Origin of the sequence: Acidomonas methanolica, from assembly GCF_004346035.1 — a bacterium.
In the GTDB taxonomy this organism is placed as follows: domain Bacteria; phylum Pseudomonadota; class Alphaproteobacteria; order Acetobacterales; family Acetobacteraceae; genus Acidomonas; species Acidomonas methanolica.
This window is the reverse complement of sequence record NZ_SLZN01000016.1, coordinates 1-56,768: the sequence shown is the minus strand read 5'-3', so window position 1 is coordinate 56,768 and position 56,768 is coordinate 1. Positions and strand designations below refer to the sequence as shown.

The following is a 56,768-nucleotide window of genomic DNA, read 5'->3' as shown; positions in this document are numbered from 1 at the left end:
ACTACATGCTGTCCAATCCGCCCTATGGCGTGGATTGGAAAAAGTATCAGGAGCCGATCCGGGAGGAAGCGGCGACCCAGGGCAATGACGGCCGCTTCGGCGCGGGCCTGCCGCGAATCTCGGACGGCCAGCTTCTCTTTCTCCAGCACATGATTTCCAAAATGCGAACCGACGAGATCGGTTCGCGCATCGGCATCGTCATGAACGGCTCGCCGCTCTTCACCGGCGGGGCAGGTTCAGGTGAGAGCGAAATTCGCCGCTGGATGCTGGAAAACGACTGGATCGAGGCCATCGTCGCGCTGCCGACCGACCTTTTCTACAACACTGGCATCCAAACCTATGTCTGGCTGCTGACCAACCACAGGGATCGGAGACGGCGCGGCAAGGTCCAACTCATAGACGCATCGGGCGAACGGTTCTGGGCGCCCATGCGCAAAAACCTCGGCTCCAAGCGTCGGGAAATACGCGACGATGGGCGCGAGGCCATCACGCATATCTTCCATGAGATGGCGAACGGCGGCGGGCCGTGGAGCGCGGTGTCGAAGATTTTCGACGCCAGCGATTTCGGCTATCGCGAGATCAGGGTGGAGCGCCCACTTCGGTTGAATTTTCAGTCCAGCCCCGAGCGCATCGCGCAGCTGAAGCTCGCCAAGCCGTTCCTGAAGCTGGACCCTGCCGACCAGGATGACGTGTTGAACGTCATCGCCAATCGTCTGCCGACCACCCTGTTCAAGGAACGCCCCGCCTTCGAGGCCGCATTGACTAAGGCGCTCAAGGGCGCGGGCGTGAAGATCGGTGCGCCGGTCAGGAAAGCCATTCTTTCCGCGCTGTCGGAGCGGGACGAGTCCGCCGCCATCTGCCTCGATGGGGACGGTCGGCCAGAACCGGACCCCGAACTGCGCGACCATGAGGTTGTGCCGCTCAAGGAGGATTGGAAGGATTATGTCGCCCGCGAGGTGACGCCCTTCGTGCCGGACGCATGGGTGGACGAGACCTATAGGGATGACGCCGACAAGGGCGTGGGCCGCGTCGGCTACGAGATCAATTTCAACCGCTACTTCTACCGCTATGTCGCGCCGCGCCCGCTGGCTGAGATCGACGCCGAGTTGAAGACGCTTGAGACGGATATCGCCAACCTCTTGAAAGAGGTGGCAGGATGACGCGCCTGCGCTTTGTGACACGTCTCAACCCGTCGAAAACGGAGGCGGGTGAACTCGCCGGATACGGGAACGTAACTTTCGCCCCTATGGACGCGCTCGCCGATGGCCTTGGCGGTCTCGACACAAGTTTGGAGCGGCCGGCTGATGAACTTGCAGACGGTAGCTACAGCTATTTTGCCGAAGGTGACCTGTTGCTCGCCAAGGTCACACCTTGCTTCGAAAACGGCAAGAAAGCTCTGGTGACGAGGCTCCCGAACCGGATCGGTTTCGCGACATCCGAGGTCCATGTCATCCGGCCTGATCGCCGGAAGGTCGATCCAGATTATCTCCGATACCTGCTTTCATCCGAAACATTTCGGGCCGCTGGGATCGCCAGCATGACCGGGGCCGGAGGACTCCGGCGTATCTCGGACAATGCGATCAAAGATTTCCAGCTTCCGGTTGTAAACCTCGCCACCCAGAAGGCCATCGCCGCCTTCCTCGACCGCAAAACCACCCGCATCGACAAGCTGATCGCGAAGAGGGAGCGGCAGGTCGAATTGCTGCATAAGCGGGCCAAGCAGGCTGTCGCGGAGCTTGTGACGGGCGCTACCGTGGAGGGCATGGCTACCGTGGAAACGGGGCTCGACCATATTCCAAGTATCCCCGCCCATTGGTCACTCCTGCGAGCGGGGCATCTTTTCCACGAGGTGGCGGAGCCCAATACCGATGATCTTCCGGTGCTCTCGGTCTCAATCCATACGGGCATATCGGACAGGCAGCTCGACGACGAGGAGCGCGACCGCAAGGTAAACCTCATCGAGGACCGTTCGAGCTACAAATGCGTCAGGCCCGGATATCTGGCCTACAACATGATGAGGGCATGGCAGGGAGCGGTCGGCGTCTCGACTGTCAATGGCGCCGTGAGCCCCGCATATGTGGTCGCGAAGCCGACACACGACCTCCATAGCCCATATTATCAGTTTCTGCTTCGCACCCCGCTCTTCATCGAGCAGATGCGGCAGGGGTCGAAAGGGATCACCGATTTCCGCTTGAGGCTCTATTGGGAACAATTCCGCCTCATTATGTTGCCTATGCCTCCACTGGAGGAACAGCGCCGCATTGCGGCCGAGGCCGAGCGGGAGCTTGCCCATGCAGACGAAGTGGCGGCCAGGATTGTTCGCTCCGTTGCTCTCCTGCGCGAACGCCGCGCCGCCCTCATTACCGCTGCCGTCGCGGGCCAGATCGACATCCGCGAAAATCTTCCAACCGCCATATCCACGTCAGACCGGGACAGATTCCGCCTCGTCGTCGGAGCGGAGATCATCCACCGGCATCGGAGTAATCCGAAGTTCGGGCGGGTGAAGCTGCAAAAGGAACTCTATCTCGCCGAAGCCCATCTCGGCATCAGCGAACTCCAGGGGAACTACTTCCGTCAGGCGGCGGGGCCGCTCGATCGCGCCTTGATCGAGGAGACAGAGCGCGCGGTGGAGGCGGCAGGCTTCTACAGGGCGAGCCAGGCGGACGGGGCGGGAACGACCGTCACCTACGCCCCGCTGGCAAACGTCGGGCGGCACAACGCGGAACTCAAAAGCCTGTTGGGTCCGCGCGCTGACGCGCTGGGCGGCCTCATCGGCCTCCTGCGCGACTTCGGCACCGAGGCGGTCGAGGCGATCGCTACCCTCTATGCCGTGTGGAACGACGCGCTGATGGACGGGCGGCAGCCCGACGACTCCACGATCGTCAACGGCGTCCTGACCGAATGGCATGAGGAGAAGGGGAAGAAGTTCAAGGACAGCGACCTTCGCCGTTGGTTGGACTGGATGAAGCGCAACGGCCTCACGCCGCGCGGCCAAGGCCCTCGCACAGCCCACACCATGACGCGGGATATGTTCGCATGACGCGCGCCGACGTCTTTACCGAAGAGGCCATGACCCGGCCGCTCTTCGAGGAGCTTACCGGCGACCACGCCCGCGAGGATGAATGGTCCGGGCCGCACGGTTTTGCCCTCGGCGGGATGATGCAGGCCAACGTCGCGTCGCTTGCGGAGGAATATTTCGCCGCCGCCAACGAGCTGGTGGACGCGATCAAGGACAAGCGCATCGCCGACTACCGGATCGGCAATGCGGCGCTGTTTCTCTATCGCCATTCCTGCGAACTCATTCTCAAGGCCGCGATGCCCGACGCGAAGAAGGTTCATGACCTGATCGCCCTCACCGACAGCTTCGTGGCGATGGTGAAGGAGCGATACGGGCAGGACGTTCCCGCATGGATCGTGCGGCGCATGAAGGAACTGGCCGCGATCGACCCCGGCTCGACCGCGTTCCGATATGGCGCCTATGGGACGCCGATCGACGCGGCCGACCAGCCGATCGAGTTCGAAGCCTATATCAGCCTGTCACACCTGCAAGCGGCGATGCTGGCGCTCAACACGGCCCTGGTTTCGGCAGTCGATGAGATAAAAATGGCTCGGGGGGAGCGGCCATGAATTACGAACAGCCATCGACCTCTCATCCCTATGCCAAGGGCTTTTCAGAAGACACCGTCCACCGGGAAGAGGTGCTGGAGGTCCATCTGTGCAAGGCGTTGCTGGAGCGCCAGGGCTACCGTCCCCGCCGACCCGAGGACTATGACCGCACCTCCGCGCTCGACAAGACCTTGGTGATCGAGTTCGTCAAGGCGACGCAACCCGACGAATGGGCGAAGCTGGAAAGCCATTACGGTCCTTCTGCCGAAGCCGAGTTCTTCAAACAACTTGAGCAGGGATTGAAGCAGCGCGGCACGCTGGACGTGCTGCGCAATGGGCTGAAGCTGGTTCCGAACTTGAAGTTCTTCCTCGCCGCCTTCAAGCCGGCGTCTGGCGTCAACCCGGCTTTGGTGACGCTGTTCGAGAGCAATATTCTCAGCGTCATCAATCAGCTTCGCTACAGCGTGAAGAGCGAAAACGCCATCGACGTGGGATTGTTCGTCAACGGCCTGCCCGTGGCGACGCTGGAACTGAAAAATACCCTGACCGGCCAAAATTTCCGCCATGCCGAACGCCAGTATCGCCATGATCGGGCACCCGCCAACGAACCTCTGCTGACGTTCAAGCGAGGGGCCTTGGTCCATTTCGCGGTGGATCAGGACAACGTATCCATGACCACCCGCCTACAGAACGGCAAGACCCGGTTTCTGCCCTTCAATCGCGGGCATGATGGCGGCGCGGGCAACCCGGATATCGAAGGGGAGTTCCGCGTCGCCTATCTCTGGGCCGACCAGCCTGAAGGGCGGGCGATTTTCTCCCGCGACATCCTTCTCGACATCATCGGGCGGTTTCTTCACCTCGACGGCACGAACGGCAAGGAAGCGCTGATCTTTCCCCGTTTCCATCAGATCGACGCGGTTCTGAAGATGCTGGCCCATGCCCGTGTCAGCGGTAGCGGCAGCAACTATCTGATCCAGCATTCGGCCGGATCGGGAAAATCCAACACGATCGCCTGGACGGCGCATCGGCTGGTGACGTTGCATGACCCGTCCGACCAGCCGATTTTCGACACCGCGATCGTGGTGACGGATCGCGTCGTTCTTGACCGCCAGCTTCAGAACACCATTGCCCAGTTCGAGCAGACGCCCGGCGTCGTCCGCAAGATCGACGGAACCTCACGGCAGTTGAAGGCGGCGATCGAGGGGCAGGCGAAGATCATCATCACCACCATCCAGAAGTTTTCGACCGACCATCTCCGCGTCATCAGCGGACAGGGAACACGGCGGTTCGCCGTGCTGATCGACGAGGCGCACGGCTCTCAGTCCGGCAAGAGCGCCCAGGCGTTGAGCGACGCCCTCAGCCGCGACGAAGAGGCCGGGACGCCCGACGAGATCGAAGACCTGATCGCGGAATACCAGCGCCAGCGCGGCCCGCAGGCGAACATCAGCTACTTCGCCTTCACGGCGACGCCCCGCAACGTCACGCTTGAGCGTTTCGGCACGGTGGGCGCCGATGGCCTCCCGCATCCGTTTCACCTCTATTCCATGCGGCAGGCGATCGAAGAGGGGTTCATCCTCGACGTGCTTCAGAACTACATGACCTACAAGGCGTATTACGCCCTGGAAAAGACGATCGACGACGACCCGGAACTGGATACGCGGCGCGCACAACGGAAGGTCGCGCGGTTCGCCGCCCTGCATCCGACCGCCCTGAGCCAGAAGGTCGAGGTGATGGTCGAGCATTTCCAGCGCCATGTCAGACCGGAGCTGGACGGTCAGGCGAAGGCCATGATCGTGACCTCAAGCCGGGAAAGCGCCCTGCGCTATTATTTCGCGCTCAAGACCTACATCGAGGACAAGGGATATCGCGACCTCAAGGCGCTCGTCGCCTTTTCCGGTGAATTGCACGTCGATGGCAATACCTACACCGAGGCCGAGTTGAACGGCTTCGGCGAAGGCGAGTTGCCCAAGCGCTTCGATACCCCGGAATATCAAATCCTCATCGTAGCGGAAAAATATCAGACCGGCTTTGACCAGCCGAAATTGTCCGGGATGTATATCGACAAGAAGCTGGCGGGGTTGCAGGCCGTTCAGACCCTGTCACGGCTGAACAGGATTTACCAGGGCAAGGAACGAACCTTCATCCTCGATTTCCAGAACACGACGGATGACATCAAGGAAGCGTTTCGCCCCTTCTACGAGGTGTCCAGCCTCGAAGCCGTTTCCGACAAGAACCAGATCTACCAGTTGGAAACACGCATCCGCACATTCGGCTATCTCGACAGCAGCGAGATCGAGCGGTTCGCCACGACCTTCTTCAAGGGAACGCTGTCCACACAGGACCGCGTAACGCTTGAATCCCTGGTTCGCAACGCCGTGGCGCGCTTTGAAGCCGAGGATGACGAAGGCCGGCAGGAAGAGTTCCGGCAGCTATTGAGAAGCTACAAGCGCTTCTACAGCTTCGTCGCGCAAATCGTCCGGCTGGGAGATACCAGCTTGGAAAAGCTCTATGCCTACACCGATTGGCTGGACCGGATGTTGCCAAACCGCGAACAGCCGCCAGAAGTCGAAATCACGGATGAAATGCTGCGCCTGCGCGCCTTCCGCGTTCAGCAGAAGGAAGCTGGCTCCGCGTCGCTCGCAGCAGGCGACGCCGTGCCGCTCACCGCGATCAGCGAATTTGGGGCCAAGCCCTATACCGAAGACGAGGCGAAGGCGCTTTCCGAGATTGTCCGTTCCTTCAACGATCGGCACGGGACACAGTTCACCGAAGAGGATTTCATTCGCCTCGAACAGGTGAAGCGCAAGGCGCTCGACGAAGAAATGGCGGCGGTGCTGCGGAACAATCCGCCGGATGTCTCCCGCCCGACCTTCGTGCGCCGTCTCCTCGAGGAGACGATCAAGCAATATCAGCGCGACAGCAGCCTTCAGAGCATCATCATGACCAACGCGGAAGATCGCGATCGCATCTTCAACCATCTCTTCAGCCGGGCCTTGCGCGAGGTGCGCGAAACACCGAGTCCGTGATGGCGGCGGAGCGCGGCACGGAAAGCGGTCCTCCTCCCTCCGTCGCCGCCCGAGGCACAATGCTGCTGAAAACGCTCTTCAACAAGCGACATAGAGAACGCTATTCTACGACCCGGCCACCTTCGCTACGCTACACTGTGATGGCGGGCCGAGAAAATGAAGATGGGTACTATTCCTGCGCCATAGCCACCTAGGCGACGCCAAGCCTCCCCTTTGCCATGATCTATCGAAACGGATGGAATTGGATAGAAGTTCGGCAGGCTCTCAATTCTATCCAACTTAGCGATCTGGCAGGAAGCCGCCATCGCAAAACCAGTCGCTCGTGCTCCAGGCGCGATAGGCGGCTGATCTCCAGCCGTTGGTCCGGGCCACCGCACAGCTTTCGGCGCGTCGTTCCAACTCCTCGCGAACCCCATCCTCGGGATCAACATCACTCAGGATCTGAAGCTGGTGCCGGATGTTAAGCAGTTCCTCTGCCGCCTCCGACGCAAAGAGCGCAGCGAGGCCGAGCGAGCGAAAATGATGGTTCACCCGGGCGTAGAGCGTATCGTCCCACGCGCCCGGCCGCGCAACATCAAACCGAAGGGCGGTCGGACGCCGCTCGATGACGGTCGCCGTCAACCAGATGTCGTCCCCTAGATCATCATAATAGGGGTGAAGCGGAACGTCTTCCGCGGTCGCCGGCACGGCGTCGAGCTTCGCTTTGTTGCAGTCTGAACATGCCGGGATCAGGTTGAGGGGCACGACGGCCAGAGCAGGATAATGCGCTTTTGGAAGATGATGGTCGAGCGTCGCTACAAACCGCTGCATGCACAAGGGACAGCGGCCCGCCGGCGCCGAGGCAAAGATTTCGTCATAAATGTCGCGACCTGGGGCGCCGCTCTTCGCCATACGCTGCGTGTAGACCTTTTCCATCTCACGCACGGTGATGTCGGGCGCTACGATGTCGTGGGCCGCGATGTCATGCAGCCTGTGATGGCGCGCGGCTCGGTCGAACTGGGCCGAGGCTGTTGCGATGGTCGGTGCGGCATTCGCCAATCGGGCAGCGAGCCCCGGATTGCGCACCTTGCTGATGCATGTGGTGAAGACAGACCAGGCCGAAGGGGTCGGCCGCTCCAGCGACCACATCAGAGATCCTCGTCGCCGGGGTTATCCCGCGCTGCGAGCAATCCCTGAACGATCGCTCGCGCCTCGTCGCCAAGTTCGCCGCTGAACCGGCGTACGACACGACTGTAATTAGGAAGTTCGGCCACCGCATCGCGGAGCATCTTATGGAAGCCTGACTGTGTCACCTCCAGCCCAAACACCTCGCGCGTCAGAAGCCCAACATTCTCTCCGAACGTCTGGATCTCGGGCCTGTCCGCGACGGAGCGCGTGCCCGTGCGCCGCACCATCCAGACGCAGCTCTTCGGAACCTCTTGCAACACGACCGGGGAATGGGTCGCGATCAACGCGACGCCGTTCCGGTTGATCAATAGGTCCGACAGCGCCCGCACGAAGGCCGAGAGAAGAGGCGGATGTAGATGCGCTTCCGGCTCGTCGAGGAGAACAAGGGTCTTCTCCTCGACGGTTTCGACCAGGCGTGTGATCGTCAGAAGCACAATCTTGTGTCCCGAGCTGAGATTTTTGAACAGGCGACGCGCTTCGGCCTTCACCTCTTCGGGATCGTCGTCGGATCGCGCGAGCGCCGAGACGTCGGCATCACGGAAGATCGGATCGGCCTGCAGCATGTTGAGCGCCCGTTCCCAACGGTCGACCCTGCCGCTCTGCCGGCAGATCATCACGCTACTGACGAAATCACCGGACAGGCCGTCAGGGCTTTTCGGCGGTTTCGGCTTGCCGTCCTTATCCTTCCCGATGAGCTTCAGCCCGATATAGGCGTAGCGAACGCCTTGCGACTTGTCCTGCCGGTTGGGGAGTGGCTCGAAAGGGTCGAACGCGCTGAAGGTCACCGAAACGAGGCTGGTGAAGAGGCTGTCGTCGAGGTCGTCCGGCTCCGCAGTGAAGGCGCCGACCTCGCTTGCGCCCGCGTCCTGATCGACGATCGCGCGCGTCATGTCGTTGAGCAATGTGGTTTTGCCGACGCCATTGCGTCCGATCAGCACATGGACGTTGGTGGGTGGATAAGATTCCGGAGCGACCGTGAAGGCCAGATTCAGCGGCTCGACACGACGGGACCGCCGTCGTGCGGTATAGCTAAACTCGTAGCTCGTCAGTCGAGCGCCCCCTTGCGCCATCCGATGAAACTGGCCGGTTACTGTCGAGCGATCGACCGACCGCAGCAAGGAGGTCCCGGTGACCTTCTCGGCGAGCGCGCGTTCGAACAGATCGGAATCGAGGGCTACGTCACGAAGAGCGCGTAGCACACGATCGCGGGTTCCCGCGCCGAGCGCGTTTAGGGCGTCATAATAAGTGTCGTCCTGGCCGAGCGAAAAGAAACGATCGTCAAGGGTGTCGAACCGCCCCGGGAGATGAGGACGGCGCTGGTCTTCCGCCATGGCGAATTGGCCGATCTTGACGCCGCCGATGCTGTGGTGGTCACCATTCTCATCGTAAATGACGAGCGTGTAGAGCGTGGAGAATTTGAACCAGTCATCCCAATTGTCCGTCAGGAGGTAGGCGTGAGCGATTGCCCCGCCAGGGGGGCGTGTTCCTACTGGCAGGACGCGGAAATATGTCATCGAGATCGTCAAAATTCCAAGGAACGGTTATTCAGCATATGGCTCATAGTGTAACACGACCTAAGCGCGAAGCAGCCCCGTATCCTTAGCTACGGGGCCCGGCTATGGTCCGGACAGCTCGAACAGATGACCGGCAGGCGAGCGGAACAGATGTCATGCAACATCATTCAGCGATGACAATGTGAGTATCGAGATATGAGTGCATGGAAGCCCACTGGCTACCCGTCTTTGAGTCCGTACCTGATCTGCCGCAACGCTGAAGCACTCATCGCCTTCGTCGGCGAGGCGTTCGGCGGGAAGGTCCTTCGCCGCTTCGACCGGCCGGACGGTTCGCTCATGCACGCGGAAATGCGCATTGACGATAGCGTAGTGATGATCGGAGGTGGGGCGACCGACACGCCAGCATTGCCGACGCATCTACACCTCTATGTGCCGGATGCCGTGGCGGCGTTTCACCGCGCCGTGAAAGCCGGTGCGACCGTTGTGCAAGAGCCTCAACGCAAAAGCCAGGACGACGATTTGCGCGGCGGCGTGCGCGATCCGTCCGGCACGACATGGTGGATCGCGAGTCAGTAATTCCGGGACTTATGGTTGATTGCGACGTCGCACTCGCGTCAGGTGCCTTTCAATATCTATAAAAGTCCGCTGCGCGCTCGTCTCGTCATTTTCACTGCTGGCCCGCCGCGACAATCTCGCCGCTCTCAGGCTACTCTCGATGGACGACAATCCGGCCACAGAACAAGTTCTAACGCAGATTGTGTCAAGGCCGGAAGTCGCGAGCGGCGTATGCATTGCTTTAGGGCAGTAGCTTCTTTCTCCAAACCCGGTCGTCATCGACGCGATCACCTAAGACGAAATTACAGCGCCCCACTTCGGCGAAACCATACCGCGTGTAGAAGCGCTTGGCCCGTTCGTTGTGATCGAACACCGTCAGATAGACTTCGGGCGTGCGCTCCACGCGGGCCTGATCGAGTGCCCATTCCATGAGGCGATCGGCGACGCCGTGTCCGTGCCAGGGGCGTAAGACGTAAATTTGCTGAAGCTCCATAGCGCCGAGCCTCGGCGCGGGCACCGGCGCCTTGAGTTGCGAAAGCTTGGCGTAGCCGACCATATTCTCGTCATCACTCGCCGCGACGAGCCATTGGACAGAAGGATCGCCAAGGTCTCGTTCCATCGTTCCGCCTGGCCCGTAGGCTTTTTCGAGAAAATTCGAGAATGGCTCCGTGTCATAGAGATGGCCAAAAGTGTCGGCGAACACAGTTCGTCCCATCGCGCGCAGAGCCGCGAAGTCCGTTCTATCAGGAGTGAAATAGCGAAGATTCTCGGTCATTTCTTCATCTCGTATCTCTTGGCAAAATGCACGTCCGTCACGCCACGGCAGTGCCTGTGCGCTGGTGGGCGGAAACCGCGATTGCGAGAGCAAGCGTCGCCGCGAGCCCGCCGATCAGGAACACCGAGGCGTAGCCCGATCTATCGGCGAGCAAGCCGACCACCGGCCCCGTCACGGCGTAGGCGAGGTCTTGGAAGGCGGCAAATCCGCCGAATGCTGTGCCTCGCATGTGAGGCGGCACCAGCTTGCCGACCTCAGCGCCCATCGCGGGGAACACCATCGAGCAGCCGAATCCTGTCAACAGAGCACCGGCTAGCGCCGAATCCGGGCCGGGAGCCAACCACAGGAGATACTGACCACAGGCTTCGACGACGAGCGAGACAATGGCGACAGGTGTTCCGCCGATCCGATCCGGTAGGTGGCCGCAGAACAGTCGCACAACAACAAAGCCGCCGCCGAAGAATGTGAGTCCGAGTCCGGCGTAAGGCCAGCCACGGCTTAGGAAATAGAGTGAGAAGAACGAACCCAGCGAGGCAAATCCGACACCCTGGAGCCCGAGCGTCGCACCCGGCCGCCATATGCGTCCGATAATGCGCCAGAAGAATTCTCGTTGACCGACATGGGGCGCCACGGCTGGCAGCCAATAAATGGCAATCAACCCGATGAGCGGCAGGATCGCGCAGGCGCCCATCAGCCACGCGAAACCGAGACCGTTCAGCAATGCAAGCCCCAGCGGACCACCGGCTGCGTAGGCGCCATACATGCCTATCCCGACGAGCGACATGACCCGACCAGTCCTCGCCTGACCCATCAAACCGATTGACCAACTTATCATGCCCACATTGGCCACACTCTCGCCGATGCCGAGTAAGAGCCGGCCAATGATCAGCACCGTGTAGCTCGCACTCACGGGTAGTATTGGCCAGCTCGCCAGGAGACAAATCAATGAAGCGGCGGCATAAATGAGTAGGCCGCGCTGCATACAGTGCTTGCCTCCAAGCTGGTCAACATAGGTACCCGCCCGCCCACGAGTCAGGATCGTGGATAGGAAAGCAATGCCGACCGCCAATCCGCCGTAGGCGTTGTCCAGGCCCAGCCCATGCACAACGTGGACGGGCACCGCCGGCAACGACATGGCGACGGTGAGATACGACAGAAACAGCGCCGCCGTGAGGACCAGAACCCGACGATAGGCTCGATCTGCCTGTTCGACATCAGGCATAGGCATGTGCTCCCAACAACGATCCCTACCCGTGCGAACGGTCGCTGGCAGGGTTGATTTATCTCTAGGATGCTAGCATAATAGCAATATGGCCAGCGAAGATGTCAAGCAGTTCAATGTCTACCTGCCGACCGAACTGATCAGGCAGGTCAAGCACCATGCCATCGAGGCGGAGTTGTCGTTGTCGGCGATCGTGGCTGAGGCGCTTCGCGCCTATCTGGAAGAACAGCAAAGAAGGCAGAGGAAGAAATGAAAACTAATGGTATCGACGGGATTCTGATCGAGACCCATAATTGGGGCAGTTCGGTCGCCTTTTGGCAGGACCTGGGCTTCGAACTGGAACTTGAGACCGATCATCACTCCGGCCGCCTGCGCCATCCGAGCGGCGGTCCCTATATCTTCATCGCAGAACGTCCGCACGATCACCCGCTTCAGATCGTGCTCGGAGTTGCGATTCCCGATTCGGCGCGGTTCGCGCAACCGCGCGGCAGTACGGTCGTCCAGCCGTTCGAGAAACAGCACTGGCCGGCCTTGCAGATGCTGCTCGCCGATCCTGACGGGCGGCAGCTCGCTGTGGAAGCGCCGCTGCCGGAGGCGAAGTAGTTGAGCGACCAGCGATCGGACGGCGAGAAAACCGTAGATGATGTCTGCGCCGCCGCTCCGGACAGCACGGCCGTCCGGACCGCCTTATGGCGAGCCTTGCACATGCAGGTCGATGCCTCGCCACACGTGTTCGAAGATGACGTCGGTCTCAAGCTCGCGGCGCCGGACGAGGACTGGCGCCAGCGCGGCGATATGGACCCAGAGTTCACACGCCCCTTTCGTGCCTCGATCGTAGCTCGCGCGCGCTTCATCGAAGACTTGGTCGTGGAACAGGCGAACATCGGAATAAGTCAGTATGTGATCCTCGGCGCCGGTCTCGACAGCTTCGCCCAGCGTCGGCCGGAGATCGCATCCCGCCTTCAGGTGTTCGAGATCGACAAGCCTGATGCGCAAGCTTGGAAGCGTAAGCGTCTCGTCGAACTCGGGTTCGGAGCGTCTGACTGGCTGCATTTCGTGCCGGTTGATTTCGAGAGTGGTGTGTCGTGGTGGGATGAGCTTACGACTTCCGGCTTCGACGTGAGCAAACCCGCCATCGTCACCTCTACCGGCGTCAGCATGTACCTCACCAAGGAGGCCAATGCCGCGACCCTGCGCCAGATCGCATCGCTCGCTCCGCGATCGATGCTTGCCATGACGTTTCTGCTGCCTCTGGAGCTTTCGAATCCGGAGGAACGCTCTGGACTCGAAATGGCGGATGAGGGCGCCCGCACCAGCGGAACACCCTTTCTCAGTTTCTGCACCCTCTCCGAGATTCTGGCGCTCGCTCACGAGGTCGGTTTCAAAGACGCTCGGCATGTGTCGGCGAACGATCTGACCCAGCGTTATTTTGCAGAGAGGGCAGATGGCCTTCGTCCACCGGCCAATGCGGAAGAGTTTTTGGTCGCGGCAACGTAATACGAGAGATATTTGGTGAGCGGTATTTGTAATGTCATCACGTCAGTCTGCACTACCGACAGTGATGACATACTTGCGCTATTTCTTAGTTGCCGCAGAGAAGCGCAGCTTTCGGCAGGCTGCGATCGACCTCGGCGTTTGGGAGTCCACAATTAGTCGCGGCATTCGTGATCTCGAAGATGAAATCGGCGTAGCACTGTTCATCCGCCATCCCAGCGGCGTGAAGCTTACAAATGCCGGCAGCAAATTCCTGAACCATGCCCGCGTGGCGATCGGCCGTATCGAATACGCTCTGAAGGATGCCGGCGCGGCAGGACGTGGCGAGGTCGGCATGGTGCGGATCGGCATCTTCTCATCACTGGCTTCCGGTTTCCTCGCTGACTTGCTGCAAACTTATCAGTTACAAAATCCCTGTGTGCATCTTGATTTCGCGGAAGGTAGTCCAGCAGATCACATTTCGGCCGTCCAACATCACCGGCGTGATGTGGCCTTTCTCACCGGCGAGCCTGCCGCTTACGGCTGTGAGACCGTTCGCCTTTGGGAAGAACGTGTCTTCGTCGTCCTTCCGCAAAATCATAGTCTCGTCGAATGCGACGTGGTCACCTGGGATGGTCTCCAAGACGAGCATTTCATCGTCAGCGAAACAGATCCCGGCCCGGAGATTCACGACTACCTCGTGAAGCATCTGGCCGATCTGGGTCATCATCCTTGTGTGGAGCGATGTAGTGTCGGCCGCGACAATCTCATGAAACTGGTCGCGCTCGGACGGGGATTGACGCTAACCAGCGAGGCGACGACCGGCGCGGCCTTCCCCGGCGTCGTCTACCGACCCATCGAAGGCGAGAGGCTGCCTTTCAGCGCGGTATGGTCGCTGCGCAACGATAATCCTGCGTTCCGCCGGCTCCTGAGCATGGCGCGCGCGCTCTCGAAGCAAGCGGCGGCCGGCTCGCACAATGGAGCTACGACTTCCCCATAGCACCGGCATGAGAAGCACCACGCCTGAATTTGGCGAATCCGCGATCCGTCGCAATGAACCGTTCCAGCATCGGCACGATCAGGCGGATCGGATCGACGGCCTCCCGACCACTCTCGCGGCCGAGCGCCTCGGCATAGGCGACAAGATCGCGGTGAAGCGTCGCCGGCAACTCCACCGACACCTTCACCGGCTTCTGGTCGGCAATTGGCCCGAGTTTCAGCTTCGCCATGTCAGTCTCCGTAGGGTTCGAGCACGAGATCGTGGGTGACGATCACGCGGACGGGGAATCCGGGCCGGATGGTCAACGTCGGCACGATGTTGAGCTGGCGGCCGACGATCTGCTGTCCGATCTGGCTGGTGCTGTTGGACGCGCCCTGTTGCAGCGCGCGGGCGATGTCGCTCTCGTTGCCGGAATAGCCGGCTTCAGAGCCGACGCTGAGGATCGTGGAGAGCAATGCCGCCTTGAACAGCTCGCCCCAATGGTAATCGACGCCATCCTGAAGGCCGGCATAGCCCTCGGTGTCCGCGCCCGGCTGGCGCTCGAGAACGATCGAGCGCCCGTTCGGGAAGATCAGCCGGTTCCAGACAAGCAGCACGCGGCTCTGCCCGAAACCGACATTGTTGTCGTATTGACCGACGATCCGCGTGCCCTGCGGAATAAGGAGGATACGTCCGGTCGGGCTGTCATAGACGTTCTCCGTCACCTGGGCCGTGATCTGGCCGGTGAGATCGGAACGGATGCCGGTGATCATCGCGGCAGGAATCACCGCGCCGGCCTGAAGGATGTTCGGTGAGGCCGGCGCCTGGATGCGATCGGGCGCCACCGTCTTGCGGTCGGCATCAGCATTGAGGAAAGCGGTCTGCTTATCCTGAGCCGTGGGGCTTGTGGCCGGCGGCACGAGTCCGAGATTGGCGAGCGTGGGCGCCGGCTGGGGGTTGGGCACGGGACTCGCGCCCGCCGTCGCGGTGCGTCCCTCGGCGCCGGAGAAGAGCTTGCTGGTTCGCGCGGCCTCGATCTCCTGAAGCCGCCGCTGTTCTTCGGCGCTCGGGCCGGGATTCGGGACGGGCGTTGGCGCGGCTTGGCCCCGGTTCTGTGCGCTGAGGATCGGCCGGCCGAGATCGCCGGGAAGCGGCGGACCAAGCTGCGGCACGCCCGTATAATCGTGCGGCAGGCCCGCGAGACCGTTCGCCGTCGCGCGGTTGTCGGTCGAATAGAGCTCCTGTCCCTGCTTGTTGCCATTGTGGGTCTGGAGCGCGTAGATCAGCGCGCCGCCGATGCCGACGCTGGCGACAAGCCCGATCCCCGCGAGCGCCTTGCGCGACAGGCGGGTGACGCGCGGCGCCTCGCCGCGAAGCCGCATCGGGGCGGCGGTGTCGCCGGCCGGGGCGGGTTCTTGCCCGTCATGGGGGTCGGCTTCGCTCACCACGCCGGCCTCCCATCGGTGCGGACGATCCGCACGCGCTTCTCGGCGTTCTTGTCGCCGAAGCGAAGTTCGGCGGCAGCGAACAGCCGATCGACGATCATGTAGTTGTCACGGACGCGGTAGTTCACCAGCTCGGAGGTCTTGCCGGACGGGCCGATGACGAACAGCGGCGGCATCTCGCCCTGGGCGATGCCGGTCGGAAACTCGATATAGACCTGCCGCCCGTCGTCGAAGGCGCGCAGCGGTCGCCAGGGCGCAGGGTCGCCATCGATCGAATAGCGGAAATTGATGTGGGCGAGATCGACGCCCGTGGCGACGGGCTGCGCGGCCTGAGCCGCCGCGTTCTGCTGGCGCAGCGCGATGAGCTGGTCCTGGGGGTATTGCCAGGAAACCGACGCCATGTAGGTCTTCTCGTCGGCGCGCAGCTCCATGTGATAGGTGCGCCGGTCGGTGTTGATGATGAGGTTCGTCACCAGCTCGGGGCGCGTCGGCTTCACGAGGATGTGGACCTGGGCGGTCGCGCCGGCCCCGCTCTGCGTATCGCCGATGATCCAGCGCACGGTGTCGCCGGCCGCGACCGGGCCAGAGCCGACGAGCTGCTCGCCCGGCTGGAGCGCGATGTCGGTGATCTCGCCTACGGCGCAATAGACCTGATAGAGCGCGCCATCGGCGAAAGGATAGACCTGCATGGCGTTGATGAAGCCGTCGCGCACCGGCTGCACGCGCGCGGCGGCGTTGGCCTGGCTGACGCGGGCGGCGGGATCGGCCGGCTCCGGCGGCAACTTGCTCCGCTCGATCGGCTTCAACTGGCCGGGCAGCGGCAGTGGCTTCGGCAATTCGACGATCTTTACCGGCGATGGAGTGTCAGGGGTGAGGACGGCGGGCGTTGCATTGTCGTAGGAGATCTCTGGCGGCTTGAATGTCGTCGCGCAGCCGGCGAGCGCCGTCGTGGCGCAGAAGATGAGCGGCACCGCGCCTGTGCGAAGGCGCGGATATGCGATTGCGAGCAAAGCCGGGTTTCCGGCTTTACGGAAAGACGGCTTCATTGCCCAAGCTCCCGTGACCAGTTGATGGCGTTGACGTAGATTCCGAGGGGGTTCTTCCGCAGCGTGTCGGCGTCGCTCGGGGTCTGGACGACGACGGTGAGGATCGCGGTCCAGCGTCCGGTGTCGGCGAGCGCGCCGTCCTGATAACGGCGTTCGACCCATTCCACGCGGAAGGAGCTGGGCGATGCGCGGATGACGCTGGAAACATCCACCGCGATCTGCTGCCGGCCGACCTTGGCGAAAGGATCGTTCGCGCGAGCATATTCGTTGAGCGCGACGGCACCGGCCGATGTCGTGAAATCATAGGCGCGCAGCCAGTCGTGGCGAACGACCACCGGGTCGTCGGAGATGCTGCGGACTTCCTCGATGAAGCGCGCCAGATACCAGGCGATCTGTGGGTCGCTCGGCGTGTAGCCGGCCTGCGCGGGCGCCACGGCTTGCGCCTGGCCGAGCCGATCGACCTGCACGACCCAGGGAACGACGGTGCCGCGTGCCGTTTCCCATACGAGCGCGGCGGCGAAGCCGGCCGAGAGCGCGAGCGAGCCGAACGCCATGAAGCGCCAGTTGCGGGCCTGCACGCGGGCCGAGCCGATGCGGTCATCCCAGGCTTGCGCGGCGCGCTGATAGGGCGTCTCAGGCTCGGGTGCTTTGCCATAATGCGCGGCGGGTCGTTTGAACATCAGCGGTCGCCTTCGGAAAGGTTGACGGAAGAACCGCCGCCATGTCCGTCACCGGAACGGACGGCGTGTGCGGCGGTCTGGACGCCATGCGTCATTTGCTGGGAGCGCTTCATGCGCTTCGCCCAGGCGGGCACGCCGCCGGCAGCGGAAGCATCGGCCGCCTCGGCTTCGCCGCCGACCGTTCCCTCCGTGGAGGTGCCGCCAGTCGCCTCGAAGGCAGATTTGGCGCCTTCGGCGAAGCTCGATTTCATGCTGGCCGCCGCACGGCGCAGCGGCGACGTGGCGGCGCCGAAACCGGCGCGAGCGACACCGCCAAGGCCGGAGGCGACGCCGGCCGCGCCCGACTGACCCGCTGCGCCGAGGCTGTAAGCGGTCGAGACGCCGCCCGCCAGGGAAGCGCCGCCTCGTGCAGCGGCGGCTGCGCCACCGGCAAGGGCCGCACCACCGGATGCTGCCGCGCCGACTGCGGCGACACCGGCCGCGACCGTGCCGCCGGCCGCGAGGCCGACGCCCACGGCGGCGCCCGCGCCGAGCTGCGGGCCGCCGGAAATGAGGCCGTTGGCGATGCCGGGTCCGAAGATTCCCAAACCGAGCAGCGACAACGCCGCGAGCACGATCGCCATCGCGTCGTCGATGCTGGGCGGCGTGGCGCTCGCCGTGGTGAATTGCGAGAACAGCGTCGAGCCGATCCCGACAATGACGGCGAGCACCAGCACCTTGATGCCGGAGCTGATGACGTTGCCGAGCACGCGCTCGGCCATGAAGGCGGACTTGCCGAACAGGCCGAAGGGAATGAGGACGAAGCCCGCAAGCGTGCTCAGCTTGAATTCGATGAGCGTCACGAAGAGCTGGATCGCGAGGATGAAGAAGGCGAGCAGCACCATCACCCAGGCGAAGAACATGCAGGCGATCTGGATGAAGTTCTCGAAGAAGGACCAATAGCCCATCAGATTCGAGATGGAGGCGAGCAGCGGTCGGCCGGCGTCGAGCCCGACCTGCGCGACGCGGCCTGGCCGGAGGAAGTCGGCGGCCGAGAGGCTCGATCCGGCCGCTTTCAGGCCGAGACCGGAGAAGGACTCGAAGATGATGCGGGCAAGGTCGTTCCAGTTGCCGATCAGGTAGGCGAAGACGCCGACGAACAGGGTCTTCTTGACCAGGCGCGCGAGGATGTCGTCATCCGCGCCCCACGACCAGAACAGCGCCGCGAGCGTCACATCGATGACGATCAGCGTCGTCGCGATGAACGCCACCTCGGGTTTGAGCAGGCCGAACCCGCTGTCGATATAGGTGGTGAAGGTGTTGAGGAACTGGTCGATGACCCCGGTGCCGTGCATGATCTATCGCGCCTCCGACGTGGCCGGCGTCAGGAACCGACGACGGTTTTCCGCCCATGCGCGGAGACAAGCGGGATCGTGCTCGCCGGCTTCGCCGAGAAGCTGACAACGGGTCAGCTCGGCGCCCAGCGGATCGGCGGCAGGCGCGACGACGGGCGGGACGCTCGTGTCGATCGGCGCCGGCTCCTTGCGGGTCATGTCGATCACGGTCGCGGTGATGGCGAGCGCGACGAAGACAACGGCGCCGAGCCGGGCGAGGATTTTCCCGTCCATCGCGCGCCTCAGTTGCCGTGGAACATCTGGACGTTGCCCGGCTGGTAGCCGACGCCGGGCGTGAGGAAGGTCTGGCGCTGGACGCGGCCCTGATCCGCCGCCGTCGCGCGCTCGGCCTGGATCAACGCTTCGGCTCGGCCGTTCGCGGCGAGGACGGCGGTGATGTCGGCGAGCTGCTGCGCCTGGAGCGCGAGAAGCTGATTGCCGGCCTGTGTGGCCTGAAGCGCGCCGGTCGCACCCTGGCTCTGGCCGATCAGGGCGGATGTCTGCGTGCGGTTGGTGTCGAGGTTGCCCACGACGGTCGCCTGCACGCGCATCGCGTCCTGCAGGCCGTTGACGCTGTTCTGCCAGCGGTTTTGCGCGTCGGTCACGAGCTGCTGGCTCGATGCTGTCAGCGACACCTTGCCGTAGGTGGTCTGGAACGCCTGGTCGATCTGCTGGACGTTGAAGGCGATGCCCTGCGCCTGACTGAGAAGCTGTTGCGTCCGGGTGATCGACTGCTGGAGCTGCTGGAGCGAGGAATATGGCAGGCTGGCGAGATTGCGCGCCTGGTTGACGAGCATCTGCGCTTCGTTCTGAAGCGAGGTGATTTGGTTGTTGACCTGCTGGAGCGCTCGCGCCGCCGTCAGCAGGTTCTGGGCATAGTTCGAGGGATCATAGACGATCCATTGCGCGGCAGCCGGCGTCGCCAACATAGGCGACAGCGCGGCGGGAACGGCGGCGATGGACACGGCGAGCAAGGCCGCGCGCGAGCGACGAACGATCATGACGGTGACTCCAGATTAGTGAGGTTGGGGATAAGGTCGGCAGCCCAATCAACCTGCCGGTGACGCAACCAGGCGGCGAGGAATCCGCCACGGCCATGCTCAGCAAGGATGCGCGCGATGTCGGTCTGGTCGGTCTTCGACGATGCGGCGCATAGCGCCAGCGCCACGTCCGACAGCCCCAGCTCGAACAGGCGATTGCCCCTGCGGCTCTGGCAGTAGTAATCGCGCTTGGGCATGGCGCGCGCGATGATCTCGATCTGCCGGTCGTTGAGGCCGAACTGCTGATAGATGCGGGTGATCTGCGGTTCGATCGCCCGCTCGTTCGGAAGCAGGATGCGGGTTTGGCAACTCTCGATGATCGCGGGTGCGATCGGGCTGCCCTCGATGTCGGACAGGCTCTGCGTGGCAAAGACGACGCTCGCGTTCTTTTTGCGCAAGGTCTTCAACCATTCACGAAGCTGCCCGGCGAAACCCTCGTCGTCGAGCGCCAGCCAGCCCTCATCGATGATGAGCAACGTGGGCGAGCCGTCGAGTCGATCGTCGATACGGTGGAACAGATAGGCCAGCACGGCGGGCGCCGCGCCGGTCCCGACCAGGCCCTCGATCTCGAACGCCTGGACGGACGCCTGACCGAGATGTTCGTCTTCGGCGTCGAGCAGCCGCCCATAAGGGCCGCCGACGCAATAGGGCCGGAGCGCCTGCTTCAAGTCGTTCGACTGGAGCAGGACGGTGAAGCCGGTGATGGTGCGTTCGCCGGTCGGCGCGCTGGCGAGCGAGGTCAACGCCGTCCAGACATGCTCTTTCACCTCTGGCGTGATCGTCAGGCCCTCGCGCGTGAGGATCGCCACGATCCAGTCGGCCGCCCAGGCACGCTCATAGGTGTCATGGATGCGTGCGAGCGGCTGGAGCGATACCGAGGAGTCCGCGCCCTCGGTCAGCCCGCCGCCGAGATCGTGCCAGTCGCCGCCCATCGCCAGCGCGGCGGCGCGGATCGAGCCGCCGAAGTCAAAGGCGAAGACCTGGGAGCGGCGATAGCGGCGAAACTGGACCGCCATGAGCGCAAGCAGCACCGACTTGCCCGCCCCGGTCGGGCCGACGACGAGCGTGTGCCCGACATCGCCGACATGAAGGGAAAACCGGAACGGGGTCGAACCCTCGGCCTTGCCGTAGAGCAAAGGGGGTTCACCGAGATGCTCGTCCCGTTCCGGCCCCGCCCACACCGCCGAGAGCGGGATCATGTGGGCGAGATTGAGTGTCGAGACCGGCGGCTGCCGGACATTGGCGTAAACATGGCCCGGCAGGCTGCCGAGCCAGGCATCGGCTGCGTTGACGGTCTCGGGCATAGCGGTGAAGTCGCGGCCTTGGACGACCTTCTCGACCATCCGCAGCTTCTCGTCCGCGACGCGCGGGTCGTCGTCCCATACGGTGACGGTCGCGGTGACATAGGCTTGCCCGGCATAGTCGGCGCCCAATTCTTGAAGCGCGAGATCGGCGTCGGCGGCCTTGTTCGACGCATCGGTATCGACCAGCACTGACGCCTCGTTGGTCATTACCTCCTTCAGGATTGCGGCGATCGACTTGCGCTTGGCGAACCATTGCCGCCTGATCTTGGTGAGCAGCCGGATCGCATCGATCTTGTCGAGCAGGATCGCCCGCGTGCTCCAGCGATAGGGAAAGGCGAGCCGGTTGAGATCGTCGAGCAGGCCCGGCGTCGTTACGGTCGGGAAGCCAACGATGGTGAGGATGCGCAGATGCGCGCTGCCGAGGCGCGGTTCGAGTCCGCCCGTGAAGGGCTGGTCGGCGAGCAGCGCGTCGAGATACATCGGCGTCTCGGGGACGCGCACGCGCTGCCGGTTGGTCGAGATCGTCGAGTGCAGATAGGTCAGCGTCTCGGCGTCGTCGAGCCAGCGGCATTCCGGCATGAAGGCTTCGACGAGCTGGAGGATGCGGCCTGTGCGGTCGGTAAAGCCGTGCAGAACCTCATGGGCATCGACGCCCTGCGATGCCTTGCCCTCGTAAAGCCAGCTTTCGGCGCGGGCCGCCTCCTCGGCCGGCGGCAGATAGGTGAAGGTCAGGAAATAGCGCGACTCGAAATGCGAGCCTTCTTCCTCGAAGTCGGCCTTGCGCTCGGCATCGACCAGGGCGGACGCGGCATCGGGGAAGCGGCTCGCGGGATAGGCGCCGACGCCTTCGCGCTGCGCCTCCACGAAGATCGCCCAGCCGGAGCCGAGGCGGCGGAACGCATTGTTGAGGCGGCCGGCGACGGCGATCAGCTCGGCCGCGACGGCGCTGTCGAGATCGGGGCCGCGAAACCGTCCCGTCTTTTGCAGCGAACCATCCTTGTTGAGCACGACGCCCTCACCGACAAGGGCGGCCCAGGGTAGGAAGTCCGCGAGGCGAGCCGAGGCGCGGCGATATTCGGCGAGGTTCATCATGGCCGTGCCCTCAGACCGACAGGTGGCTGGGGACGCGCAGATCCCGGCGCACGACATCGACGAATTGCGGATCGCGCTTGGCGGCCCACACCGCCGCGAAATGCCCGATCGCGCCGATGCCGATCCCGACCAGCCAGAGGCGCAGGCCGAGGCCCAGCGCCGCGGCGATCGTGCCGTTCAGGATGGCGACCGAGCGCGGGGCGCCGCCGAGCAGGATGTGCTCGGTCAGCGCCCGATGCACCGGCACGGTGAAGCCAGGAATGGTCTCGTCGAGCGCGCCGGCCATCACACCAGCGCCCCGCCGCCGAACGAGAAGAACGAGAGGAAGAAGGAGCTGGCGGCGAACGCGATCGACAGACCGAAAACGATCTGGATCAACCGGCGAAAGCCGCCGCTCGTGTCTCCGAACGCGAGCGTCAGGCCCGTGACGATGATGATGATGACCGCGACAACCTTCGCCACCGGCCCTTCGATCGACTGCTCGATCTGCTGGAGCGGCTGTTCCCACGGCATGGACGAGCCAGAAGCGTAAGCGGCCGGCGCGAGCATGATGCTGAGAGCGAAGGCGGATGCTGCGGTCGCAATCCTGCGGCGCAGAGGGGACAGACGGTAGATCATGCGGATTCTCCTGGCGGGGTTGGGATTGCGGGGATGACGCGGTAGTCGCCATCGGCGCCGAGACCTTCGACGCGGGCGAGTTCGGCGAGGCGGCGTGAGGCGCCACGGCCGGCGAGGACCGCCACGAGGTCGATGGTCTCCGCGATCAGCGCGCGCGGGACCGTGACGACGGCCTCCTGAATGAGTTGTTCGAGACGGCGCAGCGCGCCGATGGCGCTGCCGGCGTGGATTGTGCCGATGCCGCCGGGATGGCCGGTGCCCCAGGCTTTCAGGAGGTCGAGGGCTTCGGCGCCGCGCACCTCCCCAATCGGGATACGGTCAGGCCGCAAGCGAAGCGACGAGCGGACGAGATCGGAGAGCGTGGCGACGCCATCCTTGGTCCGCATGGCGACGAGGTTGGGCGCGGCGCATTGCAGTTCGCGCGTGTCCTCGATGATGACGACGCGATCGCCCGTCGTCGCCACCTCCGCCAGCAGGGCATTGGTGAGCGTGGTCTTGCCGGTAGATGTGCCGCCCGCGACAAGGATGTTGGCGCGGGACGTGACGGCGCGGCGGAGGATATTGGATTGCTCCGCCGACATGATGCCGGCCGCGACGTAATCCAGCAGGGTGAACACAGCGACAGCAGGCTTGCGGATGGCGAAGGCCGCCGCCGCGACGACAGGCGGCAGCAAGCCCTCGAACCGCTCTCCGGTGCCCGGCAGCTCGGCCGAGACGCGGGGGCTGCCGGCATGAACCTCGGCGCCGACATGGTGCGCGACCAGGCGGATGATGCGTTCGCCATCGGCCGGCGACAGTCGCTCGCCGGTGTCGGCAAGCCCCTCGGAAAGCCGGTCGATCCAGAGCCGCCCATCGGGGTTGAGCATCACCTCGACGACGCTGGCGTCTTCCAGAAACCGGGCGATGGCGGGGCCGAGGGCTGTGCGCAACATGCGCGCCCCCCGGTTCATCGCCTCCGCATTCTGGTGAAAAACCATCTCGTCCCCGTTCCTTGTCTGGGACCGCGCGAGAACGGCCCTGGATCGGGGATGAGTAGAAAAGGCAGGAAATGGGGCGAGGCAACAACCGGAATGTGGTCGGCGTAGTGTAGCGTAGAAAAACAGGCTGTAGGTGGAATCGACCGATACTTGAGATCGCCACCGGGACTTCTATTCGGGCACGGGCACTCTCGATATGTCCTCGGAAATTTCCTGGTGCAGCTTCGGCCCTTTGGCGAGTCGGCGGCCGAGCGCATTGACGAAGGCGTCGTATCGCTCGCCGACCTTGGCGCGTGCGGCGGCCTGCGCCGGTTCCGGCAAGGGCGGGTTCGTGGTCAGCCAGAATCGCACGAAGACGGCGAGCGTTTCGACGGCGATGCCGAGATCGCGTTCCATCCGTGTCATGCGCCGGTCGAGCTGATCGAGACGCTTGGCGGTCGCCGCCTCTTGCCGCTCGGCGGCGTCGGGCGACAGGAAGGAGGCGATGGCGGCCTCGGCGATTAGCGAGCGCGATTGGTCACGGCGGGCGGCATAGTCCGCAAGCGATTTCATCACGTCGCGGTCGAGATAGACGGAGAGGCGCTGTTTCTTCATCGGCCCCGCCTCACATATCCAGGCCATCGCCGCGATCGAGCGACGCCTGGCGCGCGACGCCCTGCATGATGTCGCGCATCCGACCGATGCGAGCCGCGTCGTCCGGCTCGTCGTCGTCGAGGTCGGCCGCAAACTCGTTGTCGATCGGCTCCTTCTTCTCGACGGTCTTCGCCTCATTCAGCTCGGGCTGCCGGCGGTGCTCCGATCCGGTCGGATCATCGTCGTCCTGCTGCGGCGTCGGATCGGCGGCAGGCAATTCCGGCGCAGGCGGCAGGGCGAGCGCGCTCCAGTCGTCGGGCCGTGGCGTGTCTAATCGAGTTGGCGACGGCGGTGGCAGGATGCGTTCCTGAAATCGCGGGTCTTCATAATAGCGCGCCTTCTTCGCCCGGATCGGCGGCGTGCCCGCCACCATGACGATCTCGTCGGCAGACGGGAGCTGCATCACCTCGCCAGGGGTGAGCAGCGGGCGGGCGGTTTCCGATCGGGAGACCATGAGATGCCCGAGCCAGGGCGACAGCCGGCTGCCGGCGTAGTTTTTCATCGCCTTCATCTCGGTCGCGGTGCCGAGGGCGTCGGAGACACGCTTGGCCGTGCGCTCGTCGTTCGTCGCAAAGCTGACGCGCACATGGCAGTTGTCGAGGATCGAATTGTTCGGCCCGTATGCCTTCTCGATCTGGTTCAGCGACTGCGCGATCAAGAAGGACTTGATCCCGTATCCCGCCATGAACGCCAACGCCGACTCGAAGAAGTCGAGCCGGCCCAGCGCCGGAAACTCGTCGAGCATGAGAAGTAGGCGATGGCGTCCAGCCTTCGCCTGCAAGTCCTCGGTGAGCCTGCGCCCGATTTGGTTGAGGAGAAGCCGGATCAGCGGCTTCGTCCTGTTGATGTCGCTGGGCGGCACGACGAGATAGAGCGTCGTCGGTCGGCCGCCGCCGACAAGATCGGCGATCCGCCAGTCGCAGCGGCGCGTCACCTCGGCGACGATGGGATCGCGATAGAGGCCGAGGAACGACATGGCGGTGCTGAGGACGCCGCTCCGCTCGTTGTCGGATTTGTTGAGCAGCTCGCGCGCGGCCGAGGCGACGACGGGATGCACGCCGGCCTCGCCGAGATGGGCGGTCTGCATCATCGCCGCCAGCGTGGACTCGATCGGGCGCTTCGGGTCCGACAGGAAAGCGGCCACGCCCGCCAGCGTCTTGTCTTCCCCGGCATAGAGGACGTGGAGGATCGCGCCGACGAGCAGCGCGTGGCTGGTCTTCTCCCAATGGTTCCGCTTCTCAAGGCTCCCTTCTGGATCGACGAGGATGTCGGCGATATTCTGGACATCGCGCACCTCCCATTCGCCGCGCCGCACCTCCAGCAACGGATTGTAGGCGGCGGACTTCCGGTTGGTCGGATCGAACAGCAGCACGCGGCCGTGCCGTGAGCGGAAACCGGCGGTGAGCTGCCAGTTCTCACCCTTGATGTCATGCACGATGGCGCTGCCCGGCCAAGTGAGCAGCGAGGGGATCACGAGGCCCACGCCCTTGCCGCTTCTCGTCGGGGCGAAGCACAGCACATGCTCCGGGCCGTCATGACGCAGATAGGCGCGCTCCATCTTGCCGAGCACGACGCCATCCGGCCCGAGCAGGCCGGCATCCTTCACCTCGTCGGGCCGTGCCCAGCGGGCCGAGCCGTAGGTCTCGACGTTCTTCGCCTCACGTGCCCGCCATACCGACATGGCGATAGCGGCGGCGGCTGAGAGGAAGCCGCCCGACGCCGCAATATAGGCGCCGTGAACGAAGATCGACGGGGCATAGGCGTCGTAGAAATACCACCACCAGAAGAAGGCCGGCGGGTAATAGACCGGCATCCCGAGCAGCCGGAACCACGGCGCTCCAAGCTGGGGCTGAAAACTGAGTTGCCAGGCCGTCCATTGCGTCGCGCCCCAGGTCGTGAACAGCACGATCAGTGAAACGACGATGATCGGACCCCAAAGGATTTTCGTGGCGGGCATGACGATGAGTCCTTTCTTGGGTGCCGGGCTACAGGCCGAGCCCGCGCTTGCGGCCGAAGCCCCAATCGATTCCGCCGTCGCCGCGCGCGACGCCGGAGACATGGCGACCGAGCTGTTTTTCGAGCGAGGGAGTCCAAGGCACGAGCTGGAAGCCCAAGCCGTCGTCGATCATGGCGAAGCGGCCCGAGCTGAGCGCGAAGCGGCGGCTGTAGGTGCCGGCGACATATTCACCAGCGGCGGATTTGGTGAACGAGCGCCCGGTCCTGGCGGCGAGTTTCTCGCCCAGCGCTTCCACCTCCCGGCGGCGCAAGGTGTCGATCAGGTTGCGTCTGAAGATCACGCTGCGGCCGTGCCGCTCGGCGAAGCCCTGTTCGATCAGGCGCTCGGCGCGGCGATCCATCGCCCCGCGCACCTCGGCGCCGAATCCTGCTTCGCCAAGTGCTGCCGGTTCGCGCGCGATGGCCTGCCGGTCGAGCCAGGTGGCGCCCGATGCCGTGACCTGCGCCTCGATATCGAGGTCGGAGCGAATGGCGAGCGCGACCCGCCGCCGGCCCTGCGAGTCGTCGAACTTGCGCAACTCGACGATCGACCCCGGCGCGCTGTCGCCGGCCGCATTGAGATCGGGAAACTTGATGTGATGGGTGCGGCCGTCCACGCCATCGACCACGGCGTAGGCCGTGCCCTTCAGCTCGTCGTCGAGGCCGCGATCGACCAGCCGGCCGACGATGGGACCGTCCAGGCTCTCGCCCACCAGCACATAGCTCGCCGCGCCGCGCTCGATGCCGCGTTCGGTCAGACCGCGATGGATGCGCTTGATAATGTCGCCACGTTCACCCAGCTCGCGCAGCGTTGCCTCGGCCTTCTCCGACAGCACCCATTGGCCGGGACCAACCTGATCGGCAAGGCCGAGGGATTCGAGCTTGCGCAGCCGGCCGATCTTGGCAGCATGAAACTCGTCGGGCTGTCGGTCTGGATGCGGCGCCATGTCGATGACGCGGGTTCGATAGCAGTCGCGCGCAAGCTGGCGGTCGAGATTGGTCCAGCGTTCGGCCTCGACCTGGCGCTCGATCGCGTGACGAATCTCGTGATCGGTGCGCGGGCCGAGTTCCTGGGTGATGAGATCACGCGCGCGGTCGCGCATTCCTTCCTTGATATAGTCGCGCGCGATGACGAGGTTCTCGCCGTCGTCTCGGACGCCCCGCACGATCAGATGGACATGGGGATGCTCGGTGTTCCAGTGCGCGATGCCGACCCATTCGAGCCGCGTGTCGAGATCCTTTTCCATCTGGCCGATCAGATCGCGGGTGAAGCTCTTGAGGTCCGACATCTCCGCCGCGTCGTCGGGCGAGACGATGAAGCGGAAATGATGGCGGTCGTCCTCGCACCGACCGGCGAAGCCGCGCGCGTCGGCGTCATCCGTTTCTGGCCCGAACAACCGGGCCTTCTCCCCGTCGCGGGTGACGCCCTCGCGGCGGAGATAATCGAGATGGGTGGCGAGCGGCGCGCTGCGTCCGCTGTTGCGGACGACACGGGCCTTCACGACGGCGCCGCGCGAGCGCGAAGTGATGAGCCGGTTGGCTTGCACGGACGCGCGCTGGCCCCGGCCGAAGCGAGAGCGATGGCTGGAACCGACTGTGCCTTTCCGCGAGATCGTTCCGCCGGCCCGTTGCGCGGCGGCGAGCGCCTGGGCGATGAACGGCCGGGCCTGCTGCGCGCGGGTCGAGCGGATGCGGCCGGGCCGGATGCGGAAATCGTCCTCGCCGGTCATGGCCGAGACCGCGCACATCGCACAAAGTCACGGAAATCCTTGAGGTAGCGGCATGGCCGCAGGCCGCGCCGCTCCGGCGCACATCGCGGAATCGCCGCGCAAGTCCTTGAAAAACCACAACCGCAAACAGCCGCACATCGCGGCCCTTTATCCTGCCATCGGCCGGTTGTGGGTTCTGCCTCCCTCCACAGCACGCTATTCCACGCCAAAGCGCGATTCATGCGGATGGCGCTCATTGGGGCTTCCCTGCGTCGGAGTGTGGCACGAACAGGCTGTCTCGCGGCTGCTCGTCGGCGGTGGTGTCGCGCTGCGACGGCGCCGCTGGAGTATTCCCGGAATGCGCGGGAGCTGCGGCGAACGTGCGATCGGCGCGCACGAAAAACAACGGTGCGCGTGTCCATGACAGCGGGTCGGCAGCAACGGCGATGACCGGATCGGTGATCTTCCCGCCGCCGACAGTCGGGGCGAGCGCTATGAGATAGGCGCGCGTTTCGGCGGGCAGCGGCCGTCCCGTCGCCAGATATTCGTCGTAGCGGCGGGGACCGGCATTGTAGGCGGCGAGGAAGCCCGGCGCCCCATAGCGATCATGCAACTCGCGGAGATATGCTGTGCCCGCCAGAATGTTGTCGTGCGGATCGTAAGGGTTGTTGCCGAGATGATAGCGGATGCGCAGGCCCGCCCATGTATCGGGCATGATCTGCATCAAACCCATTGCTCCGGCCGGCGAGATCGCGCGCACCGCATCGGCGCTCTCGGCGCGCATGACGGCGCGTATCCACGCAATGGGGATGCCAAAACGTTGCGATGCTTCGGCGATAAAGCCCGCATGAGCATTGCCCGTCTGCTCGCGCGTCGCCGGCGCGTTCTGCGCAATCGCGGCAATCGGATAGGCGGCAGCAAACGTCAGGCCGGAAAGAAGAAGGATGGCGGAGGGGCGACGGAAATACATGGTCAGTTCCTCCCGTCGCGCGAGGTCTGCCATGTCGATGCACGCCACTCGAACCGACCGTTTCCTCCCTCGTCGGTCCACAGTGGAATTGCGCGGCCGATGATTCTGTTGGCTGCGATCGGCCCGAAATAGCGGCTGTCCAGGCTGTCGCGGACCTGCCAGTTCATGAGGAAAACCTGGCCGGGAACGATGCGGCGGCAACCCTGCCAGACAGGCAGCGGGCGGCCGAGACGATCTTGTTTCAGCGCGTCGCCCATCGCTACGCCATCGACGGTGACGGCAAGGCCGGTGCGGCAAACCTTCTGGCCGGGCAGCGCCACGATGCGCTTCATCAGCGCGACGCCATGCGGAAGATAGCGACGCTCCGCCAGGAAATCGGCGAGCGGCTCCGGCGGATCGACCGCGACCAGTTCGGTAACGTCGAGATGGCGCGCGGGTCGTATGGCGTAGAGTCCGATCGGCACGCTGGCCGAGGCGTTCCAGATGAGTCTCGGGGTGACGTGAACGAGCGACAGGGCGCCGATACCGACCACCACGAAATACGTCGCCATGACGTAGCCGAAGCGGGTCATTTGCCGGTCTCCCGGCGCAGCAGCCAGGCGCTATGCTGGGTGCGGCTGTAGGCGCGCGGTTCGTGCCCGGCGGTCAGCCGGTTGTGGATGTGTCGCCAGTGTTCCGGCGCGATCTCGGCCGGGTCGATGTCCAACGCTTCGATCCCGTCGATCACCTTCAGCACCCGCTCGACCTTCGGCCATCCGTCGAGCCGCAACAGGATGTCGCCGCCGGGTCGCACGAACGGGAGGGTCTGACAGGGTTCGCCCGCGCCGACCGCGCGCACGATGTCGATGCGCGAGACGATCGTGCCGAAGTCGTTGGACGCCCATCGGACGAAGGCGAAGATGGCGCCGGGCCGGAACGAGACGACGCGGCGGCGACGATCGAGAATCTGTTCGTGCGCCTCCCGGCCGAACCTGATCCAGTGCTCGATCTTCTTCTTCACCCAGGTCAGTTCGACATGGGTGAGCATGTCGGTGGGAAGCGCGGTCGGCGTCGGGCCACCGCGCGGCGGGTGGGCCGCGCTGCCGGTCATGGCGTTTCTCCTTTGGGGGATCGGGATTTGTGCGCGAGCGGTTCGCGCTGCATGTCGGCGGCGGTGGCCTCGCGAGAGTTATCCGCAACGGTGCGAAACGCCCGGTGCGTTAGAAGAATTACGAAGTAATTCTGGTTAGAAGAGTTACGGCCGCTGCAACGCACTGAATCGGAAAGTGGAATCGACGAATCCGGTCCCCGATAGCACGAGGATCGCGTCCCCGATGGCACGATAGGGACGGTCCCCGATGGGACGAGGCGATTCACAGCTTATCCTCAGGGCGGGTGCCGGCCCGGAGCCGATACGGCGCGCGCGGGAATGGCAGCGAAGCGACCGGTGCGAAGGAAAGGCGCTCGGCGCTGTTGGTCGGCTGCTCTATGGTGAGGCGGTAGCCCGGCAGCGGTTGCCGACGAACGATCTCCCGCAGGTCGTAGGCGAAATGCTTGAGTGGTGAGAGGCTGCCCGACTTGGCATGGAGATGGCCGAGATCGAAGCTCCAGCCATATTCCTGGCGACCGCCGTGCTTGCGCACAAGGCGGTAAAGCCAGCGTTCGAGTCCGCCGGTCAGGCTGAAATAGGCGCGGTCGATGGTCAGCACGAGCGCGTCGTCGAGCACGGCCGCGTAGAACCAGTCCGGCAGGATCAGCTCCAGGCCGAGCGGACGGCCGCGATGGTTGGCGCGCTCCTGCCATTCATTGATCCATGAGAAGCGGTGCAGCCGCCGTTCGGTCGCCTGCCGGATCGACGTAGCGATGGTGGTGGATTGCAGACGGTCGAGCGCCGCCTTCAGGCGGTCATAGTCGCGCAAGCCGACGCCACGCCCGATGAAGGTCAGTATCTCGTAGGGCGTCGCCGCCATGAGGCGCGAGGGCCGTAGCCCGGCGTCGCGCGCCTCGACGATCTGTGAGGCGGCCCAAATCAGAACGTCCGCATCCCATATCGTCGCCATGCCGTGCTCGGGCACGGCTTCCACGCGGATCAGGATGGCGCCGGCCTTGAAGGCGATCGGCGCGAGGCGGCGGGACTTGGCGAGCGAAAAGAACGGATAGGCCATCAAGTCCTGTGCGTCGCGCGGCGCGAGATCGCCGGGCAGCGCATGGAACAGGTCGAGCTGATCGCGCTCGCTGATCGGACGGCGGAAGGACATAGCGCGGCCGGTCAGCGCGTTGCAGCGCGCGTGTCGGAGCGGGGCTTGGCCGGCAAGATGCGGCCGGGATCGGCGGTCGAGGTCTGCGCGCCCTGGCTGGCCCAGGTGCGCAAGTCGTCGATGGAATAGACGACACGACCGCCGAGCTTCAGATAGGTCGGGCCGGTGCCGTAGCAGCGATGCTTCTCAAGCGTGCGATAGGATAATCCGAGAAAACGCGCAGCTTCTGGCGTGCAAAGGTAGCGTGGCGGAATAACGGTAGTCGTAGCGGACATTGGAGGGCCTCCGTGTGCTTGCCGGATGCCGCCGGATACTGTGGAGCGGCAGGGGACACGGTGGCGCGTGAGGGGTGGTTCTCACGATGTCGAAGTTATCGCGCTAAAATCGACACCATCGACCATGCCTGGTCTGGCTATGATCTGCGGGGACGGCGGAGCAGCATCCGATAGCCGCCTCGCACCAGCTTCGTCCCGTCACGCGCGAGTCGGATCACGGTTTCCCGAACGGGATTACCAACCCAGGACGCGGCTTCGATGTGATGCTGTGGAAACATCACCTCCGCGATCGCGCGGTAGGTTTCGCCTTCGTCGCGCGCGTCCACGACGCGAAGCATTCGGCGAAGGCGTTGCCGGCGCTGCGGTGTAATACGGTCGTTCGGCGGCGCAGGCCGATGTTTCAGAACGGTCCAAAAACGGATCACGGCCTCCGCTCGGTCGGGCGTGTCGTCATCGAGCAGGACCACGGTGGCGAGCGGCGCGCCTTTCCCCAGCTCCGACACGGCAAGCAGGGAGAAGATCGTATCGCCGGATTCCGCTACCGATCGGGACAGCGCCTCGCGGTGCGACGCCTCAGTGATGATCGGGTTTTCGGCCGGGAACGGGGACGGCAGCAGGAGGATCGTCGCCGGATCTGCCAGGGGATTCCAGAGGCTCGTGCCGCGCCGTGCTGCCGTCTCGGGATTCAGCGCGAAATCGCATCCCCCAACGGTCGGCGAGGTCGGCAGCAGCGGCAGCCTCGATCCGGCCGCGCCGCGTCACCCGCGCATATTCCTTTCGATAGTCGCGGTTGCGCCTCAGAAACTCCCACGCGAGCGCGGCGGGATCGAGATCGTCGATGTAGTCGTAGGCGGATTCGTGCCGCCATTGTCCTTTGCCGGGCATGGTATCCTCCCCAGCTCTCATCATGGCGTGAGCAGCAAGGGAGTGATGATCGCGGCTTGGCAGCTTTTCTGGAATAAGATTGCAAACAGAAGGTGATGCGCACGGCGCATCGCGTTTTACGTCAATGGTGGCTTGCGCGGATCAGGGCATCGTATCCGTTGGCGGTCATCCAGTGCGCCCGCGCGAGATGATTGGCGTGGACCCGCTCGGCACGATCAGGGTCTTTGCGGGGATCGAGTCCGAAGATCACGCGCACAACTTCTTGCCATTCCACGCCCTCGGTCTCCGCGTCGAGCAAGCGCAAATAGGTGGCGAAGTGGCGGCGATCATAGTCGGTGATCGCCTCGCTGGCCGGCGGCGCGTCGGAGAAGCCGGGCTTGTCCATGTTGCGCGCCCTCATGCCATGCGCGTCCTGACGCTCATGCACGATAGATGCCGATGATGTCGGCGATATGAGCGAAGTCGATTGCGCCGATGCGCGAGCAGCATCACGCGATGGCCACTACCGGCTTCTCTCCCGACGAGGCTGGGGGCTGCGTTGGACAAGCATGACTCCTTCGCCCTGGTCGGACGACAGGAGGACGACGCCATTATCTTCCAAGGCTCGGCGAATCTGATCCCGCGTCGATTCATGCACCTTGAGGTCGTTCTGCGACTCCAGGCGCTTGAGCGCGGTCAGCGATACCAGGGCCTTGTCAGCGAGCGTCTCCTGTGACCAGCCAAGCAACGCGCGAGCGGCCCGCGTCTGTCGGGCGGTGATCATGCATGACCACCTCCTACGGACGACGGCGCACGCGCCATGAAAACGACTAAAATAGTCGTCTTCGGCCGATTTGGCGAGAGAAGAAGAGCAGCTAGGTGATGACTATTGCCTTGGGGAAGTGAAACTGATTCGGTCGTTGGCGCGAGCGGGGCGAAGCCCGGCGAGCCGCGCCGGCAGGTTGCATTGCGGATAGTTGGGACAACGGTTGGCGGGAAGCGCGCCTTTGCTGACTCAGCGGGCTACCTGCGGGGAGCGCCCGGCCGCTGGCGCGGCTAGTCTCATCAACGCGGAGATACCGACGACCAGCCCGCCGATGACGCAGAAGATTTGCCGCCAGATTTCGGACGGCACGGCATCGCGGGCGATTCCGTGGATCAGGGCATAGCCGGCAATCGCGGCCGGAATGGCAAAAACCAACGCCACAATGAGGCGGAGGATCGGCGGACGCAATGTCTCGAACAGGAATACCAGCAAACCGAACGCGACGGCCCCTGCGATGAGGCCGACGATGCCGGCGCCGATCAGGCCGGAGCCGGTGTGATAGGCGAAGCGCGCCGCCGCCAGGCCGAGCATGAATGGGAGCGCGTAGGTCGCCAGGGTGTAGGCGGCGATGCAGAGAAGCACGATCGCCGCAACGCCCATCAACATCACAGCGACCATACTTTCCTCCTTTCCTGTCGGCGGCCCTTTCAGGCCGCCTCATGGAGCGACTGCAACCGCCGGCTGGCTGTCGCATGATGCAACTCGTCCAGCTCGACGCCGAGCCACTCGCGGCCGAGCTGTTGGGCTGCCTCCAATGTCGAACCCGATCCGCAAAACGGGTCAAGCACAAGATCGCCCGGCCGGGTGAAACATTCGATCAAGGGCAGCAACGCCGGCACGGGCTTCTGCGTCGGATGCAACCTGTTTCCAGTATAGGCGAAGTCGATCACGTCGGGAATTGGATTGGCGGGCGGCGTAACTTCACCCTTCGCTAGAAGATAGGCTTGCTCATGCTCGTAACGGAGAAAGCGCGATGACGACGCATATTGCTTGCGAAAGACAAGATGGCCGACAACGCGGAAACCCGCCGAACGCCATGCGTCCATGAACAAATCCACCTTGTTCCAGCCGTAGAAGCTGACGCAGAACCCGCCTGGTTTCAGGATACGGTGCATCTGGTTGAACGCGGGGCGAAGCCAACCGGCGTTATCGTCATTGGCGACGGTGCGACCGTCCCGTCCGCGATAGTGGGTGATGTAGGGTGGATCGGTCAGGATGAAGTCAACCGATCCCCGCTCGAAGCGCCGCATGGTGTCGATGCAATCGCCCTGGAAGATCGTGTTGCGGGGCGTCCTGGTCTGAATGGTCATGGCTTGCTTCCTTGTCGCTGGGTTCGCAGCGCCGCGCGCTGCAACCCTGCCTCGTGGCGAACAGCGGGTGTGCAAGCGGAGTGGGTGCCTTCGCGGGGAACCGGCTGCACGGAGACGCAGCGAAGCGGAGGCGGAGGAAGCTGGGCGGAAGGCACTCCGCAGCGCGCCGAGGGCGGCGCCCTAAGCCCTACCTCATCAAATTCCGGCTGGGCTTTGCCTCGGCCGTCTGCTCGAAAATAGATGCAAATGGTTGGACATTTGGTTTTCGCCATGCCACAAGTATTTGGATGGAAATGGATGGTTCAATGGCATGACGCTCAACACCGCCACGCTCCGCATTACGCCGGAAGTCCTCTCGCTGATCGCGGAGATCGACGAGTTCAAGGGGGCTTGGCGGGCGATCGGCCGGATCGCGCCGGAGCGTCTGTCCAGCCTGCGCCGCGTCGCCACGATCGAGAGCATCGGTTCCTCAACCCGCATCGAAGGCGCCCGGCTCAGCGACCGTGAAGTCGAAAAGCTGCTGGTGAACATCCGCCTCGGCTCCTTCGACACACGCGATGAACAGGAGGTCGCCGGCTATGCCGAGGTGATGGAGACGATCTTCAACGCCTATGATGCGATTCCCCTGACGGAGAACCATATCCGCCAGTTTCACCGCGATCTGCTGGTCCATTCGTCGAAGGATGAGCGGCATCGCGGCTCCTATAAGACGCTCGCCAATCACGTCGAAGCCTTCGACGAGGACGGCACGAGTCTCGGCGTGGTGTTCGAGACGGCCACGCCGTTCGACACGCCGCGCAGTATGGCCGAGCTGGTCGAATGGGTCGCCGAGCGGGAGAAGGACAGGAGCCTCCACCCGCTGCTGGTCGTTGCGGTGTTCGTCGTGGTGTTTCTGGAGATCCATCCCTTTCAGGACGGCAACGGCCGGCTGTCGCGCGTCCTGACCACGCTCATGCTGCTACGCGCGGGCTATGCCTATGTGCCCTACAGTTCGCTGGAGAGCGTGATCGAGCAGAGCAAGGAAGGCTATTACCTGTCTCTGCGTCGGACGCAGGGCACGATCCGCACGGCTGAGCCGGACTGGAATCCCTGGCTGGAGTTTTTCCTGCGCGCCTTGCAGCGGCAGAAGCAGCGCCTCGAAAAGAAGATGGAGCGCGAGCGCATCATGCTTGCCGACATGCCTGAATTGTCGGTGCTGATCCTTGAGCTGGTGCGTGAGCATGGCCGGATCACGGTGGCGGAGGCGGCGCGAGTGAGCGGCGCCAGCCGGCACACCATCAAGGACCATCTGAAAGCACTCGTCGCGCAAGGGCATCTGACCTTGCACGGCGGCGGCCGGGGAGCGTGGTATGGCCTCGTTTGATCGTCTCATGCTCTGTCGCGACGCCACCCGCGCTAACCTGCGGCACGCCACAGTAACCTGCGGCCTGTCTTTCTATCCCCCGCTACGCGGAAAGCTGTGGCGTAGTATTCGGTCGTTCAATCGGCGGCGTTTGCGCGCGATTCTGCGTGAATGTCTCGACACAAGAAAAGCCCCGACGATCACAGGCGTTCGGATGCTTCGCCCGACGATCCGTGCGCCCCGGCCTTCGACTATGGCCTTCCGGCGCCACCGGCCCGCCGGGATCGTCGCCGCCGCGATGTCGATGCCGATCTCGCGGACTGGAACGTCACCGACGACTGGCCGGAGCATATCCCCGTCAGCGAGGCCGAGGTCGATCTGTTCGAGAGGTGGTTCGGCGACTTCTTCGACGAACTGTTCGGGACCAGGCAATGACGAAATAAGGAGACTGCTGCCATGACCGTGCCGCTGCGCGCCGCCCTCTATCTGCGCGTCTCGACGGCGCGGCAGGCCGAGCATGATGTCTCCATCCCCGACCAGCGCAAGCAGGGCGAAGCCTATTGCGCCGCGCGCGGCTATCAGCTCGTCGAAACCTACGTCGAGCCGGGCGCCTCGGCGACGAACGATCGCCGACCGGAATTCCAGCGGATGATCGAGGCGGGCGCGTCGAAGCCCGCGCCCTTCGACGTGGTGGTCGTTCACTCGTTCAGCCGCTTTTTCCGCGATGCCTTCGATATGGAGTTCTACGTCCGCAAGCTGGCGAAGAACGGCGTCAGGCTGCTGTCGATCACCCAAGAGATCGGCGATGATCCGATCCATCAGATGATGCGGCAGATCATGGCGCTGTTCGACGAGTATCAGTCGAAGGAAAACGCCAAGCACGTCCTGCGGGCGCAGAAGGAGAATGCCCGGCAAGGCTTCTGGAACGGCTCGCTGCCGCCGATCGGCTATAGAGTCGTCGCAGCCGAGACGCGCGGCGCCAAGGTCAAGAAGAAGCTGGAGATCGATCCGCTGCACGCCGACACGGTGCGGCTGATCTATCGGCTGGCGCTGGATGGCGACGGTGGCTCCGGCCCGATGGGCGTCAAGAACATCGTGAGCCATCTGAACCGTAACCGCATCTTCACTCGCGATGGTGGGCGGTGGGGGATCGGCCAGCTTTATCGCATCCTGACGCGGCGAACCTACATCGGCGAGCACGAGTTCAACAAACGCTCCAAGTCCAAGGAGTTAAAGCCGCAGAGCGAGGTGGTCACGGTCGAGGTGCCGCCGCTGATCGACCAGGCGACGTTCGATGCGGTGCAGGCGCATCTCAAGGCGCGCAACCCGAAGGTGGCGCCGCCGCGCGTCGTCAACGGCCCGACGCTGCTCACCGGCATCTGCTTCTGCGGCCATTGCAATGGCGCCATGACCATCCGCACCGGCAAGAGCGGGCGCTATCGCTACTATGCCTGTTCGATCAAAGCCCGACAGGGCGAGACCGGCTGCGTGGGTCAGGCGATCCCGATGGACAAGCTGGACACGCTGGTCGCCGGCTACATCGAGGATCGGCTGCTGGCGCCCGAACGGCTGGAGGAAGTATTGGCCTCCGTCATCGACCGCCGCCAGAACCATGCCGAGCGGCGGCGTGAGCATATCTCCGAGTTGAACAAGCGGGCGGCCGAGGCCGAGCTGCGCTTGAAGCGGCTCTATGACGCGATCGAGGCGGGCGTGGCCGATCTGGACGATCCGGCGCTCAAGGACCGCATCACCGGCCTCAAGGCGACTCGGGACCAGGCCCAGGCCGATGCCCTACGGGCGCAAACCATGCTTGAAAGCGCGACGCACCAGGCCGTCACGCCGCAGATGCTTCGCCAGTTCGCCGACACCGCCCGGAAGCGGATGCACCTCGACGGGGGCGGCTACCGCCGCGACCACCTCCGGCTGCTCGCCCAGCGGGTCGAGGTCGAGGACAAGGAGGTCCGCATCATGGGGTCCAAGAGCAATCTGCTCCGAACCTTGGTGGCGATCTCTAGCTCTGGCGTAAAATCGGATAGCCTGGGCGTGCCCAGTTTTGTTCCGAAGTGGCGGAGGGGATGGGATTCGAACCCACGGTACGGCTTGACACCGTACAACGGTTTAGCAAACCAAAAATAGCCCCCTTTCCGATCAATGACTTATCCTATCATGTTGTTGATTTGAAACGATATTTTTTGCACCAAGCTGCACCAAGATGGACTGAACTGCCCCTGCCTAGCAGGTCGATTGTCGCAAATTGTCGCAAGATTCCATCTCAGATGTTCATTTTCCGTTCTTCTAAAAAACGATAGCATCACACAGATGTTACTGACGACATCTAGCTGCACCTAACTGCTCCTAGCGGCACTAGAGACGCACCTAACTGCATCCACCATCCAATTTTACCCGGCCACCAGCCCTCCAGGGTAACGAGAAGCCGGTTTATGAATTTTATTTCACAAACCGAGCCGCCTACAGATCGCCTGGAATGGGTGAAATTCCATTCGATTTGATGCCGCGCGGGTGCCTTCACCCTTTCGACATAAAATCTGGTTAGTTGATTGTTTCTATTGCCGTTTTTCGAAATGCGTTGATGGGATGCAAAAAGAGCGCAACAAGGAAAGCGTCAAGCCTGAAGCATATTTAAACTATAAGATGAGCCACTTTTGTATCATCAGATGAACAGCATATGTCGTTTACTTTTATTTCTGGTTTACGCCATCATGACCTCAGGTATCGCATGCTGCATGTGTAAGCATCAACCTGCACCAATAACTCTAAACTGGATCGGAGTGAGACATGACTCTCAACGCTAGTGACTCATGCCAGCTTCTGACTCAGGAGCAGGCAGCGGATATTCTTCAAATCTCGCCCTCCACTCTTCAGCATCTGCGTGTAAGCGGACGAAAGGGGCGCGCTGGCCCGCCCTGGATCAAGATGGGGAAGTCTGTCCGTTATCGCCGCTCTGACCTCGACGCCTGGATCGAGAAGCAGGTCGTTCGTCCCAGCGCATCAACCCCGAAGATCGGACGCCCTCGCAAAACGGAGCGGGCCAGCGCAGCGGCAGCCTGAAAGTGAGTGATCCCAGAAAGGAACGATCCCCATGAACAACGATTTCATTCTTCTCACCGACCGGGCGAAGCCCTCCCCTGACGCTCTCGGACGGCTGATCGGTGTCGCCGTTGCGTCCGGCCTCCAGTTGCCGCCATCTCGATCTGACGAAAATCCGATCTGGTGGCTCGATTTTTTGCCCGAGCACGAAATCATCGAGTTGATTCTGGCGACCGGCGGCGGAATGTGGCGCATCGATATCAGCCGCATCGACGACGATGATAATGACACGATCAATGGCCTGATCGACGCTCTCTCGGTCATGTGCGCTGATGAATTCTGCAAGCTGCATCCTGATCTGGCCCGGCGCCGAGATGCACACTCTATAGCAGAGGGGATGATTCGTGATGTCGTCATGAGAGCCTGGGTCTGTGAGTGCGGCCCACGCGCCTGGAAGCCGAACATTACTCTATCGAAGCTGATCCGCGCCGCACGAGAAATCTACCCTGATGTCAGGTCTGTTCTCGCCGCCTGAGCGGATGCCCCTAAAAAGAAAACGCTGACCCATCTCCGCCAAAGAGATAGACCAGCGCCCGAAGAACAAACCCAGAAATACACGCAAACGCATATCGAAGATTGACAGCTAACGATATGGGTTTTTCGGGCGGTGGGTCAAGCGTTTTCTCCGAAAAAATGGAGATGACGATGAATACGACGACTTCTGTTGATTCCGCCGCGACGAGCAACCAGGCACTGGAGGCGAGGCGTAGCGCTGTTATAGTCCCGATAAACACGGATAGTTCCGTAGCCCCGACTCAGCCGAGCGACGATCAGACTCTGGTCCCGTCTATGCCGGACTGCGTGCCGTCGCTTGATGATTTCTCGTTTATGTCGCCAGCCCCCGAGACCATTCACGTTTACTATAGCGAAAGATCGCGCCCGCTGTTCGGCATCCTGCGGGTTCCGGACGAAAACGACGTGATGCGGCGGCAGGCTATCGCGTTCGGACGGCGCGGCGGCAAGGAACGCTGGCATCTCGTCTCTGAGGACGAGGCATATGAGATAGTCCGCAAAGCGAACGGCGGAAATATACCCCTCTATCGGCTGGATAAACTGACATCCCAGCCCGATGCTCCTGTGATCTGCATGCTCGACGAATATGCCGCCGACATCGTTCAGGAAGCATTACCTGACCACGTTGTTGTAGCTGTCAGAGCAAAGACGTGCATTGAACCCCTCCTCGCCCGAGATGTCGCGATCTGGCCCAACGCGGGTGAAGCTGGAATAAACGAAGCAATGGATGTCGCTGCTGACATCAAGAAGTGCAAATACATGACCGGAGAATGTGGCGGCAAGGTAAGCGGTATCGATCTGCCGGATGACCTGCCTGACTGGTGGAACCCCGGTGTTTCAGACCCTGCCGATCTGGGTATCGACATCGTATCTCTCGTGCAGCGCCCGGTCCCCCCTGAGCAAGCCTTCAGGCCGTTCACAATTATGCCAGATGGCTACAAGATGAAGAAGAACGGCCTGGTGTTCATCGGAGAGGATGGTGTGGACAGACAGGTCACGCTAACCCCCTTTGATGTTGTCGCCGAAACCGACCTTGCCGAGCGGGGGGATTCGGGGCTGATACTGAGATGGCAGAACCGGGGTCAGCAGGTTGAGCATGTCGTCCAGCGCGGACAGATTTCGGCTCGCGGGTCAACATTGCTGAAAGACCTTCGCGCGAAAAAGATGCTTTTCCCGGAGACTGTAATGAAGCTCCTTCTCGATTTCCTCGGGACGGTAGAGGCGCGACGGTTCGTCAGGACAGTCAGCACGGTGGGTTGGGACAATGTCGCTGGTTGGGATCGCCCCCGATTTGTGATGCCGGGAGGCGAGTTGATCGGAGGGTCGGGTGCGTCCGAAATTCGCTTCGCCGCACCGCACGTCAACACCGAGGGCGAACGGTTGAAATATGTATCGTCCGGCACGTTGCAGGAATGGCAGAATCACGTCGCATCCCGATCTGCTGGAAACAGTCGGCTTATCCTTGGAATCTGCCTTGCGTTGACAAGCCCACTCCTGAAAGTGTTGGGCAATGTGATCGAAGCAGGCGGTGTCCATATCTGGGGCGACGCTGGTCTTGGCAAGTCCACGTATTCGAACGTCGTCACAAGCGTCTGGGGTAACCCGGCAAAATTGATGATCGAACTCGACGGCACGAAAACGGGTTTTGAAAATGCAGCAGAATTGGCATCGTGTATCGGCCTCTTCCTGGAAGAACTGAAGAATGAAGATACGGGCGTCAACAAGGAAATCGGTCGCATTATCTACATGTGGGCAAACAGAAAAGGCGGGCTGCGCTCAGGACCGAGCATCGCGCTTAGAGAGACAAAAGAATTTGACATCATGTTCTGTTCAACGGGCGAGCACCATCTGAAGACGGTTATCGAGAAGTCTGGCGGGACATATACGGGCGGGATCGAAGCACGAATGACATCCATAAGGGCCGGAGTGGATGGATCACCATACGGGCTGCCCGACACAATCCATGACGCTCCATCATCTAAATCATTCGTTGATCAGATGAAGGCCGATTGTGAAAAATATCACGGCACTGCTGGACGTCATTTTGTTGCTAAGCTGATCGAAGACATCTCGGAAAAAGGCCGAGATGACATTCGGGACTGGTTCAACCAATATATCGAAGCATTTATCAAGGAATATGTCCCCAGTGGAGCAGATAGAGCGATCAATCGCGTCGCGACGAGGTTCGCTGTTTTCGCGGCAGTCGGAGAACTGGCGCGGGAATACGGAACTCTGCCATGGGATGCAGGAGAAGCCTTCAAGGGGGTTGGCGCCTGCTTCATGTCGTGGATTGATGACCGGGGCGGCATAGGGTCGCGCGAAGAAATCAATGCCGTTCAGATAGTCCGTAAATTCATTTCGATGCACCGGTTCACTCGCTTTGAAGACATCGTCGCGGCAAGGACAGCAAAGGAGGGTGCTGACTGCTACCTGTCGAACGTCAGGGATCGCGTTGGATACCGGGAAGCCGTCAGAACAAAGGACGGCGACGACGCTTACGCTTATTACATTACAGTCGAAGGATGGGATGAAATTTGCAAAGGGATTGATCCAGCCCGAGCAGCCAAGGCTGTTCTGGCGGCTGGAGCGCTTCAGCCCCCGAAGCAAGGACGTGGTTTGACTATTCAGAAACGGTTGCCCCACGACGGCAAAATTCGCGTCTATGTCATCACGCCCGAAATAATGACGGCCGGCGGGCCTGTTGAGGATGACCAGGAAAGCGAGTGAGCCTTTACCGGGACAAGAGGAGAGGGGATGCCGGCGCGTGCGGGCATCCCCTTTCTATTTGGGTCGGGAGGGCGGGGCGGTAGGGGGCGGCCGGCGGGCGGCAGGCGGCGGAACGAGGCGCGAAGCGGCTGGAAATGCCTAGCGAGAGGAAGAGTGTCCCTACATCCCGAAGCCGTGTCCCTACCTCTGTCCCTACGTTTAAGCGGCATGTAGGGACAGTTAAGTGATTGATATTGATAGACAAAGACGCGGGTGTACCTACGTACCTACATATTTTGAGGAATAGACACGTATATAAGAAGAAGGGGGCTATGAGGCTTTGTAATCCCCTTGGGATCAAGGCTAATCGGAGAAAGGCTCGCGTATATATATCTATTTTGAAAAATATGTAGGTACGTAGGTACACCCCCTGAGAAAGTGGCGGTATTCAGCCGTTTTTGGTGTACCTACATGGTGGAAAGCGATGTAGGTACATGTAGGGACAGTAGGGACAGATGTAGGGACAGGGGCGGTTCGGAATTCTTCGGAAGTGTTTCGAGGATGCTGAAGGGGGCCTCCGAACGGAGTGTGGGGCATGCTCGGCTCCGCCTCGCTTGCGGTTACGAGTCATGGAGGTGCTTCGAGCCATCATCATCCGTCTCAGGCCCATCCATAATCGAACCACCCCAGCCGGGCGGAGCGCGGCACTTCACCCAGCCCCCCCGCGCCCCCCCTTCAGCTTGCCTCGTAAAGACCCTGTCTCCAGGCAACCGCGCCCCATCTGCCTCCCTTCCACGCCCCGCCGCTGACCTCCCCCACCCCCGCCATACCCGCACTCCGTCCCAAACGCCCGCACCCAAGTCGTAAACACACAAATACAAGTAAATCTAACAAAACGAAAAGACAACGATCCTCAATCCCGACACAAGCAAACTATATATCGAATTTACAACAATAAAAATAATGCCTTTTATTGTTTTTCTTTCTTATATTTCTTGACAATGAGGACGAAACGTCCTATATCTATAGTGTCAGATTGAGTCTCTTATTCAGCGATACGACCTCTCTCTGGCACTGACATCAACCAGTGAGCCTGCTTGCCCAGTCGTAAGCCAGGCGGTCTGAGGACGTAAAAAAATGGATACCGATTTCAAAGGCGATCCGCGCGTTTACAAGATTGCGGGGATTGAGGAGGACTATACAGAGGAAGCCTTCGACGCCTGCGTTGCGGCGGCGATTGAATACATGCGTCGCAAGGCCCGCAAGACCCATCCTCCGGGCACTTTCGATAGCGCCGGGCGCTGGTATGCCGACGAACGAACCAGCGCCGTCCGATGCTGCCGTGGCCCGTCCCGTGCCTGGCCTTATAGCCAGATGAAAGCCGCGCGGACAGTCGCTCATGTCGCCGAGGTCTATGGCGTGGACTACCTGGATACCGAGATTCGTCAGATCGTGAATTTTGCTGAAGCCCGCAATGCTGATGACAATCAAGTCCGGAGCCTGATCGACCAGACGATCGCATGGGCCAAGGCCAATCCACGCAAGACGCGCAAGCGGGCTGCGAAAGCGGACGAGACGCCTTCAGCGGCGTAACCTCGCGGCCCTGACGACAGACACCCCCGAAAGCATGGCCTTCGGGGGTGTCCATCAGATGCTCAGAGAGCCTCTTATTCAGCAGTCCTCTTATAGTGAGGTCATCCCAGAAATGCAACGGAAAATCAGCTACACACAACGTAAATGCCCAACCCCGGATCAGATCAGGTCTGTTCGTGAGCGGGCGGGCGTCAACCAGACGTTCGCCGCCGCGATGGTCGGAACGACCCCTCGCACCTGGCGCCGCTGGGAAGCGGGCGTCCACCGCATGCCGCTCGCGACCTGGGCTTTGTTTAATATTCAGTCGAGCCGCACCGCTCCCCCCACATCGGGGAGTGCATCGTGATGTTCAGCATTTCCGATATTATCGAACGCGACGCTGTCCGCGATCTTGAAACATTCATGCGCCAGGGCTGGCAGATATGCACCACCCCCTCGCTCTGGGCCTCCGGCTGGGCCGGCAGCATGCTGATCATGCGACGCGACGCGCACGAAATCCGCGTCTGGCGCCGTCCGGACGGGATTGCCGAGGTCGAGATCGACGATGTCCTGATCGACACAAAAGCGAACACCAGAATCGCCCGGTATCTGCGCTCGCTGATGCCCGCCGAAGCCGCCGGAATGGAGTGATGGCCATGTCCTTCGCAAAACTCACAGTCGTCGGCGACGGCATCGACCCATCCGGCGAAACCACCCCAGCCGTCACCCGCGACATCGTCATCAACGCCACGGCCAACATCATCATCGACCTGGCCACCCGCGACCGTCTGGCGTATTCCGACGGCCACCTGATCTGGCCGTCCGGCGCCAGGATGGAAGTGGACACCCGAAGCCGCGACGAAATCGAAATGGAAACCCGCAAGGGCCAGATCATGGCGAACATGATCATGACTGGCCGGGCGTTCTTCGAACTGGTTCAGAAACGCGAGGCCGAGGCTCAGGCCAGGCGCGAGGCTGCTGCGATGGCTTCCGATCCGGCTGAAGCGCCCCTTCCCATCGCCGCAGAGTAATCACAAAAACGTGATCCTATAACCCGACCTCTCTACAGAAGGCCACTATTCGGCGTTTTTGCTCAAAAGTCGCCCAAGACGCAAAAAAGCCAAATCGTCGATCTGGTGGCCCTCTAGGCATGTATTAAGGGTGTTTTTCGCCCCATCGTTTACTTCATAAATTCACGATGTTCTGAAATGTCAAGTGTTTTCCTAGTGTTTTTCTTGATTTTTATACCTCACACTGCTATATAAGTATTGTCAGAGTGAGAAACGCACCTGGCCCGGCGGCAAACCGGATGGAGTAACAGGCGCGGCGCATCGATACCGCTCGCCTTTTCTAAAGCGAGATAACCATGTCTAAGAATATCAAATCAGCGAAACCCGTTTTCGTTACCGCAGACGTTCTTGAACTCCGGGCAAATCTGAACGGATACACCCGTAGCCGCCGGCTTCTTAACGAGTGTCGTTTGCTGAACGGTAATTATCTGACGATCGCCGTTTCCCAGCCTTTCGGCGGTGTTGTTGGGGAGCATAACGGCAAGGTGCAACGCGGGCAGCATCAACGTGCGTATCTGATCGAGACGACGGACGGTTATTTTCATAAAAAAGATGGCGAGAACGTCATTCAGATTCATGCTGAAGTCCATTCTATCGTCTGGAAAAAAAGCAAAAATGCTAATTTTACGCGCAAAATCGAGGAACTTGAAGCGCTTCTCGATTTCATGCTTGACCGTGACAAGTATCGCTTGTCGAACGGGAACTACTTGACGATCTTCGAAAAAGCGGCGAGCGAAAAATGGACTGAACTCACATCAAAGCTCCTGATCGTCGAAACGACGGACGGAGATTTCAACGGAGAGCAGCAGGGCAATTTCGTTAAGATTCATGCGGAGGTCTCCGTTTACAGAGACCGAAAAAAGGCCCTCGTGAGCGCGCACAGTCTGCAAGTTCGTTTTCTCGCTGAGGATGCCCGCACTGCGATATTCAGGGCGCGTCGCGCTGAAAAGGCCCGTGCCGCTCGCCGCGCAAAAGCAGCTTAAAAAGCATGTGACCGCCGGACGGCAAATCCGGCGGTCACGTCCCCTGGGGGCGCATCGATAGAACTCTTGTATCGAAGCGAGAGAGTAAAAGCAATGAAAAACCCGAAGCCTGAAATGATCCGTTCAGCCCGCGCAGCATCTGGCCTGACGCAGACTGAGGCCGCGAAGATCGTGTCCGTCTCACTTGTGACATGGGCGCGTTGGGAAGCCGGCACATGCCTGATGCCGCGCGGTCTCTATGACCTCTTCATGATCAGCACGAACCAGAGCGAGGTCGTCTGCGAGCAAAGCCTGCTGCGCGGGCTGGATGATCTGATCAGCGATGCGGTTGCCCTGCGCCGCAAGATCATCTCCACCCGGCCGGCGATTCCGGCGGAATAGCCAGAACGATTCCGCAAACAGACAGCACAGGATTAAGACAATGACCAAACTCAACACCGCCCTGATCGATCGCCTCATCGCCGCCGGAGGCATGGTCGTGAAGAAGCAAGCACCCCAGCCGACGCGGTCATGGCACGATGACCCGGACGATCGCGACCGCGAAGTCCGGCAATACGAACCGGATGAAGTCGAATACTGGTATAATTACAGGATTATCTTCAACGGACGGACGGAATCTCTTGTCGGTATCGACTTCTATGATCTGCCTTCTGTTCGTTACGATGCTCGGTACGACTGTTGGTCATCCGACTACTCTGAGCATGCTCCTTCCGTCATCGCCGCCGTCCGCGCCCGGCTCCAGGCGTGATGGATGCTATAATCAAAGCATAGATGCCCGCCCGGAAGGAGGCCCGCCATGGAACTGTCAAAAGAAGAAGTCACGCGCCTCCGCCGGCTCGACCCCGCCGGCGTCCATGCGGCCCTGATCGCGTCGGGCGCCATGTCTGTTGACGATCCGTTGCCCAAACGTGTCGGCGATCTGAGACCGTCCGAGAACTCGATCGATGCAGTAAAATTCGCCAGGAAATGCGAATATCACGAGGCGATCGCATGGCTTCACGAGACATTCAGAGACGACCAGACGCACGAACGGAATGTCGGAATCCGACAGGTCGAGCGCGAATTGTTTGAGTCTGAAGTCGTCATCAACAAACTCGTGAAACGGCAGATGGATGCGCTGGGTTGTTCTGAAGCCCGCATTACTTTGATGTTCAAGGAAGCGGACGAAGCCGCGCAGAAAGGCGCCGATGTCGAGATCGTGCCTGAATCCGACCTCTCCAGTGCGTCATCCGACACAAGCGAATCACCCGCAAAACGCAAGGGGAAGTTCGGTTACCTGATCGGAAAAAGGACGGAAAACGGCGAAAAAACCGAAAAATTCTTCAACACGAGAGACATCCAGAACTGCGTCGGTATGTTGCGTCAACGCAATGGCGAAGGCATGAATGTGCTGATGACGCCCATGGATCGGCATTGCTTCTACGTCATGCTCGATGACGCTCGGAATCGCCGAGGCGACACAGAGTCTGAATCTCCGGTTCAGTCATGGATCAAGGCCGGTTACAAGCCATGTCTTGCGTTGCAAACATCGTGGGAAAGCCGACAGATTATCTTCCGCATCCCGAAAGAACCGTTCCGCATCATCGGCAAGACAGGCAATGATGATTCCTGTTTCGACCGACATGGCCTGCATCATTACTTTCAGAAAATAAATAGAGAGTCTGGTGACCACAAAATTTCCGGCTTGAGGCATGGTATTCGACTTGCGGGATACCGCAATATGAAACCAAAACATGAGCGGGTCGTCGAGGGCAAAGCGTGGTCGCTCGAATACCCATTTGTTAAGATCGAACACGCTGAATCGACGTTCTGTTCCAAGACGATGCGGGATGCGCTCAAGATGTGCCGGGAGGATGTCGTCGGCCGGGCTGACCTGGACGCCTCGCGTCAGGAGGCGGCTCGGAAACACGTTGCGGGGTTGAAGAACGGCGAGGCCACCCAGTCCCAGAAGCTGCCTCCTCGCTATGCCCCTCCATTGAAGCCGCAAACAGCGTTGGGACGGGCTGCCGCTGAATTCGATCGCAGAGACCGCGAAAGGCCCGAACAGAACAGGGAGCACTCGAAATGTCGTTAATCTCAAAGATTGTGTCGTCGCTGGCCGCGATGGCGGGTATCGCTCAAACCGTAAGCACAGGGATGGCGGCATCAGCGAAAGCATCCCCAGCCGAGGGCGGCAGCAAGGCCGGAAGCGACCCTTGCGAACCGACCGAGGAGATGAAGGAGGAGTCCAAAAAAGCGTCGCTTCCAGGCTGTGCGTTCACGATTCCCGAACCGACCGGGCCGATCAAAGAAGAGCCATTCAAACCTGAACCTCCACCCCCAGCGCCTCCGAAACCACCGCCCCTTCCGCCCAAAAAGCTGGCTCCGGTCAACCGCGCTTCGGCTGCTAAACCGCCTCCGGTGCGCCCGAAAGCGAGCGCCACCGCGCCAGCGTCGAAACCGGTTACGGCGTTGGGGAAGGCGGCGGCGAGGTTCGATAAACTGGATGCTGCTGCCGGCCAGAAACCGCCCCAGGAGGCGATCCGGGGGCTTCTTTCGTGAGCGACGAGGGCAGATCAGTGAATCGACCTCTGCTGCTGGTATTCATCCCATGACAGCGACCCGCGTCCGGCCGCATCCATTTCGTCCGGCCCGATTTCAGCCGGTTCCTGGCTTCTCCGGTTGCCGCGCAGGAAGCCCCCGTGCTGGACAACGCCCTTGGTCGGGGCCGGAATCGGCATGCCTTTCGTCTGTGCGCCAGGCACCAGCCGGCCGAGGCGCGTCAGGCCCTTCGCCGTCACCCTGGCTTGCTTCCGTGTGATTTCTCGTCCGTCGGGGTGAAGGATTGTGGTGACGATATGCGTCAGGTAGCCGGCTCCGTTTTCGGATTTTTCTTCACGCCCGAGCCATTCGCGCCCGCGCTTGAATATCCAGTTGTGAGCGTCCATCCACTTGAAGAGCGTTCGCGGGCCGACACCCAGGATTTTCGCGGCGTCCGAGATACACATGCTGCCGTCGGCGGAGGCGATACGGTCATAGACGGACGCTTTGGGCATACTGGCGTTGAGCATAGCGCTCTGATGATGGATCGTCTCCCGGTGCTCTTGGGCCAGCGCCTGTTGCTCGGCGAGAAGGGTCTGGAGACCTCCGATAACAGCCAGAGCCTGCTGGGCCAGCATCGGAGGCAAGGCTGGGGCGGGCGTCGGTTCCGGAGCCGGATGGGCGTGGTATGAGCCGGTGCGCCGGATGCTCGGCAGCACTTCGGACGTGATCCATTTCTTGAATCGCTTGGCCTCCGGCTTGCGGCTGGTGATCGTCAGACTATAGACCCCAGACTCATTGACCAGCGTCGGTGCGGCGCCGGGGCCGAAAAAACGGCGGATTTCCGCACCCTCGGTATTGCCGAGGGTCATTTTTTCGTCGCTGTCGAGGCGGGCGGCCGCATCGGAAGGATTGCGGATGTCCAGCACGCGGCACACGTCAACGAGAACCCACCAGGGCGCGTCGTTGATCATGACGATGCGAACAGCTACGCCCTCGAAGGGACGCGCTGAGATGGGAGCGTTCGCGGAAGGTGCGGACGCCGATGAAGGCGTGGTAAAGGAGAAGCTGGCTTGCATTTTGATGTGTCCCATCATTGCAAGTTAGCCCCGGCCGGTCACACGGTCGGGGCGCCTGAGCGATTTGCTCAAGCATTAGTATGTAGCTGATCTCGGCGCATAATTCATAAAACGCGCCCCCCTGTGGATCGAGGATCGGCGGGGTTGCGGGGCTTCCTGGGGTTGGTTGCGGGAATCAGAAGTGTTCCGACGCAAGCTGGGGGGGCCTCGGGACGGAGTGGGGTGCAGAGCGAGGCTCCGCCTCGCGGGCGGTTACAAGGCTCACGCACCATCCCCGGACAAATACAGAAGGCGGCCTCTGACCCCCTTTTATAGTCTAGGTGAAAGTCCATTTCCCATAGAATCCATAGGGGCCTGTCCACCCTTTAATAAGTAATTTCTCCATTTTAGTTCTATACACCAGAATCATAGAACAATATCTTTTCCACAAACGCATGGTGAATTGTCGTTCAAATTCAATATCGTTTGCACAACGACCGCAAGGGTATCGTGCCCAACTTTCATTTCCGCTTGAAAGTATGTCGAACACCCATTTATCTCGGGATTTGTACGGAATAAGAGAGGTTCTCTCAGCTAATCTCCAAAGTTTATGAGTAGCTATTTTGTTGTCTATGCGCCCACCGGAAACAAGAGAAGGGTCTTCGTAAATACAAAATGCTTTCAGCATATTTTCCATCGCGAAAGCAGACAGAAGAAAGGTGCCTTTATTCGCATCATCCCAAACCCTGAGTGGCTGGCCGTCTTTCATTAAGGTCGTATGACCCCGCCCTCTGTTATCCCAAAGAATTAATGCCTGCGAATGTAGATTATTAGATGTGCGATACCATTGGTGTGGATTAGCCGCATCCAAAAATCTCTCCTTCTGTTCGTCATTGAATGACATTGTGCTGATAACCTCTCTGCCTTAAAATCGTTATGCTTTATTATTACGTAAACATATTGACTCGCCGACGGGAATAGTCTGCCAGACCGCAACCCAGAACACGATTACGTCCCATAGCCTCTTGTTCTAAACAGATATAAGATCAGCGGACTATGTGTGAATGTCGAGATAGGAACGGGGTTAGGTAGGCGATGAACGCCGTAGAAATTGAAGAAGCAGTATCCGCGCTGGCGGAGCAACCCTTTGATGCGGAAGAATTCCCCTACCTTTTCCTCCTGGCCTTCGGCAACAAAGACACCACCATCAAGCGTCTCCGGGCCACCAAAGGCTCGACTAATGCCTCTGACATCCCTGGCGCCGTTCTCCAGCGGAACAACATCCATCTTGCGACCTGCCCGCCCGGTGAGGTGACGCGGACTTTGACCGCCCTCCGGGACAGCCCAGCCACGTCTAAGGCCAAGGCCAAGTTCATCCTGGCGACGGATGGTGAGACCTTCGAGGCGGAGGAATTGGATACAGGCGAGACCGTCGCCTGTGCCTATGCGGACTTCCCGAATCATTTCGGCGCGTTCCTGCCCTTAGCCGGCATCACGACGGTCAAACAAATCCGCGAAAGTTCGTTCGATATTCGCGCGACCAGCAAGCTGAATCGCCTGTATGTCGAATTGCTAAAGGACAATCCCGACTGGGGAACCGCTGACCGCCGCCATGACATGAACCATTTCATGGCCCGGCTTATCTTCTGCTTCTTTGCCGAAGACACGGATATTTTCCAGGAAGGTCACTCTTTCACAAACACGGTCGATACAATGACCGAGCGAGATTCGTCTAACACCCACGAAGTGATTGGCGAACTGTTCCGTGCAATGAACACCCCTACGGCAGAGCGAAAGAAAGCAGGCATTGCTCGTTACGCCGACAGGTTCCCATACGTTAATGGCGGTCTATTTTCGGGCAGCCCTGAAGTGCCGCATTTCAGTAAGATCGCCCGCTCCTATCTTATCCATATCGGTGCCCTCGACTGGACAAAAATCAACCCGGACATCTTCGGGTCTATGATCCAGGCCGTGGCAGATGATGAGGAACGTGGCGCTCTTGGGATGCACTATACGAGCGTTCCCAACATCCTCAAGGTGCTGAATCCTCTCTTTTTGGATGATCTGCGGGCACGGCTAAATGAGGCTGACAGCAACGCCCGGATGCTTCTGAATCTACGCAAACGTATGGCGAGGATCAGGGTGTTCGACCCGGCCTGTGGCAGCGGAAATTTCCTTGTCATCGCTTATAAGGAAATGCGGGCAATCGAGGCTGAGATCAACAGTCGTCGCGGGGAAGCCGATCGTCCATCAGAGATTCCTCTGACCAATTTTCGTGGGATAGAACTGCGTGACTTCCCGGCCGAGATTGCGCGTCTTGCGCTCATTATCGCAGAATTCCAATGCGATGTGCTGTATCGCGGTCAGAAGCTGGCGTTGGCTGATTTTCTGCCTTTGAATAAAGAAAACTGGATTACCTGCGGTAACGCTCTTCGCTTGGATTGGTTAAGCATCTGCCCGCCGACCGGAACGGGCGTGAAGCACCGTGCCGAAGACCTGTTCCATACCCCCCTCGATCAGCCGCAGATCGACTTCGATAATGAAGGAGGAGAGACCTATATTTGCGGTAACCCACCTTACCTTGGAGCAAAGAAGAAAAGCTCCGCGCAAGCCGAGGATATGGACGCTGTAGGATTAGGTAATGCGCAATTATTAGATTACGTATGTGCATTCATTGTGAAGGGACTTTCTCTTGTCGGACAAGAAAAATGTCGGATGGCATTGGTATCGACCAGTTCTATATGTCAAGGCGAGCAAGTTTCACTACTTTGGCCAAAGATATTTTCGCAAGCGTCAATCGCCTTTGCTTATCGACCATTTAGATGGGCAAATTCCGCAGCGAACAATGCCGGAGTTTATTGTACTATCATAGGGTTGGAGGCAGAAGAAAACAAAACAAAACTTTTATTTTATGATGAACAAGCGCAAGAGTGTCAAAGTATAGCTCCCTACCTCATCTCAGGACCGAAGGTAGTTTGTGAGCCGCGAGATAAACCGATCTCTAACATTAGCCCGATGAAGATGGGTAGCAATCCGGTCGATGGCAAACGCCTGATTCTCGACGAAGAAAGTATCAAATCTGTATTAGAAAATAATCCGCATGCTGCCAAATTCATAAAAAAATACGGCGGCACTCAAGAGCTTATTTCTGGAAACTCACGCTGGTGCCTGTGGGTATCTGACGCAGATGCTCCGGAGGCAACAGCAATCCCGGAGATACGTAGAATAGTTGATAAATGCCGATCATACAGAGAAGGCGCAGGGAGGGACGCCCGAAAGGCTGCACGCCGACCATATGCGTTTTGTTATTCGACATATGAAGAACAGGATTTCATACAAGTCGGCAACACAATTGGTAATGGCTTTGACTATGTTCCCGCTGACTTGAAGAAATCAGGTTATGTCTCCAATCATGCGGCATTTACAATATACGGAAAATGTTTGATTGAGTTTTCATTGGTTGTATCAACTATGCATAGGGTATGGGCGGAGACCATCGCTGGACGACTAGGGAATGGCATCCGTTACGGCAATACCGTAGTGTATAATACATTCCCACTTCCCACTTTGACCGACAAGATGAAAGCCGACCTGACACGTTGTGCTGAAGACATCCTGTTGGCACGCGAGGCGCATTTCCCCGCCACCATTGCGGAACTGTATGACCCCGAAAAAATGCCCGCCGATTTGAGGGAGGCGCACGACCGTAATGACGAAGTGCTGGAGCGCATCTACATTGGCCGACGTTTTCGCAATGATACGGAGCGACTGGAAAAGCTGTTCGATCTCTATACCAAAATGACCGCCGGAACCGGATCGAAGAAGAAGGTAAAAGCCTGATGAATATTAAAACTCAATCCGTCCCTTCTGTCTCTGTCTCTTACGCGGCCAATGGGAGTTCAACCAAGGCTAATGCCATGGGGATGCGACCCATGCAGGAACGCGCCTATGAAAAGCGCGGCGAACAGTATCTTCTCATCAAGTCTCCTCCAGCTTCGGGCAAAAGCCGGGCGCTTATGTTTATCGCCCTCGATAAGCTGGCAAATCAGGGACTGAGGCAGGCCATTATCGTCGTGCCTGAAAGAAGCATTGGCGCAAGTTTCCATGACGAGCCTCTGACCCAGTTCGGTTTCTGGTCAGACTGGCACGTAGAACCCAGAAGAAACCTGTGTGACGCAGCCGGCGGTGATAATGGGGGCAAGGTCAATTCGGTCGAAGCGTTCCTGAAGAGTGACGATAAGGTGCTGGTCTGCACGCACGCCACCTTCCGCTTCGCTGTGGACAGGTTCGGCGTTGAGGCTTTCGATGATCGTCTGATTGCCGTCGATGAATTCCATCACGTCTCGTCAGATTCAGACAACAAACTGGGTCATCACCTCGGCGCGTTCATTGCCCGTGACAAAGTGCATATCGTCGCCATGACCGGCTCATATTTTCGGGGCGACGCGGTCGATGTCTTGTCTCCACAGGACGAGGCCAGGTTTGATACCGTAACCTATACCTATTACGAGCAGTTAAACGGCTATCGATACCTCAAGCATCTCGACATCGGCTATTTCTTCTATTCCGGGTCTTACGCCGACGACATCCTGAAAGTTCTCGACCCAAAGCAAAAAACCATCATTCACATCCCGAGCGTCAATTCGCGCGAAAGCACGAGGGACAAGATGAGGGAAGTGGAGCACATCATTGAGGAACTTGGCGATTGGCAAGGAGCCGACCCTGTCACCGGCTTTCAGTTGGTAAAAACGGAAGACGGCCGGACGTTGCGGATCGCTGATCTGGTGGACGATGACAAGAACAAGCGTGACCGTGTATCCACCGCACTGAAAGACCCAACCCAGAAGAACAACCGCGACCATGTGGACATCATCATTGCCCTGGGCATGGCCAAGGAGGGTTTTGACTGGATTTGGTGCGAACATGCGCTCACCGTTGGCTATCGATCCAGCCTGACCGAGATTATCCAGATCATAGGGCGTGCTACCCGCGATGCGCCTGGGAAAACCCGCGCTCGCTTTACCAACCTGATCGCTGAGCCAGATGCGTCGGAAGAGGCCGTAACCGAGGCCGTCAACGACACCCTCAAAGCCATTGCAGCAAGTTTGCTGATGGAACAGGTTCTCGCCCCCCGCTTCGAATTCAGATCGAAAGCGTCAACCAACGAACCGACTGACGGCTTCGATTATGGAGACGACGGCTATCAACAGGACAAATGCAATGTCGGGTTCAACGAAGAGAAAGGAAAGTTCCAGATCGAGATCAAGGGGCTGTCAGAACCTAAGAGCGAAGAGGCAACCCGAATCTGCCAGGAAGACCTGAACGAAGTCATCACGGCCTTCGTGCAAGACAAGACCGCTCTTGAACGTGGGCTTTTCGACAAAGAACTCATTCCGGAGGAATTGACGATCTCCCGCATGGGTAAAATCATCAAAGACAAATATCCCGAACTGGATGAGGAAGACCAGGAGGCCGTTCGACAGCACGCCATAGCGGCTCTGAACCTGACACAACAGGCGGCTCATATTGCGACGAGTGGCGATGGAGAACCAGGAGCCAACACGGCCCTGATCGATGGCGTGCGTAAATTCGCAATGGACGTGCGAGAACTGGACATTGATCTGATTGATCGTATCAATCCGTTTGGTGAGGCTTATTCCATCCTGGCTAAAGCAATGAGCGAAGAGAGTCTGAAGCAGGTTGCGGCCGTAATCGGTGCCAAACGTGCGACGATGACATTGGAAGAAGCGCGTGTTTTATCTAAACGAGCGCTAAAGTTCATGCAGGAACGTGGCCGGCTCCCCTCCATAACATCGACCGACCCCTGGGAGAAAAGCATGGCCGAGGGCGTCGCGTTCCTTGCCCGCATGAAGGCGGAGGCGGCTCGTGGCTAAAGGTTTTACCGACGAGGATGATGCGCTCCTGTCAGCGCTGGGCGTTGAAGTCGAGACAAAGAAAGAAGCCTCCCGAACTCCAAAAGAAGAGCGCATTATAGCTGGTTTTGAGGAAATCCAGCGGTTTGTGGACAAACACGGACGCTCTCCCCGCCATGGGGAAGATCACGACATTTTCGAGCGTCTATACGCAGTCCGCCTCGATCGGCTTCGCTCGCAACCCGATTGCATGGCATTGCTTCTGCCTATGGATCATCAGGGTATTCTCTCCAATGCTGTTGTCATTGAAGAGATCGATGAAAACATCAGCGACGATGAACTGCTTTCCATGCTCGGCGTGGACGGCATCGAGCAGAATTCAATCACTGAACTGCGCCACGTCCGCTCCACAGCAGAAAAGCGGGCAGCCGAGGAAATCGCCAACCGGGAGCGCTGTGAGGAGTTCGACACTTTCAAGCCGATATTCAACGCAGTCCAGAAGGACATCGAGATCGGGACGCGCATTACGCGCCCTATCCGGAAAGAAGCCGGCCTCCTGAAAACTGACATCAGACCGGGAGAATTTTTTATCCTGGGTGGTCAGACAGCATATGTTGCCGAGATTGGTGAGACCTTCAGAGCGCCCAATGGTGAGAGTGATGCCCGTCTCCGCGTCATTTATTCCAATGGAACCGAAAGCAACATCCTGCTTCGTTCCCTACAGCGTGCGCTTTATAAAGATGAAGCCAGCCGCCGAGTGTCCGAACCCAGTGCCGGGCCATTATTCGCCGGAGACAACGACGAAGACGATCTTGCAAGCGGAACCATTTACGTTCTGAGAAGTGAATCCGACAATCCCATTGTCGCGGCCAATAGAGACCTTGTCCACAAGATTGGCGTAACAGGCGGAGACGTTGCAAAACGGATAGCCAACGCAGAACTCGATCCGACATTTTTGTTGGCGGACGTGGAGGTCGTAGCGACTTACAATCTGTTCAATATCAGCCGGACGAAACTTGAGAGCATCATCCATCGCATTTTCGATCCGGCACGGCTGGACATCCAGATCGAGGACAGGTTCGGGAACCCTGTCATTCCTCGCGAATGGTTCCTCGTTCCTATGTTTGTCATTGATGATGCTGTGGAAAAAATTAAGGATGGGACGATAACCGGATACGTTTATGATCCCAAAAAGGCGTCGCTGGTCAAACGGAAGGGCTAGAGCGTTTTCTGCACGAACTGAATCGTTAGGGATTCCCCTTGGCGGCGTGATCTGATTCAAGATGAGAGCCGGGAAGGGGGCTGGCTTTGG

The 56,768-nt window shown here is 60.8% G+C and carries 57 protein-coding genes (1 of these 57 running past the window's edge); 26 read left to right on the top strand and 31 right to left on the bottom strand.

The window, feature by feature from the left end; genetic code table 11:
- The 4 genes in view from EDC31_RS11805 to EDC31_RS11790 are tightly spaced (each overlapping or abutting the next) and all read left to right on the top strand, a layout consistent with a single transcriptional unit that may run on beyond the window.
- A protein-coding gene (locus EDC31_RS11805) for a type I restriction-modification system subunit M (RefSeq protein ID WP_306310103.1) crosses the window boundary here: on the top strand, positions 1-1,160 show its 3' portion. Its footprint begins 880 nt before the window's first position; only the last 1,160 of its 2,040 coding nucleotides appear in the window; its start codon lies off the left edge, out of view; it ends in the stop codon at positions 1,158-1,160.
- Positions 1,157-3,040: a restriction endonuclease subunit S gene (locus EDC31_RS11800; RefSeq protein ID WP_186819998.1), complete on the top strand. Its 1,884-nt coding sequence runs from the start codon at positions 1,157-1,159 to the stop codon at positions 3,038-3,040. The genes EDC31_RS11805 and EDC31_RS11800 overlap by 4 nt, the downstream gene beginning before the upstream one ends.
- Entirely contained in the window at positions 3,037-3,627 is a 591-nt protein-coding gene (locus EDC31_RS11795; protein ID WP_042060608.1) for a hypothetical protein, read from the top strand. Before EDC31_RS11800 ends, EDC31_RS11795 begins: the two co-directional genes overlap by 4 nt.
- A complete protein-coding gene (locus EDC31_RS11790; RefSeq protein WP_042060605.1) occupies positions 3,624-6,632 on the top strand; it encodes a type I restriction endonuclease subunit R in 3,009 nt (1,002 codons plus the stop codon). Before EDC31_RS11795 ends, EDC31_RS11790 begins: the two co-directional genes overlap by 4 nt.
- Before the next feature lie 279 nt (positions 6,633-6,911).
- Here the strand turns inward: EDC31_RS11790 and EDC31_RS11785 are convergent, their stop codons facing one another.
- A complete protein-coding gene (locus EDC31_RS11785; protein ID WP_042060604.1) occupies positions 6,912-7,760 on the bottom strand; it encodes an HNH endonuclease in 849 nt (282 codons plus the stop codon).
- Positions 7,760-9,313 (bottom strand): AAA family ATPase, encoded by a 1,554-nt coding sequence (locus tag EDC31_RS11780; RefSeq protein WP_042060602.1) that lies wholly within the window; start codon positions 9,311-9,313, stop codon positions 7,760-7,762. Before EDC31_RS11780 ends, EDC31_RS11785 begins: the two co-directional genes overlap by 1 nt.
- Positions 9,314-9,508: 195 nt before the next feature.
- On the opposite strand from EDC31_RS11780, the gene EDC31_RS11775 reads away from it, so the two are divergent.
- A complete protein-coding gene (locus EDC31_RS11775; RefSeq protein WP_042060601.1) occupies positions 9,509-9,889 on the top strand; it encodes a VOC family protein in 381 nt (126 codons plus the stop codon).
- A gap of 220 nt (positions 9,890-10,109) precedes the next feature.
- Here EDC31_RS11775 and EDC31_RS11770 read toward each other — a convergent pair whose 3' ends face one another.
- Complete coding sequence (locus tag EDC31_RS11770; RefSeq protein WP_042060600.1) at positions 10,110-10,643, bottom strand: GNAT family N-acetyltransferase; 534 nt, start codon at positions 10,641-10,643, stop codon at positions 10,110-10,112.
- 37 nt (positions 10,644-10,680) lie between these two features.
- Entirely contained in the window at positions 10,681-11,865 is a 1,185-nt protein-coding gene (locus EDC31_RS11765) for an MFS transporter (protein ID WP_042060597.1), read from the bottom strand.
- 88 nt (positions 11,866-11,953) lie between these two features.
- On the opposite strand from EDC31_RS11765, the gene EDC31_RS11760 reads away from it, so the two are divergent.
- Genes EDC31_RS11760 through EDC31_RS11745 form a run of 4 tightly spaced genes read left to right on the top strand, consistent with a single transcriptional unit; the run spans position 11,954 to position 14,338 of the window.
- Entirely contained in the window at positions 11,954-12,118 is a 165-nt protein-coding gene (locus EDC31_RS11760; protein ID WP_042060595.1) for a ribbon-helix-helix domain-containing protein, read from the top strand.
- A complete protein-coding gene (locus EDC31_RS11755; RefSeq protein WP_042060593.1) occupies positions 12,115-12,468 on the top strand; it encodes a VOC family protein in 354 nt (117 codons plus the stop codon). The genes EDC31_RS11760 and EDC31_RS11755 overlap by 4 nt, the downstream gene beginning before the upstream one ends.
- Entirely contained in the window at positions 12,469-13,362 is an 894-nt protein-coding gene (locus tag EDC31_RS11750) for a class I SAM-dependent methyltransferase (RefSeq protein ID WP_042060591.1), read from the top strand. It begins immediately after the preceding gene.
- 31 nt (positions 13,363-13,393) lie between these two features.
- Entirely contained in the window at positions 13,394-14,338 is a 945-nt protein-coding gene (locus EDC31_RS11745) for a LysR family transcriptional regulator (protein ID WP_042060589.1), read from the top strand.
- Here EDC31_RS11745 and EDC31_RS11740 read toward each other — a convergent pair.
- The 25 genes from EDC31_RS11740 to EDC31_RS11620 form a co-directional block, all read right to left on the bottom strand.
- Positions 14,322-14,567 carry a DUF2274 domain-containing protein gene (locus tag EDC31_RS11740; RefSeq protein WP_042060588.1) on the bottom strand — a complete coding sequence of 82 codons (246 nt, stop codon included), beginning with the start codon at positions 14,565-14,567 and terminating at the stop codon, positions 14,322-14,324. The genes EDC31_RS11745 and EDC31_RS11740 overlap by 17 nt on opposite strands.
- Before the next feature lies 1 nt (position 14,568).
- Positions 14,569-15,762 carry a TrbI/VirB10 family protein gene (locus tag EDC31_RS11735; RefSeq protein ID WP_042060618.1) on the bottom strand — a complete coding sequence of 398 codons (1,194 nt, stop codon included), beginning with the start codon at positions 15,760-15,762 and terminating at the stop codon, positions 14,569-14,571.
- Positions 15,759-16,808: a P-type conjugative transfer protein TrbG gene (trbG, locus tag EDC31_RS11730; RefSeq protein ID WP_042060587.1), complete on the bottom strand. Its 1,050-nt coding sequence runs from the start codon at positions 16,806-16,808 to the stop codon at positions 15,759-15,761. The genes EDC31_RS11735 and trbG overlap by 4 nt, the downstream gene beginning before the upstream one ends.
- Positions 16,805-17,488 carry a conjugal transfer protein TrbF gene (gene trbF, locus EDC31_RS11725; RefSeq protein WP_042060584.1) on the bottom strand — a complete coding sequence of 228 codons (684 nt, stop codon included), beginning with the start codon at positions 17,486-17,488 and terminating at the stop codon, positions 16,805-16,807. Before trbF ends, trbG begins: the two co-directional genes overlap by 4 nt.
- On the bottom strand, positions 17,488-18,822 hold the full coding sequence (trbL, locus tag EDC31_RS11720; protein WP_132127069.1) for a P-type conjugative transfer protein TrbL: 1,335 nt from the start codon (positions 18,820-18,822) through the stop codon (positions 17,488-17,490). Before trbL ends, trbF begins: the two co-directional genes overlap by 1 nt.
- Positions 18,823-18,825: 3 nt before the next feature.
- Positions 18,826-19,095 (bottom strand): putative entry exclusion protein TrbK-alt, encoded by a 270-nt coding sequence (trbK-alt, locus tag EDC31_RS11715; RefSeq protein ID WP_042059732.1) that lies wholly within the window; start codon positions 19,093-19,095, stop codon positions 18,826-18,828.
- Positions 19,096-19,103: 8 nt separating this feature from the next.
- Entirely contained in the window at positions 19,104-19,862 is a 759-nt protein-coding gene (gene trbJ / locus EDC31_RS11710) for a P-type conjugative transfer protein TrbJ (protein WP_042059730.1), read from the bottom strand.
- A complete protein-coding gene (trbE, locus tag EDC31_RS11705) occupies positions 19,859-22,297 on the bottom strand; it encodes a conjugal transfer protein TrbE (RefSeq protein ID WP_042059727.1) in 2,439 nt (812 codons plus the stop codon). The genes trbJ and trbE overlap by 4 nt, the downstream gene beginning before the upstream one ends.
- A gap of 10 nt (positions 22,298-22,307) precedes the next feature.
- Complete coding sequence (locus EDC31_RS11700; protein ID WP_042059725.1) at positions 22,308-22,583, bottom strand: VirB3 family type IV secretion system protein; 276 nt, start codon at positions 22,581-22,583, stop codon at positions 22,308-22,310.
- Entirely contained in the window at positions 22,583-22,915 is a 333-nt protein-coding gene (locus tag EDC31_RS11695) for a TrbC/VirB2 family protein (RefSeq protein ID WP_042059721.1), read from the bottom strand. Before EDC31_RS11695 ends, EDC31_RS11700 begins: the two co-directional genes overlap by 1 nt.
- The gene (trbB, locus tag EDC31_RS11690) at positions 22,912-23,892 is read right to left on the bottom strand and encodes a P-type conjugative transfer ATPase TrbB (protein ID WP_042059719.1); all 981 of its coding nucleotides are present in this window, start codon (positions 23,890-23,892) and stop codon (positions 22,912-22,914) included. The genes EDC31_RS11695 and trbB overlap by 4 nt, the downstream gene beginning before the upstream one ends.
- Before the next feature lie 171 nt (positions 23,893-24,063).
- Positions 24,064-24,486: a ribbon-helix-helix protein, CopG family gene (locus EDC31_RS11685; RefSeq protein WP_132127068.1), complete on the bottom strand. Its 423-nt coding sequence runs from the start codon at positions 24,484-24,486 to the stop codon at positions 24,064-24,066.
- A 10-nt stretch (positions 24,487-24,496) separates the two neighbouring features.
- Positions 24,497-26,482: a conjugal transfer protein TraG gene (locus EDC31_RS11680; protein ID WP_042059746.1), complete on the bottom strand. Its 1,986-nt coding sequence runs from the start codon at positions 26,480-26,482 to the stop codon at positions 24,497-24,499.
- A 28-nt stretch (positions 26,483-26,510) separates the two neighbouring features.
- On the bottom strand, positions 26,511-28,250 hold the full coding sequence (locus tag EDC31_RS11675) for a relaxase/mobilization nuclease domain-containing protein (protein WP_042059744.1): 1,740 nt from the start codon (positions 28,248-28,250) through the stop codon (positions 26,511-26,513).
- 232 nt (positions 28,251-28,482) lie between these two features.
- Positions 28,483-29,232, bottom strand: a complete 750-nt coding sequence (locus tag EDC31_RS11670; protein ID WP_042059715.1) for a lytic transglycosylase domain-containing protein — start codon at positions 29,230-29,232, stop codon at positions 28,483-28,485.
- Positions 29,202-29,771 carry a S26 family signal peptidase gene (locus EDC31_RS11665; RefSeq protein ID WP_042059713.1) on the bottom strand — a complete coding sequence of 190 codons (570 nt, stop codon included), beginning with the start codon at positions 29,769-29,771 and terminating at the stop codon, positions 29,202-29,204. The genes EDC31_RS11670 and EDC31_RS11665 overlap by 31 nt, the downstream gene beginning before the upstream one ends.
- Positions 29,768-30,289, bottom strand: coding sequence for a DUF2840 domain-containing protein (locus tag EDC31_RS11660; RefSeq protein WP_042059712.1), 522 nt, complete (start codon positions 30,287-30,289; stop codon positions 29,768-29,770). Before EDC31_RS11660 ends, EDC31_RS11665 begins: the two co-directional genes overlap by 4 nt.
- 262 nt (positions 30,290-30,551) lie before the next feature.
- Positions 30,552-31,436, bottom strand: coding sequence for a replication initiator protein A (locus EDC31_RS11655; RefSeq protein ID WP_042059710.1), 885 nt, complete (start codon positions 31,434-31,436; stop codon positions 30,552-30,554).
- Positions 31,437-31,447: 11 nt separating this feature from the next.
- Positions 31,448-31,711: a helix-turn-helix transcriptional regulator gene (locus EDC31_RS11650; RefSeq protein WP_042059707.1), complete on the bottom strand. Its 264-nt coding sequence runs from the start codon at positions 31,709-31,711 to the stop codon at positions 31,448-31,450.
- Positions 31,712-31,848: 137 nt separating this feature from the next.
- Complete coding sequence (locus EDC31_RS11645) at positions 31,849-32,214, bottom strand: DUF2285 domain-containing protein (protein ID WP_204366670.1); 366 nt, start codon at positions 32,212-32,214, stop codon at positions 31,849-31,851.
- Between the two features lie 70 nt (positions 32,215-32,284).
- Positions 32,285-32,596 (bottom strand): transcriptional regulator domain-containing protein, encoded by a 312-nt coding sequence (locus EDC31_RS11640; protein WP_052511985.1) that lies wholly within the window; start codon positions 32,594-32,596, stop codon positions 32,285-32,287.
- Between the two features lie 121 nt (positions 32,597-32,717).
- Positions 32,718-32,981 (bottom strand): DNA -binding domain-containing protein, encoded by a 264-nt coding sequence (locus EDC31_RS11635; RefSeq protein WP_042059740.1) that lies wholly within the window; start codon positions 32,979-32,981, stop codon positions 32,718-32,720.
- Between the two features lie 117 nt (positions 32,982-33,098).
- Positions 33,099-33,359: a helix-turn-helix domain-containing protein gene (locus tag EDC31_RS11630; protein ID WP_042059702.1), complete on the bottom strand. Its 261-nt coding sequence runs from the start codon at positions 33,357-33,359 to the stop codon at positions 33,099-33,101.
- A gap of 231 nt (positions 33,360-33,590) precedes the next feature.
- Positions 33,591-34,019 carry a hypothetical protein gene (locus EDC31_RS11625; protein WP_042059700.1) on the bottom strand — a complete coding sequence of 143 codons (429 nt, stop codon included), beginning with the start codon at positions 34,017-34,019 and terminating at the stop codon, positions 33,591-33,593.
- Between the two features lie 29 nt (positions 34,020-34,048).
- Positions 34,049-34,711 (bottom strand): DNA methyltransferase, encoded by a 663-nt coding sequence (locus EDC31_RS11620; RefSeq protein WP_042059697.1) that lies wholly within the window; start codon positions 34,709-34,711, stop codon positions 34,049-34,051.
- A 310-nt stretch (positions 34,712-35,021) separates the two neighbouring features.
- On the opposite strand from EDC31_RS11620, the gene EDC31_RS11615 reads away from it, so the two are divergent.
- From EDC31_RS11615 to EDC31_RS11545, 14 genes are all read left to right on the top strand, one after another.
- Positions 35,022-36,074: a Fic family protein gene (locus EDC31_RS11615; protein WP_042059695.1), complete on the top strand. Its 1,053-nt coding sequence runs from the start codon at positions 35,022-35,024 to the stop codon at positions 36,072-36,074.
- 150 nt (positions 36,075-36,224) lie between these two features.
- Complete coding sequence (locus tag EDC31_RS11610) at positions 36,225-36,488, top strand: hypothetical protein (protein WP_042059692.1); 264 nt, start codon at positions 36,225-36,227, stop codon at positions 36,486-36,488.
- A gap of 21 nt (positions 36,489-36,509) precedes the next feature.
- Positions 36,510-38,189 (top strand): recombinase family protein, encoded by a 1,680-nt coding sequence (locus EDC31_RS11605; RefSeq protein ID WP_042059690.1) that lies wholly within the window; start codon positions 36,510-36,512, stop codon positions 38,187-38,189.
- Between the two features lie 660 nt (positions 38,190-38,849).
- The gene (locus EDC31_RS18530) at positions 38,850-39,122 is read left to right on the top strand and encodes a helix-turn-helix domain-containing protein (protein ID WP_081797657.1); all 273 of its coding nucleotides are present in this window, start codon (positions 38,850-38,852) and stop codon (positions 39,120-39,122) included.
- Positions 39,123-39,153: 31 nt separating this feature from the next.
- A complete protein-coding gene (locus EDC31_RS11595) occupies positions 39,154-39,636 on the top strand; it encodes a hypothetical protein (protein WP_042059687.1) in 483 nt (160 codons plus the stop codon).
- 170 nt (positions 39,637-39,806) lie between these two features.
- A complete protein-coding gene (locus EDC31_RS11590) occupies positions 39,807-42,401 on the top strand; it encodes a DUF927 domain-containing protein (RefSeq protein WP_158310331.1) in 2,595 nt (864 codons plus the stop codon).
- A 1,116-nt stretch (positions 42,402-43,517) separates the two neighbouring features.
- Positions 43,518-43,973 (top strand): hypothetical protein, encoded by a 456-nt coding sequence (locus EDC31_RS11585; RefSeq protein WP_052511983.1) that lies wholly within the window; start codon positions 43,518-43,520, stop codon positions 43,971-43,973.
- A 345-nt stretch (positions 43,974-44,318) separates the two neighbouring features.
- The gene (locus tag EDC31_RS11575) at positions 44,319-44,603 is read left to right on the top strand and encodes a hypothetical protein (protein WP_042059683.1); all 285 of its coding nucleotides are present in this window, start codon (positions 44,319-44,321) and stop codon (positions 44,601-44,603) included.
- Positions 44,603-44,983, top strand: a complete 381-nt coding sequence (locus tag EDC31_RS11570; protein WP_042059681.1) for a hypothetical protein — start codon at positions 44,603-44,605, stop codon at positions 44,981-44,983. Before EDC31_RS11575 ends, EDC31_RS11570 begins: the two co-directional genes overlap by 1 nt.
- A 335-nt stretch (positions 44,984-45,318) precedes the next feature.
- Positions 45,319-46,005 carry a hypothetical protein gene (locus EDC31_RS11565; RefSeq protein ID WP_132127066.1) on the top strand — a complete coding sequence of 229 codons (687 nt, stop codon included), beginning with the start codon at positions 45,319-45,321 and terminating at the stop codon, positions 46,003-46,005.
- A 114-nt stretch (positions 46,006-46,119) separates the two neighbouring features.
- Complete coding sequence (locus EDC31_RS11560) at positions 46,120-46,386, top strand: helix-turn-helix domain-containing protein (RefSeq protein ID WP_204366669.1); 267 nt, start codon at positions 46,120-46,122, stop codon at positions 46,384-46,386.
- A gap of 40 nt (positions 46,387-46,426) precedes the next feature.
- Positions 46,427-46,753, top strand: a complete 327-nt coding sequence (locus EDC31_RS11555) for a hypothetical protein (protein ID WP_042059674.1) — start codon at positions 46,427-46,429, stop codon at positions 46,751-46,753.
- A 48-nt stretch (positions 46,754-46,801) separates the two neighbouring features.
- Positions 46,802-48,079, top strand: coding sequence for a DNA-primase RepB domain-containing protein (locus EDC31_RS11550; RefSeq protein ID WP_042059672.1), 1,278 nt, complete (start codon positions 46,802-46,804; stop codon positions 48,077-48,079).
- Positions 48,070-48,546, top strand: a complete 477-nt coding sequence (locus EDC31_RS11545; protein WP_132127065.1) for a hypothetical protein — start codon at positions 48,070-48,072, stop codon at positions 48,544-48,546. The genes EDC31_RS11550 and EDC31_RS11545 overlap by 10 nt, the downstream gene beginning before the upstream one ends.
- A 14-nt stretch (positions 48,547-48,560) precedes the next feature.
- On the opposite strand, the gene EDC31_RS11540 is transcribed toward EDC31_RS11545, so the two are convergent.
- Positions 48,561-49,604: a phage antirepressor KilAC domain-containing protein gene (locus EDC31_RS11540; protein ID WP_158310330.1), complete on the bottom strand. Its 1,044-nt coding sequence runs from the start codon at positions 49,602-49,604 to the stop codon at positions 48,561-48,563.
- Between the two features lie 316 nt (positions 49,605-49,920).
- Positions 49,921-50,487 (bottom strand): hypothetical protein, encoded by a 567-nt coding sequence (locus tag EDC31_RS11535; protein ID WP_132127064.1) that lies wholly within the window; start codon positions 50,485-50,487, stop codon positions 49,921-49,923.
- A 191-nt stretch (positions 50,488-50,678) separates the two neighbouring features.
- Between EDC31_RS11535 and EDC31_RS11530 the strand changes: the two genes are divergently transcribed.
- From EDC31_RS11530 to EDC31_RS11520, 3 genes are read left to right on the top strand one after another with little or no spacing between them, the layout of a single operon-like run.
- Positions 50,679-53,423 carry a class I SAM-dependent DNA methyltransferase gene (locus EDC31_RS11530; RefSeq protein WP_042059670.1) on the top strand — a complete coding sequence of 915 codons (2,745 nt, stop codon included), beginning with the start codon at positions 50,679-50,681 and terminating at the stop codon, positions 53,421-53,423.
- Positions 53,423-55,477, top strand: coding sequence for a DEAD/DEAH box helicase (locus EDC31_RS11525; protein WP_081797651.1), 2,055 nt, complete (start codon positions 53,423-53,425; stop codon positions 55,475-55,477). Before EDC31_RS11530 ends, EDC31_RS11525 begins: the two co-directional genes overlap by 1 nt.
- Positions 55,470-56,678, top strand: a complete 1,209-nt coding sequence (locus EDC31_RS11520; RefSeq protein WP_042059664.1) for a GIY-YIG nuclease family protein — start codon at positions 55,470-55,472, stop codon at positions 56,676-56,678. Before EDC31_RS11525 ends, EDC31_RS11520 begins: the two co-directional genes overlap by 8 nt.
- Positions 56,679-56,768: the final 90 nt, after the last annotated feature.

Bases quoted from the DNA above. Each gene is read 5' to 3' on its own strand.
- EDC31_RS11655 (WP_042059710.1), bottom strand. From the start codon at position 31,436: ATGTCCTTCCGCCGTCCGATCAGCGAGCGCGATCAGCTCGACCTGTTC.
- trbJ (WP_042059730.1), bottom strand. From the start codon at position 19,862: ATGATCGTTCGTCGCTCGCGCGCGGCCTTGCTCGCCGTGTCCATCGCC.
- EDC31_RS11560 (WP_204366669.1), top strand. From the start codon at position 46,120: ATGATCCGTTCAGCCCGCGCAGCATCTGGCCTGACGCAGACTGAGGCC.
- EDC31_RS11740 (WP_042060588.1), bottom strand. From the start codon at position 14,567: ATGGCGAAGCTGAAACTCGGGCCAATTGCCGACCAGAAGCCGGTGAAG.
- EDC31_RS11590 (WP_158310331.1), top strand. From the start codon at position 39,807: ATGAATACGACGACTTCTGTTGATTCCGCCGCGACGAGCAACCAGGCA.
- EDC31_RS11755 (WP_042060593.1), top strand. From the start codon at position 12,115: ATGAAAACTAATGGTATCGACGGGATTCTGATCGAGACCCATAATTGG.
- EDC31_RS11700 (WP_042059725.1), bottom strand. From the start codon at position 22,583: ATGGCCGGCGCGCTCGACGAGACCATTCCTGGCTTCACCGTGCCGGTG.
- EDC31_RS11630 (WP_042059702.1), bottom strand. From the start codon at position 33,359: ATGATCACCGCCCGACAGACGCGGGCCGCTCGCGCGTTGCTTGGCTGG.
- EDC31_RS11790 (WP_042060605.1), top strand. From the start codon at position 3,624: ATGAATTACGAACAGCCATCGACCTCTCATCCCTATGCCAAGGGCTTT.
- EDC31_RS11525 (WP_081797651.1), top strand. From the start codon at position 53,423: ATGAATATTAAAACTCAATCCGTCCCTTCTGTCTCTGTCTCTTACGCG.
- EDC31_RS11535 (WP_132127064.1), bottom strand. From the start codon at position 50,487: ATGTCATTCAATGACGAACAGAAGGAGAGATTTTTGGATGCGGCTAAT.
- EDC31_RS11670 (WP_042059715.1), bottom strand. From the start codon at position 29,232: ATGGCAGACCTCGCGCGACGGGAGGAACTGACCATGTATTTCCGTCGC.
- trbF (WP_042060584.1), bottom strand. From the start codon at position 17,488: ATGTTCAAACGACCCGCCGCGCATTATGGCAAAGCACCCGAGCCTGAG.
- EDC31_RS11675 (WP_042059744.1), bottom strand. From the start codon at position 28,250: ATGACCGGCGAGGACGATTTCCGCATCCGGCCCGGCCGCATCCGCTCG.
- EDC31_RS11665 (WP_042059713.1), bottom strand. From the start codon at position 29,771: ATGACCCGCTTCGGCTACGTCATGGCGACGTATTTCGTGGTGGTCGGT.
- EDC31_RS11610 (WP_042059692.1), top strand. From the start codon at position 36,225: ATGTCTCGACACAAGAAAAGCCCCGACGATCACAGGCGTTCGGATGCT.
- EDC31_RS11770 (WP_042060600.1), bottom strand. From the start codon at position 10,643: ATGACCGAGAATCTTCGCTATTTCACTCCTGATAGAACGGACTTCGCG.
- EDC31_RS11570 (WP_042059681.1), top strand. From the start codon at position 44,603: ATGGCCATGTCCTTCGCAAAACTCACAGTCGTCGGCGACGGCATCGAC.
- EDC31_RS11555 (WP_042059674.1), top strand. From the start codon at position 46,427: ATGACCAAACTCAACACCGCCCTGATCGATCGCCTCATCGCCGCCGGA.
- EDC31_RS11545 (WP_132127065.1), top strand. From the start codon at position 48,070: ATGTCGTTAATCTCAAAGATTGTGTCGTCGCTGGCCGCGATGGCGGGT.
- EDC31_RS11795 (WP_042060608.1), top strand. From the start codon at position 3,037: ATGACGCGCGCCGACGTCTTTACCGAAGAGGCCATGACCCGGCCGCTC.
- EDC31_RS11620 (WP_042059697.1), bottom strand. From the start codon at position 34,711: ATGACCATTCAGACCAGGACGCCCCGCAACACGATCTTCCAGGGCGAT.
- EDC31_RS11765 (WP_042060597.1), bottom strand. From the start codon at position 11,865: ATGCCTGATGTCGAACAGGCAGATCGAGCCTATCGTCGGGTTCTGGTC.
- EDC31_RS11625 (WP_042059700.1), bottom strand. From the start codon at position 34,019: ATGGTCGCTGTGATGTTGATGGGCGTTGCGGCGATCGTGCTTCTCTGC.
- EDC31_RS11685 (WP_132127068.1), bottom strand. From the start codon at position 24,486: ATGAAGAAACAGCGCCTCTCCGTCTATCTCGACCGCGACGTGATGAAA.
- EDC31_RS11650 (WP_042059707.1), bottom strand. From the start codon at position 31,711: ATGTCCGCTACGACTACCGTTATTCCGCCACGCTACCTTTGCACGCCA.
- trbB (WP_042059719.1), bottom strand. From the start codon at position 23,892: ATGGTTTTTCACCAGAATGCGGAGGCGATGAACCGGGGGGCGCGCATG.
- EDC31_RS11615 (WP_042059695.1), top strand. From the start codon at position 35,022: ATGACGCTCAACACCGCCACGCTCCGCATTACGCCGGAAGTCCTCTCG.
- trbG (WP_042060587.1), bottom strand. From the start codon at position 16,808: ATGAAGCCGTCTTTCCGTAAAGCCGGAAACCCGGCTTTGCTCGCAATC.
- EDC31_RS11640 (WP_052511985.1), bottom strand. From the start codon at position 32,596: ATGCCCGGCAAAGGACAATGGCGGCACGAATCCGCCTACGACTACATC.
- EDC31_RS11550 (WP_042059672.1), top strand. From the start codon at position 46,802: ATGGAACTGTCAAAAGAAGAAGTCACGCGCCTCCGCCGGCTCGACCCC.
- EDC31_RS11605 (WP_042059690.1), top strand. From the start codon at position 36,510: ATGACCGTGCCGCTGCGCGCCGCCCTCTATCTGCGCGTCTCGACGGCG.
- EDC31_RS11780 (WP_042060602.1), bottom strand. From the start codon at position 9,313: ATGACATATTTCCGCGTCCTGCCAGTAGGAACACGCCCCCCTGGCGGG.
- EDC31_RS11745 (WP_042060589.1), top strand. From the start codon at position 13,394: ATGTCATCACGTCAGTCTGCACTACCGACAGTGATGACATACTTGCGC.
- EDC31_RS11575 (WP_042059683.1), top strand. From the start codon at position 44,319: ATGTTCAGCATTTCCGATATTATCGAACGCGACGCTGTCCGCGATCTT.
- EDC31_RS11760 (WP_042060595.1), top strand. From the start codon at position 11,954: ATGGCCAGCGAAGATGTCAAGCAGTTCAATGTCTACCTGCCGACCGAA.
- EDC31_RS11585 (WP_052511983.1), top strand. From the start codon at position 43,518: ATGGATACCGATTTCAAAGGCGATCCGCGCGTTTACAAGATTGCGGGG.
- EDC31_RS11635 (WP_042059740.1), bottom strand. From the start codon at position 32,981: ATGGACAAGCCCGGCTTCTCCGACGCGCCGCCGGCCAGCGAGGCGATC.
- EDC31_RS11530 (WP_042059670.1), top strand. From the start codon at position 50,679: ATGAACGCCGTAGAAATTGAAGAAGCAGTATCCGCGCTGGCGGAGCAA.
- EDC31_RS11775 (WP_042060601.1), top strand. From the start codon at position 9,509: ATGAGTGCATGGAAGCCCACTGGCTACCCGTCTTTGAGTCCGTACCTG.
- EDC31_RS11565 (WP_132127066.1), top strand. From the start codon at position 45,319: ATGTCTAAGAATATCAAATCAGCGAAACCCGTTTTCGTTACCGCAGAC.
- trbK-alt (WP_042059732.1), bottom strand. From the start codon at position 19,095: ATGGACGGGAAAATCCTCGCCCGGCTCGGCGCCGTTGTCTTCGTCGCG.
- EDC31_RS11695 (WP_042059721.1), bottom strand. From the start codon at position 22,915: ATGATCTACCGTCTGTCCCCTCTGCGCCGCAGGATTGCGACCGCAGCA.
- EDC31_RS11785 (WP_042060604.1), bottom strand. From the start codon at position 7,760: ATGTGGTCGCTGGAGCGGCCGACCCCTTCGGCCTGGTCTGTCTTCACC.
- EDC31_RS11595 (WP_042059687.1), top strand. From the start codon at position 39,154: ATGAACAACGATTTCATTCTTCTCACCGACCGGGCGAAGCCCTCCCCT.
- EDC31_RS11680 (WP_042059746.1), bottom strand. From the start codon at position 26,482: ATGCCCGCCACGAAAATCCTTTGGGGTCCGATCATCGTCGTTTCACTG.
- EDC31_RS11660 (WP_042059712.1), bottom strand. From the start codon at position 30,289: ATGACCGGCAGCGCGGCCCACCCGCCGCGCGGTGGCCCGACGCCGACC.
- trbL (WP_132127069.1), bottom strand. From the start codon at position 18,822: ATGCACGGCACCGGGGTCATCGACCAGTTCCTCAACACCTTCACCACC.
- EDC31_RS11540 (WP_158310330.1), bottom strand. From the start codon at position 49,604: ATGCAAGCCAGCTTCTCCTTTACCACGCCTTCATCGGCGTCCGCACCT.
- trbE (WP_042059727.1), bottom strand. From the start codon at position 22,297: ATGATGAACCTCGCCGAATATCGCCGCGCCTCGGCTCGCCTCGCGGAC.
- EDC31_RS11800 (WP_186819998.1), top strand. From the start codon at position 1,157: ATGACGCGCCTGCGCTTTGTGACACGTCTCAACCCGTCGAAAACGGAG.
- EDC31_RS18530 (WP_081797657.1), top strand. From the start codon at position 38,850: ATGACTCTCAACGCTAGTGACTCATGCCAGCTTCTGACTCAGGAGCAG.